The organism is Halorientalis sp., assembly GCF_028275115.1.
In the GTDB taxonomy this organism is placed as follows: Archaea; Halobacteriota; Halobacteria; order Halobacteriales; family Haloarculaceae; genus Halorientalis.
Genome location: NZ_JAQCNH010000097.1, coordinates 1 through 54338 on the forward strand (window position 1 = coordinate 1; position 54338 = coordinate 54338).

Consider the following 54338-nt stretch of genomic DNA (forward strand, 5'->3'; position numbering starts at 1 on the left):
CGCGAGCAGCAGCCACGACCCGCCGGCGACGCGACGGGAGCGAGCGGAGATGTTTTTTCACTCAGACCCTAACAGCGGGTAATGACTGTGACTGCAGGCGTCGTTGCTGTGCAGGGCGACGTGAGCGAACACGCTGTGGCAATCGAGCGGGCCGCTGCGTCCCACGGTGAGGAAGCCGAGGTCCGGGAGATCAGACAGTCCGGCATCGTTCCGGAGTGTGACCTCCTGCTGTTGCCCGGTGGCGAGTCGACGACGATTTCGCGGTTGCTCCGCCGCGAGGGAATCGCCCCGGAGATTCAAGCGCACGTCGAAGCGGGCAAACCGGTGCTCGCGACGTGCGCGGGGCTGATAGTCCTCTCGGTGGATGCCAACGACGACCGCGTCGAGACGCTGGACCTGGTGGACGCGACCGTCGAACGCAACGCCTTCGGCCGGCAGAAAGACAGCTTCGAGGCACCGCTTTCGGTCGCCGGACTCGACGACCCGTTCCACGCGGTGTTCATCCGCGCGCCGCTGATCGAGTCGGTCGGCGAGGCAGCGGTGCTGGCCGAGTGGGACGGGCGGCCGGTCGCCGTGCGGGACGGCCCGGTCGTCGGGACGTCGTTCCACCCGGAACTGACCGACGACGCACGACTCCACGACCTCGCTTTCTTTGGGGCGGACTGACCGCGACAGTCGGCTCTGAGCCGGGAACCGGGGTTTTTGCCCACGCACCCCTTCGGCCCGAGTATGGACGCATCCATCGAGGGCGTACGCGTCGCTGGCACGCCGACGGGACCGGTACCGGTCGTCCTGCTCGGGGTCGACGGTGAATCGGACCTGCTGCCGATATTCATCGGCTTCGACGAGGCCGCGAGCATCGCCCGCGGACTCGACGCCGAGGACATTGGACGGCCGCTGACCCACGACCTCACGCTGGACCTGATCGAAGAACTTGGGGGGCGGGTCGAGCGCGTGGTCGTCAGCGACGTGGACGACGGGACCTATATCGCGGATTTGCACCTGGCGACGCCGCGGGACGCCGCGGTAGTCGATGCCCGCCCGAGCGATTCGCTGGCACTCGCCGCCCGAACAGATGCCGGCCTCTCGGTCGCCGAGGCCGTCTTCGAGGACGGCCGGCGCGACCCCGACGAGTTCGACGACCTCGACGACATCCGTGAAGTGATGGAGGTTTAGTCGCCGGGCGAGAACAACGGCCATGGACGACACCGACGCCGTAATCGACGAACTGTTCGGGACTATCGAGGACCGCAAAGAGACACTCCCAGCGGACTCCTACACCGCCTCGCTGTTCACCCACGAGAAAGGGGAGAACGCCGTTCTCGAAAAGCTCGGCGAGGAGACGACCGAACTCGTCTTGGCAGCGAAAGACGACGACCGGGAAGAAATCACACACGAGGCCGCCGACGTGGTCTATCACCTGCTCGTCCTGCTCTCGATGAACGAGATCGACGTGACGACCCTGCGGGCGGAATTACGCGACCGGCGGTAGTCGTCGGGTCGTGAGGGCGTCACCCCGGGGAACCCTTCGGGTAGACCGTAACACCGGTGAACTCGAACCGGGCGCCGTCGGCCCCGTCTGCCAGCGATACGTTCCACCCGTGAGCCTGGGCAATTTCCTCGACGATTGCCAGCCCCATGCCCGTCCCTTCGCCGGTGCCGAAGCCGTACTCGAACACGAGGTCTCTTTCTTCGGGGGGAATGCCGGGACCGTCGTCTCCGACGTAGAAGCCACGGGGGTCGTCGTCACCGAGCAGGCCGAGTCGGACGGTCACGTCCGGACCGGCGTGGGTGACCGCGTTGGCGCAGAGATTCTGGAGCAGCTCGACCAACCGGTCGCCGTCGGCTTCGATTGCACAGTCGGTCTGACACACCAGTGTGGCCTCCTGGGCCTCGATACGGCCCCACGCGGCGCGGGCACAGTCGTCGAGGTCCGTCTCGTCAAGGTCACCGATGACCTGCCCGTCCCGGGCCAACGTGAGTACGTCGTCGATCAGGTTCTCCATCCGGCCGACGGCCTCCTCGATGTGGTCGTGATGGGCACTCTCGGTCTCGGCCCGCGCGGCCGCGACGCGGGCGCGCACCACCTGGAGCGGGTTCCGGAGGTCGTGTGAGACGACGCTCGCGAACTTCTCCAGCCGCTCGTTCTGTCGCTCGAGTTCCCGCTGGTACTGTTGACGTTCGGTCACGTCTCGGGAGTTGACGACTACGCCGGCCAGCGCGGGGTCTTCGAGGCGGTTGTGGCCAACCGATTCCAGGGTCCGCCACGCACCGGCCACGGTCTGCATCCGGTAGGTGACCTCTCGTTGCTCGCCAAGCCAGGCCCCTGGGTGGGTGAAAAAATCCAGCACGTCGTCCCGGTCGTCGGGGTGGACGCGGTCGATCGGATTGTGACCGACGAACTCCGACGGGGGGTAGCCCATGATGTCCTCGATGATCGGGTTGACGTAGCGGACCACCCCGTCCCGCCGGTGGATGGTGAGTATATCCGTCGAGAACGCGACGAGTTGCTCGAATCGGCCGGCCGGCCCTTCTTTGCCGGTCAGGTCCGGGCGGACGCGGGCGAGTGCGTCGGTCAACCGGTCGGCCAGAACGTCCGCGTCCGGGCTCGATTCGACGGGAACGTACTCGGTCACGCCGACCGAGAGGGCCTCGCTGACGAGGCGTTCGTCGCCGTCACGGGAGAACAGCACGAACGGGACTGTCGGCCGCTTGTGGCGCGCCTGCTGGAGAAGGTCGACACCACCCATATCCGCGAGGTCGGCAGCACTCAGCACGGCACCGACGGGCCTGTCCTCCAGCACCTCCAAGGCCGCCGCGCCGTGTTCGACTGCCTCCACCGACGACACCTCGGTCGTCTCGACCAGTTCGTCACGCAGCGCGTTCGGATCCGGTTCGGGTGCGACCAGCACCGTCGGTGGGCCACTCCCCTCAACCATTGGTTATTGCACGCATTCCCCACATGTATAGATTTACAATTATTTAGACCACGCTCAGAAGCCAACCGAGCCCGCGAGTATATAGAGATTTTGTAGTCAGGGTGTCGTTTTTTATCTGATCGGAACGGCACGGCCGGCTGGTCGGGTGCGTGTCAAAGGACGCGTTTTTATGCACGACTCGTCTACGAACCTCAAGATGATTCTCGAGGACCTCCCGACGACGCCCACGTCGGAGGAGCTCATCGACCAGGCGTTCTCCCGGGCGGCCCGCGCAGGCCGGGCCAAATCCGGGTTCGAGGCCCAGCAGTCGATGCTCCAGACCGCCGCGAACGTCGTCTCGGACAACCTCGAGAACGTCGTTACCGCGTGGCCCGACATCGACGACCTCGACCCGTTCTACCGGGAGTTGATCGACGCTCTCGTCGGCGTCGACGACCTGCGACAGCACCTCTCGGAAATTACCTGGGCCAGCCGGAAGGCCAGTGACATCCGCGACGAGTACCAGGGCCGCTTCCGCAACGTCGACGCCGACGGGGCCAAGAAGCTCCGTAAACAGGCCTTCGCCCGGATAGCCGACGTGGTCGAGGAGGTGGAGGACGACCTGCTGGCCGTCAACGAGGCCCGCAACACGCTGCGGGACCTACCGGACATCAGGCCTGACGAGCCGACCATCGTCGTCGCCGGCTACCCTAACGTCGGGAAGTCCTCGTTCGTCAACCGGGTCACGAACGCCAGCAACGAGACGGCGACGTACCCGTTCACGACGACAGAGATCAGACTGGGCCACATCGAGCGCGACCACATCAGATATCAGCTGGTCGATACCCCCGGGCTGCTCGACCGGCCCCCGGAAGACCGCAACCAGATCGAATCGCAGGCCGTTAGCGCGCTGGAACACCTCGCCGACGCCGTGTTGGTAATGGTCGACGCCAGCGGCGAGTGTGGCTATCCCATCGGCGTCCAGCTGGAACTCAGGGACGCGCTGGCCGGGCGGTTCACTGACGTACCCGTTCTCACGGTGTGTAACAAGAGCGACCGCTCGACCGACGTCGACGCGGACCGCTACATGAGCATCACCGAGGGCGAGAACGTCGACGCGACGCTCGGGGCGGCCGTCGAGGCCGTCGGGTACGAACCGGAACTGCTCTACGACGAGTAGCTCAGACGTCCTCGATGGTGACGTAGCGGACCTGCGTCTCTACGTCGTGGCCGGACGCGCGGTCGACAGCGGCGTCGATTTCTACGCTGAGGCCGGTTACCGATCTGTCGTCCCCGGGCGGGACGCCGACGGTCACGACAACGCGCTCTGACTGGCTCAACAGGATGCCATCGGTGTACTGTACCTCGGTGTCGAGTACTGTTGCGCGCTCGCTCTCTGCGACGGCACCGTCGACACCCTCGCGGATGTCCCGGTCGCTAACGCCATTCTGGAACGAATTGTAAGTGACCCCGCCCAGGAACACTGAGAGGACCGCGACGGCGACGGCGAGGGTGGCCACGCGTTTCAGGACCGCACTCCGGGCGTCGTCGAACTGAAACCACTGCTGTGGCCGGTAACCGCTGGACCAGAGGACGGCGATGGCGGCGACGTTGATCGAGAGCCAGTTGACCAGGGCCAGCACACCCGAGCCGATACCGACCATCGGGAGCCCCCAGGCGAGGCCGATGCCGACCGTGGCTGCCGGCGGAATCAGGGCAACCGCGATCATGACGCCGACGATGGCCGCCGAGACACCCGACGATAGCGAGAGCGCGCCGGCGACACCGGCACCGAGCGCGACCGCCAGCGAGAGGAAGTCCGGGGTCAGTCGTTCGCGAATCTCGGGCACCTGCGTCACGTCGATGCCCGGCGGGACGAGATTCGAGTACCGGACGAAGACGGCGAATGCGGCGGCGCTGACGACCGCCAGCGACATGCCGAGTACCTGCAGTTTGACGCCACGGACGAACAGTTCGTCTTCGCCCAGTACCGTCCCGACGCTGGCGGCCATCGCCGGGCCGATCAGGGGCGCGATGACCATCGAGCCGACGACGACTGCCGGCGAGTCGAGCAACAGGCCGGCGGTGGCGATGATAGCGCTGATGACCGTCATCGTGGTGTAGGTCCGCAACGTCGGTGCGAGGTCCTCTGCATGACCCAATAGCTCCTCGCGGGCGATGCGGTCTTCGTCGACTGCCTCCCGTTCGGCGTACCGTTCCTCCAGTTCGTCGAACCGCTGGGAGACGACGGCACTGGCCTCGACGACGACGGTGTAGGCCTGGTCGTCGATACCCGCGTCCCGGAGTTGCTCGAGAACGGGCTCGACCGCGGGGTTCGGCAGCGGTGCGTAGACGATGGCGGTGAACTCGCGGCCGCTGGTCTCGTCGGTGACGACGTAGTCGACGCCCTCCTCGTCTAAGGAATCGAGGACCGTCTCGCGTTTTCCGGTCGGGACAGTCACCTGGAGAAGTCGCACACCCCACACTCACACGGCGGCGACAAATACGTGACGGGCCGCCACGCGTCGCTCGCGTGGGCCGAAATGCCGGCGCTTATCCGGCCCAGTCGTCTACCCGCTCACATGTTCGATTCGCGGCCGGACCGCAGCGCAGAGGTCGTCCTTGCGGGACGCTCGAATGTCGGCAAGTCGACGCTGATGCGCGAGCTAACCGGCCATACGTTCGACACGGGCCAGCGGCCGGGTGTTACCCGCCAGCCCAACCACTACGACTGGAACGCAGCGGACTTCGTCCTCACTGACCTCCCCGGGTTCGGATTTATGAACGGCGTCCCCGACGAAGTGCGCGAGGAGATCAAAGACGACATTGTCGCGTACCTCGAGAGCTACGCCGAGCAGATTCTCGTGGCGGTGCTGGTAGTCGACGGCAAAGCGGTGATCGACATCATCGACCGCCACTCCGGGCCCGACGAGATTCCACACGACGTTGAGATGTTCCACTTCCTGCGCGAGATGGGTATCCCGGTCGTCGTCGCGGTCAACAAGATGGACAAGGTCGACGACCGTGACGAGCGCCTGGACGACCTGTGTGACCGACTCGGCCTGCTCCCGCCTTGGAAGCAGTGGCAGGAGACTATCGCCCCGGTCACCGCCAAACGTGGGTCCATCGACCCCATGACCGAAGCCGTCCGCCACCACCTCCACGAGCAGCGACGCGACGACCTGTTCACCTTCTTCTGACTCCCGGTTGGTTACGAGATGTAACAACTGTGGTGTGGTGGTCGGGAAACGGTACTGGTCGTCGCTGTGCGGCCGAGAGCGCCGCTCCGGTGGTACAGTAGAAAACGGGGGTAGAGGGGGGGATGTTGGGGGGTGGCACCCGAAAATTGGGTGCAATCCAATTTACACGCCTCATACTAATGAATCTTGCGACTGACGACTCTACAAATAGCTGGCTGGCACTGTCGCTGGAGCGGGACGCCGTGGGAGATAAAAGCGGTGAAAGGGCTTAGTGGGCCCGCTCCAAAGGTACGCACGTGACCACGCCGGCATCCGAATCCGATGCGCCTGCGCCGACCGTCCGGGAGGCGGTCAAGGCGGATCTGCTCGCGGTGTATCGTATCGAGAAGGCGTCGTTTCCGCAGCCGTGGCCGTTCGCCGCGTTCCAGCGGTACGTCGAGAAACCGACCTTTCTCGTCGCGGAGTTCGGGGCCGGCGTCGTGGGATACATCGTCGCCGACTCGGTTCCCAACCACGGGCGGCCGCTGGGCCACGTCAAGGACCTGGCGGTACATCCCGACCAGCGGGGCCAGGGCGTCGGCTCAACCCTGCTCCAACGGGCACTGGGTGTCATGCGCACAGCGGGCGTCGCCGAAGTGAAACTCGAAGTGCGCGAGGGCAACGAGCGGGCCCGGCGTCTCTACGAGTCCTTCGGGTTCCGCCACCAGCGAACGGTTCCCCGCTACTACGACGACGGCGAGAACGCTCTGGTCATGGTCGTCGACCTGTAAAACCTATCCGTCCAGACGCGTACGATGAGGCATGGGATACGCCTGCCCGGTGTGTGAGGACCCACAGGCCGACGCCGAACACCTGGCGAATCACCTCGCGTTCACCGCCTTGCTGGGCGACGACGACCACGAGGCCTGGCTCGATGAACACGCGCCCGACTGGGACCAGGTCGACGCCGACGCGCTTGCTGCGACCGTCACCGAACTCGCCGAGGAAACCGACTATCCGCAGGTCTTCGAGGACACTGTCGACGACCACGACCACGACCACGAGCGCTCCGGCGCCCTGTTCGACGACAAGGCACGCGCCATCGAGCGTGGCCGCGAGCGTGCACGGGACCTGAGCGACCTCGACACCGCCGACGAGTCGGTTCTGGAGGAGGCCCGCGAGATGACCCGGCAAATGCGGGGTCGCGACTCGGCCGACGCCGAAGCCGAGGACCCGGCCGACTCCGAAACCGAGTAACCGGAGCGACCCGAGGCTCCTGATATGCACACAGAAGGAGTGTTCGCGCCCGAGACGGCGACGGCCGCAGGCGAGTTGTACACGGCCGTCGGCCCGGCCGCTCAGAACAGCGTTCGCGGGGCCGCAAAGGCCATGAATTTCGACAGCGAAGAGTACGACGAGCGGGTGACGAACTCGGTCGTCGCGACCGCTCACGAGGCAATCTTCGCCTCGATGCTCGAAGTCACGGTCGGCTCTGCCGAGGAGTTCGAGACGTGGTGTGACGACCATCCCGACTACGCGCAGGAGACAATCGGGAGCGAGAACGTCGACCGCGTTGTCTGGCACCCGGTCCCCTTCGCCGAGACCGTCGTCGCCGCCACCTTCCAGGAACGGACTGAGGCAGCCGTGGGAACGCTTCGCCGCCAAGCCTTCGGCAGCGTCTACCGCGAGGTTGTGACCGACAGGTAACCGAGTCAGTTCCGCTATCGTTTTTCCGCAGCACACCGAGTGGTGGGTATGCGACAGATCACGCGCCGAGTCACCGTCGCCGTCCTCGTCGCAATCGTCCTGTTGCTGGCGCTCGGTGCTCTCCCGGGTTATCTGAAAAGTGGCGATCCGTACTACATGACGGCGACGGCCACGGACACGGACAACCGGACTGCCATCCCGGCCGACACGCTCGCGTCCAACCGCTACCCCTACGCGGCGGCCGCGCTGGCGAACGCGACCGACGCGGCCGGGAGCGGGGTCGCAAACGCCACGGCTCGCTCAGACCCCTACTGGAAGGGCCCCGTCGGCGTGAAAGGCGCGTTCAGCCACTCACCGTTCGACGAATTTAACGCGATCAGACAGCGCAACCGGTCCGCGACGACCGAGACGGCCGTCTTCGTCCGCCAGAACGGCACCGTTTACACCCTGGAGGTGACACAAGACCCATGACCAACGATCCGACCATCCGACGGTTCGACCCCGATAGTCGCCCCGTCCGAGGCCCCGAAGAGTTCGACTGGCCCGTCCAGGAGTCCGACGCCGAGTACGAGACCGGCTGGTACACTGGCGGCTACGACCTCGTGGGACAGCCGGACGGCTCCGAGAAACGCTACTACTGGGCCGACCTGCCTGCCGCCGCTGTCGTCGTGGCGGTCGTCGACGGCGCGGACGTGCCCAGCGTGGCCGCGGACGCATCGGACGGAGCGCGGCGTGGCCCGGGAGGTGGGACCGGTGCCGACGCCGAGGACGGCGTCGACCACCTCGTCATGGTCGACCAGTACCGACCGACGATCCGTGAGCAGTGTCTCGAACTCCCCGCCGGTATCGTCGAGGACGGCGAGAGCTACACCGACGCCGGTCGACGGGAACTCCGCGAGGAGACCGGTTTCGACGCCGCCGGCGTCTCCCTGCTGGAGGAGTTCTGGTGCTCGACCGGTATCCTCCGGCACCGCCGGGGTATCGTCTTCGCAGAGGGACTGGAACCGGTCGAGGCCGACCTCGACGACAACGAGTTCCTCAGCGTCACGACCGTGCCGGTCGACGAGGCGCTCGCTGTGGCCCGGCGAGAGCCAGCGAACGACGCCACTATCGAGGGAGTCCTGCTGGCACAGGCCGAGGACGTGCTCTAATCGAACACGACCGACCGGGTCACGCGCCGCTCGCCTGCGGCCGTCACTGTCAGGGTGTACTGCCCGTCCTGAAGACCGGTGATCCACGTCTGAAACTCGCCGCCGGACACCGAGGTGTTCGTCCGTAGGACTCGCGTCCCCGTCGCGTCGGTGACCCGGACCGTGACGGACTCGGTCGGACTCCGGCCGTCGACCCGGAGTGTCCCCGACTGGATCGTCGTGTCACGTCCGGGCGTCTCCAGCCCGAACGCCGCGTCGTCGGCCCCGGCTTTGACTCGCACGTCCTCCTCGACCGCCGTCCCGTCGCTCCGCGCCACCACGCGGTACGACCCCGATTCGGGCGCCGCGAACTCCACCCGGAACCCGTCGGCGCCGGCCTCGACACGTCGATTGGCGACTGTCTCACCGGTGTCGTCCACGAGCCGTACCGTCAGGCCGCCGCTCGCGCCCCAGCCTCGGACCGCGACGGTCGTTCCCGTGACCGACGCCGAGAGCGTGACGACGGAGCCCGTGGTTGTAGGTGTCCCCGTCGCGGCGGCCGGGCCGGGGCCCCCTCCACCGTCGAAGGACCCCCCTGTGTCGGTGGCGAACGGGCCGGCTCCGACCACCGCCGTGGTCGCCACGGCCAGCCCGGCGACCACGACCACCGCCAGCGCCAGTACCGTCGCAGTCAGCCCATTCGGGACCGTGATTGACGGGCGGGGCCGCCCGTCAGTCGCGCGGCCGAGGACGGCCGCGAGCCCGCCGTCGGTCGCGACCGCCGCCTCGGTGTCGTCACTCCCGGCCTCGCCAGCGTCGACTGCGGGTGCGGGCGTTCGCTCACCCACCCCTCCGGACCGCCCGAGGGTGTCGGGCTCCGACCCGCCCGACGGCGCGTCGTCGCGCTTCCACTCCCACAGCTTTTTGCTCCGCTCACACAGCGGGGCGAAGTCGTCGTCGTGCCCGGGCCGGAGGACGACGTCGGCGCTGGTCAGTGGCCTGCCGTCGCCGTCGACGATGGCGACGCTTGCACCCGTTCGAGCCACTGCCGTCGCGACACCGACCGCCCGGTCGGCCGTCTCCATCCCGAACGACAGGGGTGGCTCGCCGCCGTCCGCGAGTCGTGCGAGCAGGGACACCTGCGTGCCGGACCGGGACGCGGCGGTCGCGCGACCGAGCGTGTCGAGCCACGCCTCGTCCCGAGGATGACACTCCCACCCCCACCCCTCGAGCCGGAGTTTCGTGAGTTCGCGCTCTAGCGCAGCCAGCGAGGCGGCCGGTGTGTCGTCGCCGTCGGCCACGTACTCGGCGACGTATCGCCGCCAACCGCCGCGCTCGCCGGTCGGGTCGCGGCCGAGGAATAGATACAGGACCCGCGCTCGGTCGACGACGACGGCGGTCGTCCGGTCACCGTCGAGCAGCGACTTCACCGTCGCGTCGACGAAGGCCGCGTCGGCACTGGACGGATACGCGAGCGTCGGTCCCTCGCCGTAGATTCGGAACGATGCCATCGGTTGTCAGTCTGGGCCGTGCTCGGTCGCGAGCCTGAAGCGACCGGCCCGGAAGCAGTTACAGCCCGCCGATGCCGTTCTGCAGCAAGGTCACCAGCAGGTCGAGCAACTGCGCGAACTGGTCGAGCGTACTGACGAGGCCCTCGAGCTGGTTGGCGAAGTCACCACCCAGCAGGCCGCCAAACTGGAGCGTGCCGACCGGTGCCGCCACCGCCGGACTGGTGGCTACCCACAACAACAGACACGCCGTGATTGCACTGCCGATTCCCCACCTGAAAGAGCATCCCCCTTTCATCGCTAGGTGGAAGGTCTATCCGCGTTATTAACTTTACTATAGCGCTTATCTTGAATTAACTGTGAGTTTCTAGAACCTATCCGTTCAGTGCCTCGACCGGCCGCCGGTTGGCCGTCTTCCAGGCGGGGTAGAGACCGCTGAGGAGGCTCGTCCCGACGCCGAAACAGAACGCGAGCAACAGGAAGGCCACGTTGCGCGGGTGCAAGACCAGTTCCAGACTGACGGGTGTCACGACCGAGAGGCCGACACCCGCCAGCAGGCTCAACATCGCACCCGCGAGTCCGCCGAGGACACCCAACAGCAACGCTTCGGCGACGACCATCCGCATAACGGTGGTCCGTCCGACGCCGACCGCCCGAAGCATACCGAGTTCCTCGCTGCGCTCGCTCGTGCTCATCAGCATGACGTTGACGATGCTGACGCCCGCGACGACCAGCGAGATCGACCCGATGGCGAGCAAGACGGCGTTGAGCAGCCCGAAGTACTCCCGAATCTGGTCCAGCAGCGAGGACAGTTCGACGACCGTAATACGGTTCCCGCGGCCGTCGAACGCGGAGCGCAGTTCGCCCGCGACCGCCGCGGCCTGCTCCTGAGACTCCGTCCGGACGATAATCTGGCTGTATGGCTCGGTGAACTCCCCTTCGGGCAACACGAGTGCGTTCCCCGTCGCGATAGGCAGGAACTGGCTCCCCTCTTCGAGAAGCGCGAGGACGCGGTAGCTGTTCCCGTCGATTTCGACGGTACTGCCGACCCGGAGTCCGAGGTTCTCGGCCAGGTCGTGTCCGACGAGTGCGCCCTGCCGGTGGTTCCGTGGGATGCGACCGTCCGACGCCGAGAACAGCGCCTGCGGGTTGTCCGTCCCTGCGAGGACGCCGATCTGCTCGCTCTGGCCGCGGCTGACCGTGCCGGCGGCGGTGACCATCGGAACCACCGTTCCGTGTTTCTCGCCGATGCGCCTGATCCGTTGCACGTCCCGGGGCGAGAACCCTTCCGTGTCACCGCCGCCGGTGACCGCACTGAGCGAGTCGAGTGAACTCCCGTCGCCAGCACCCCCGCTCCCGCCCGGCGTGACGACGACCTGCGTCCCGACGCCGCCGAACGCGCTCGTGGCAGACAGCTGTAAGACGGTACCCAGGATACCCAGCGTCGCGATGGCCATCACACCGATGACGATACCCAGCGCTGCCAGCCCGGTCCGCAACCGGTTGCGGCCGAGGTTCCGGACGGCGATTCGGACGACCGGCAGTCGGTGAGCAGGGAGGACACCCACGCGTGCTCACCCCAGGTCCCCGTCGACGAGGTCGAACCGTCGGTCGGCGTAGTCACTGACCAACTGGTCGTGCGTGACGACGACGACGCTGACCCCCTCCTCGGTAATCCGCTGGAACTCGTCGAGGATGACCGTTCCAGTGTCGCGGTCGAGATTGCCGGTCGGTTCGTCGGCCAGCAGGACCGACGGTCGGTTGATCAGCGAGCGGGCGATAGCGACCCGCTGGCACTGCCCGCCGGAGAGTTCGGGCGGCTTGTGACCGCGTCGGTCACCGAGTCCCACCCGGTCGAGCAGCTCCTCGGCCCGCTCGCGCTCGCCACGGCCGTCGAACACCGTCGGGAGTTCGACGTTCTCGACGGCTGTCAGCGTCGGGACGAGGTGGTAGTCCTGAAAAATAAATCCCAGATACTCCCGGCGGACTTCGGTGCGTTCCTCGACCGACAGCGCCGTCACGTCTTTCCCTTCGAGCCACAGGGTGCCGTCGGTCAGCGAGTCGAGCAGCCCGAGAACATTGAGCAGTGTGCTCTTACCGCTCCCGCTGGGGCCGAACAGACAGACGAACTCCCCGGAGCCGACCCGAAAGTCGACACCGTCGAGTGCCGTCACTGCCCTGTTCGCCCCCTCGTAGCGTTTGGTCGCGGCTTCCAACTCCAGAGGTATCGTTGCCGCCATGGTTACCTGATGACGTAGATGCCGACCAGCGCGAACGTGACGACGAGCAGGCCGACCAGCAGGAAGCCAGAGCCACCACCCGTCGACTCCTCGCTCGCATTGAGGAGACGCTCGTTGAACCCGAGCCGGACGGTCCTGGTCCGTTGCTGGTCGTCGACCCTGTAGGTCAGGTTCAGGGGGACTGTCGTCTGGTTCTCGTCGGTGACGGTCAGTTGCACCTCGAACGGCGTGAACTGGCCCGACTCGATGGGGCCGACGAAGTACCGCCCCTTCTGGTCGGCAGGAGCGACGCCGGACCCGTCGCCGGCCTCCACGACGAGCCCCGAGATGGCGCCCGTCCCGATGTTACCGGCGTTGCCCGACACTGTGACGGTGCGCTCGTCGGTCTGAGTGACGTTGATCCCAGTGAGCCGGATCCGGCCCCGGTCGGGCCGGTAAGGAAGCGTCGTCCGCTGGGTTCCGGACTCGGTGCCGACCCGGTAGTCGACGGCGACGTTCAGGTCTGCGGGTCCCGACAGGGTGGAGAGGTCTACGGTCACGGCCCGACTCTCGCCGACCGAGAGCGTCGTCGCGACGGGCTCGCGGGCCAGCATCGCGTCCGAGGCGTTCGGAACGACCACGACGTCTTTGACCGGTGCGTTCCCGAAGTTCGTCACGCGGACCTGTGCTCGTGGCGGCCTGGGCCCCTGCTCGTCCTCTGATTCGGACCCGGACCCGCCCACGAGCGACGCGAGCGTGTCCTGTGCCTGTTGGCCGGGCGGCGGGCCGACGAGCTGTGTGACCTGGACGCCCACGTCGGTCACCAGCGGTGAGACCGAGACGTCGCGCCCGACGCGTTTCGACCGCTGGACACCGGCACCCGTCGTGTAGGATACGTCGACGGAGAACCGCTGGTCGCCGGCCCGCTGGGGCCTGACGCCCACGTCGAGTCTCGTCGACTCGCCGGCGGCGAGTTCGGCGACCGCCGACTTCTCGGTGAGTCGCTCGAAGCCGCCGGACGCGACCGTTGCGACGACGTCTCTGATCGACCCCTGCGTCGGGTTCGACACCGTCACCGTCGCGTTGGTCCGGACGCCGGCGGTCGGCTTCGCCACGTCGAGCTCTACGATGGGCTCGGTCTGCTCGACGACCAGACTCACTGGCCGGGCGATGCGGACCTCGTCGCCGTCACTGTCGGTCCCCGCGACGACCACCTCGACGTTCTTCAGCCCCGGTTCGTCGAACGTCGCCGTCAGCGGCAGGTCGAGGTCGTCGCCGGCCGAGAGTGAGCCCACGTCCGAGGCCTCGACCAGTGACTCTCCGTTCCGGTACTGGAGTTCGACCCGGTCGATTCTGGCTGCCGACGTGCTCCCCCGAGAGTTGCTGACCGAGACGCTGACCGTGACCGGCGACCCGACCAGCGGCGTCTCCGGTGTGACCGACACGTCCTCGACGACGAGACGGGCGTCCGGCACGTCGCTGTCCGGTTGTGTCGCGGCCGGCGCGCCGCCCGCGACGACCGATGTGCCTGCCACTACGAGCAGGCCTGTGAATACCAGCACCGCCAGTGTGTGTCCCCCGTTTACCATTCCGTCTGCATCCCCCCGTATGCGCGTATTCGGACGTTGATTCTTTCCGGACAAAAGCGTTGTTAATATTGTCTCGAAATTCGGCGTATCTTCCAGGTGCTCGGGCTGGAACGCCGTTGCTGTCGGGTACGCCAGTCGGAGAAAGACCCGATAACAGCTCTCGGTCCGCCTGAACCTCGGTCAGAATGGGTCCGGCGTTACGCCACGTTGAATCCCTTGTCGCGGAGGAAATCCTCGACGCGTCCTGTGTGGTTGCCCTGGAGCTCGATGGAGCCGTCTTCGACGGTGCCGCCACAGGCGAACTTCGATTTCAAGTCCGAAGACAGACTGTCCATGTCCACGTCGCTGGGATCGAACCCTTCGATGACCGTTACCTCTTTTCCGTATCGGCGCTCGTCGATGCGGATGCTGATTTCCTGGGACTCTTTGGCGACGTCCTCGCAGACGCAGAGCTCCTCGGGCAGCCCGCACGTCGAGCAGACTTCCGACATTACAAATCAGGCTTACGAAACCGACGTATTAAACATCTTCGGGACCCACGAAAGCATCCCTCTGAAGCCGTTCTGGGCGGTCAGCCGAACGGACCCGTCCGTTCCCGGACGACCTCGTTCGCCGCCGCCACCGTGTCGTCGGCGACACTCACCGTCACGTCGCCCGCGTATCGGGCCCGCTCGTGGAGTCGATAGACCTGCTCGACACTCTCGTCGGCGTCGACCGCCGCCAGGTACTCCCGTGGCGTTTCTCCATCCCTTCGTGGCCGTTCCTCACGCGCGAGGACGTACTCGACGCGCTCGAACGCCCGTTGTACGTCGGCTGCGGGACCGTCCCGCGGCTGCCAGCGCACCCAGATGACCCGGTAGACCCGCTCGGTCAGACCGAGTCTGCGTGCGCCCGCGACGACGCCGCCGACCACCACGAGGATGAGTGCCGCCTCCTCCCGCGACGGTGGGTCGGGCAGAGGCAGGCCGCCCCCGTCGTCTCTCGTCGTCCGCACCGCATCCTCCTCGCCGAGTGTCTGGACCGTCTCGGGCGTCGAATCAGGCGTGTTCGCAGTCGGCTCGTTCGTCGCCGGCGACGGAGTCGACGGCGGTTCGGTCGTCGGCTCGGGGTCGTCGTTCACGTTCCCGCCGTTCTCGTCGCCACCGACCCGTTCTCGCTCGGCGTCCTGTCGGGGTCCGGCCGGCGTCGGGTCGAATCTCACCCAACCGACGCTGGGGAAGTAGACCTCGACCCAGGCGTGAGAGTCCAGTCCGCGCACCCGGTACTCGTCGTCGCCGACCCGTTCGCCGGACGTGTAGCCGACGACGAACCGTGCCGGGATGTTCTGGGTCCGCAGCATCGTCACCATCGTCGTGGCGTAGTAAGTACAGTACCCCCGGTCCATCTCGAACAGAAAGCCGTCGGCGATGTCGCCCTCGGGCCGCTCTACGTCGAGCGAGTACTCCTTCTCCCGCTCCAGATAGGACTCGACCGCCCTCGCCGTCTCGTAGACCGTCTCGGCGTTGGCCCCGTCCTGTATCTGGCGGGCTCGCGTCGCCACCCGGTCGGGCGTGCTCGAGGGAAGGTTCGTGTACCGCGACTCGATCTGTCTGGGATAGTCGTTTCCGGCCCGCTGGAGCCGACTCGGTGACGCCACGGGCTGGCTGCTGGAAACAGTATAACTGTCGCCGGGTGAAAACGGCTGTGCCGGCTGGAGGCCCCCGAGTGAGGTCACCGACGTACTGTCGGCGACGCCCTCGCCGACCCTGACCGGCTTCCAGGCTGCGGGCATGGCGTCCAGTTCGGACTCGACGGTGACCGTCTGTTCGACGATGCGGGCCTCGCCCGGTGGCGAGGCCATCTCGCCCCGGTACCCTAATGCCGACCCGGTCCGCACCCAACCGTCGCCGGTGTAGCGGTCGTAGGCCCCCGTCCGCCAGTACGTTTCACGCGAACTCTCGACGGTGAACCGGACTTCCGACGAGAGGCTGATCGACCCCTGTATCGCGACACGCTCGTCCGAACTGATCAGGCTCCCCTCGATGGTCTCCGTGCCGCCGTCCCCGAAGAGCCCGAACGGGGTCCCAGTCCCTCCAGGGACCACGCTGACCAGCATCGTCACGACCACAATCACGGCCAGGACGACGGCCATCGTCTCGACGGCGCGGTCAGCCCCGCCGAACCGTTCGAGTCGACCGAACCCGACCGTCCCGACCGCGCCCAGCGCGCCGAGTAACGCGACAAGCGTCCCCACGTCGCCCGTGAGGACGAAGAACGTCAGTGCCGCCCCACCGACGAGAGCCGTTCCCACGTACCGCCGCCGAAGTGCCAGATACCACGCCAGGAAGACGGGGCCCGGCGTGTACGCCAGCGCGAACAGCTCGATCATCTGTAGGCGCAACACCGACAGCCCCATGAACAGCGACAGCACGTCCCCAAAAATACGGTCCTGCTGGGCGAACACGTCCGCCGGCAGTGCCGACGCGTACGTCCAGAGCCCCAGCAACAGCAGCGCCAACCCGACGGGCAGCGCCGTCCACGCTCCGACGACCCGCGACAGCCCCGTCGCCACCGCTAACGTCACCGCCACGACCAGCAGGAACGTGCCCGGGTCACCGACCACGTCGATGATTTCGTACAGTGGGAAGGTGAACGAGAACAGCAGCAGGCCCGTCGACAGCAGGGCCAGCCCACGCGGCTCGAACACTGCGCTCCACGGCCGCCCCGTCGTGTTGGGGGTAGCCTCAGGGGCTGCCGTGCCGGCGTCGGTACTCATCGTGACACCTCCCGCTCGGCAGGGGATTCGCCGGCTGCGCGGGTAGTCCCCTGCTGTCGCTCGCCGTCGCTCGTCGGGGACTCCGGTGGTGTGGGACCGATCGAGAGGCGATGGTCCTGTCCGTCGACGGTCACGGTCACGCCATCCTCGTCGGCGGTGAGCCGGGCGTCCGCACCCTCGCGAGCCGGCTGGACCGGCTGTCCCGACCCGGTGCGCGCGAGCAGTTCGAGGAGGTGTCGCCGGTGGGCCTGCCCGCGACCGGCCGGCACCTCACCGGCTGGGCAGGCGACGCCGACCGACAGCCCGGCGTCCATCGCCAGCACCGCGAGACTGGCCGCGCCCGACGCCATCGTGTCGGCGTGGCCAGTGCCAGCCTCCGCCGCAATCGTCAGCGTTGGCTCGCGCTGCTCGCTGACGAACTGCTTGACCACGAGGTCGTCGTCGGCACGCTTGGCACTGGACTTCCAGTGGACGTCCCGTAACGGGTCGCCCGGGGCGTACTCGCGAATCGTGTCGAAGGCCCGCCGGTCGGTCGTCGTGTCGTACCCGAGCAGGCGCGCGACTGCGCCGTCTTCACGTAGGTCGACCAGCGGCGGGTAAACCAGCGCCGTCGTGGTCCCGTCGGGCTCGAACGACCGCACGAACAGGCCGAGGACGTCGGTCACGACGACACGAGGCGGGCCGATGTCCCACACCCCCCGCGCTCCGAGTTCGACCTCATACTCGACCGTCGCCGGGAGCGTCACCCGCCGGTCGTACCCCGTGGCCGCCACGCCCGGTGGCACGGCGTCGGTCACCCGCGCGAGCGCCCCGCCGTCGACGGACAGTGCGACGGTGCGGGACTCGCCGGGATGGCCGGGGACGGGACTCTCACGGTCGACCGTCGGCCGACCGGCGAGATACACCTGGACGCCGCTCACCACCAGTGCGATCAGTGCGGGCGCGGCGAGCGCGTTCAGCGCACGAGCGCCCGACGCGGCCGCCATCAGAATCGAACCGACTGCGACGCCGACGACGCCGACAGTGCGCCAGGTCGGTCTCATTCGACGGTGACGGTGCGGCGCGCCTCGGTGACGATTTCCTCGCCGGTCCGGTCTGCCGTTGTCGTCCGGATTCGGTGGGGCATAATCGCACTCACCTCCGCCTGCACGTCGTCGGGGACGACGTAGTCACGGCCTGCCAGCGCTGCCCGTGCCTGTGCGGCTCGTAAGAGCGCGATCGAACCGCGAGGGCTCACCCCGAGCTGGGCCTGCTCGCGGGTGTACTCCGAGAGCCGGGTGACGTACGCCCGGATCGGTTCCTCGACGGTAATCTCGCCGACTGCCGTCCGCGCGGCCCGGAGGTCTTCGAGCGTGGCGACCGGCGAGAGCTGTTCAATGGGGTGGTTGCCCACCACGCGGCCGAGCAGTTCTGCTTCGTCGCCGGAATCGGGATACCCGAGGTGGAGCTTCTTCATGAACCGGTCGAGTTCGGCCATCGGGAGTTCGTAGGTCCGGTCGCGCTCGACCGTGTTCTGGGTCGCAATCACGGTGAATGGATCGGGCATCTCGTAAGTATCCCCGTCCACCGTGACCTGCTGTTCCTCCATGGCCTCCAGAAGGGCGCTCTGAGTCTTCGGCGGTGCGCGGTTGATTTCGTCGCCCAGCACGACGTTCGCGAACACCGGGCCTGGCCGGAAGTCGAATTCGCTCGTCTTCTGGTTGTAGACGTTGACGCCGGTGATGTCGGATGGCAGCAGATCCGGCGTGAACTGGACGCGATTGAACGACCCGTCGAAAGAAGCGGCGATGGAGCGGGCAAGCATCGTCTTGCCGACTCCGGGCACGTCCTCCAGCAGAACGTGGCCGCGGCCCAGTACCGCGGTAAGGATGTGTTCGATTTCGGCCTGATGGCCGACGATCACCTCGCCGACGTTCTCGGCGACGCGGCGAGCTAGAGCACCGGCCGCTTCTACGGCGTCGTCCGACTCCTGTTCTATCGTCGATGTGTCTGCGTCAGTCATGGGTTGCGGGGGTGGGCGGATACCTGCTCCTGCACTGCGGACCGTCGATCGACTCGTCGGACCGTGGACTCGCTCGCCGTGTCGGGCGAGACCACGACCGTCGGTGCCGTTCACATGCGCCGTTAGGCCCGGGCCCACCTAACAGTGCTGTATCAGTCAACTGACTCGTTACCACTCTTTACAGTCGGCACAGACGAGTTCGTCGCCGCCTCGCCAGCGGCGCGCAACCGCTTCGCCACAGGCTCCACACACTGCCCCGTCACCGGTCCAGGCGTACGTCGACGTGGCCAGCGCCACGCCACCCGACGGCTCGTCGCCGTCGCCCCCGCCGTCCTCCGGCCGACTTCGCTCCACGCTGCTCGCCGGTGCCGGTGACTCGCCGTGTTCGCCCCCGTCGTCGTCCGTGGTCACGAATTCGTCGAGCGAGGTGTCGTCCATACACCTTTTTGATTCCCGGCCGTCTTATGACTTCGCCAAACCACGACACACAAGTACCAGCCACACAACGTTCAGCTATGGCAGGGCTCGTCGACATCGTGACCAGTCTCCCGAAACTCGTACAGAGCATCGCCGAAATCGCCATGTCCGACCCGTTGAGTGCCGTCCTGATAGCCGTCGGCGGACTCCTGATCGCCGGGACGGTGGGTCTGACGGGCTATCTCGCGGCCGGCGTCTTCGTCTCCGCGGTGATGCCGGACTTCAGCGGAGGACAGCCCCCGCAAGGTCGATAGCTCGTTCTAGATCCGGGCCCAGCGGTGCACCGGCGACGAAACTGTCCGCGTGCTCCATCACGGCCTCGACGTCGCTTTCGACCTGCTCCTGCGTCCCGGCGATACAGAAGGCGTCGATCATCTCCTCGGTGACCAGCCCGAACGCCTCGTTGAACGACCCCGCCTCGATAGCCCCGCCGACGTTCTCGGCCCGCTCCCGGTCCAGGTCGTGACGGTCCAGCACGGGCGGGGCCGCACCACCGGCGATGAACGCGACCGGTGGCCGGGCCGCCTCGCGAGCAGCCTCCTCCTCGTCGGCGACGCTGACGCTCGCGTAGGCCGCAAAGTCGAAACTCCCCCGCTCGTCGGGCCGGTCGTCGAGCCCTTTTTTGACCTGTTCAGCCGCCCACGCCATATCCCGAGGGTGCGAGCCGTTGTAGAGGACACCGTCGGCGTGTTTCGCGCTCATTCGGATCATGTGAGGGCCCTGTGCGCCGACGTAGACGGGAATCTCGCCCTCGACCTCGTATTCGAGGTTGGCCTCGGCCGCTTGGAAGGTTCCATCGGCATCGACTGACTCGCCGGCCCACAGGTCTTGTGCGGTTTTGAACGTCTCTAACACTCTGCGGAGCGGGCTGTCGCGTTCGACGCCCAGCGCCGAGAGCGTCGAGCGGTCGCCCGGACCGACGCCGAAGACGGCCCGGCCGTCACTGACCTCCTGAATCGTTGCGACGCGGGAGGCCAGCGCCACGGGGTGTGTGTCGTACGGGTTGGCCGCCGCCGGACCCAGTGCCACCTCGTCGGTGGCGTCTGCGATCCGGTCCAGAACGACGTAGGGATCGCGGTTGAAGTAGTGACACGACGCCAGAACGGTGTCGAAACCCGCCGTCTCGGCGCTGACTGCCAGTTCGGTAACCTCTTCGATCGGATGTTCGGTGGTGAGTTCGATAGCCTTCATGAGTCGTATTCCCACGCTTCCAGTGCTTGGCGGACGAGGTCGTCCGCGCGGTCTCGAAACAGTTCGTCGCTGCCGGCGTGGTCGCCGAACTGCCAGTCGCGAACGACGGTCACCGGCGTGCCGCCGCCGCCCTCACCGGCCACGAGGTTGCTCGCGGCCGCGAGTTCGTCGACCACTGATTGGACCGTAACGTCGAGTTCGCGGCCGTCGCGGTCGCGTTCGCCCCGCCAGTCGCGGCTGGCTGGCATTCCGGCCCAACCGACCGCGACGCCGCGCTGGCCGTGGCGGAACGGTCGGCCGGAGGTATCGGAGACGACCACCGGGCGGTCCAGCCTCTCGGCCAGCGCCTGCGCGCTCGCACCCGGGTCTTCGGGCAACAAGAGGAGATCCGCGCCGGGTACGTTCGACCGGTCGATGCCCGCGTTGACCGTCACGTGACCGAACCGGGTCTCCGTGAGCAGGAAGGGAGCCGACAACAACAATGCCTCGCTCTCGTCCAGCACTGCCTGTGCGAACCGGGGGTCTTTGGTTTCACCGGTCAGGTCCGACAGACGCTCGGCAATCTCCCGAGCGCGCGCCCCCGGTTCGAAGTCCGACAGCGCCGCCGTTCGCCCCTCGGCCTTCGAGACGACCGTGCTGGCGACGACTACCAGGTCTTCCGGCCGGAGTCGGACCCGGCGCTCGATCAACTCGGCCAGGTCGTCGCCAGGCCGGACCTCCGGCAGCCCTGGGACCGCGAACACCTCCATACCACCACTGTGGGACGGCCGATAAAAAGGGACGCGCCACTGGCAAGGCCGGCCACCATCGCTGACGCGCCGGTCACCCGAACGTCGTATGTAAACTGCCGGAGCTTTCCGGACGATATAACAGGATACGTATAATAAGTCGTGTTTGGCTGCTTTTATTATTCACACTTAAACTGCCGGCTATCTACGCGGGAGGATATATCAGATATATACAAACATTTGAAGTACCACGGCGCAGAAGAAGTTAGTGGGGTGACCGATATGACGACCACGACCCGAACAAGGCGACGGCTGCCGAGGGTGAACCTGACGGTGTTCGTGCCGACGGTGATACTCATCGCTGCCGAGGTGTGGTTCCTGGCGACACAGACGCGAGCGCTACTCATCCCCCTCATCTGGATGACGCCGATGAACCTGCTCCTGTTGTCCTACGCCGTCGAGGGGTCGCTCGCGCTCTCGATGGTGGGAATGGTGTTGTTCTTCGCGCGGTTCGTCTACCTGCCCTTTCTGTTGTTCGCCCCTATGAACAACTTCCTGTTGTTCTACGCGCTGTTCATGGCGCCGGTCGACGTGATAATCGTCGGCTACATGATCAGCGCCGCCGGGAATCGGGTTCTCGGGTCGTCGCCGGACACCTGACTCCCCTCTCTCGACACTCCCGTAGTTCCCCCAACACCACGGGACCGTTCCCCCACGGAACCGACTCCCGAACCGACGACCGACGCTCTCCCCGACGGAACGCGCCGTCCGACGCGCGTTCCCGTTTCTCACTCTCCGACCGAACGTTCCGTAGCGCCGCGTAACTGCCGAGAACCGACCCCGAGGCACCGGCCGCCGACGGTCGTTCAGTCACGCTCTGGCGGGCCCGAGTTCTCGGGTGACCGGCTCGCCACGTCCTCGGGCATCTCCGGCCTGTCGGGCGCATCCCGTGACGCAGGCGTCTCCGGTGTCTCGTAGACGCCGGCGGCCGTCTCGACGACGACCTCGATCGGCAGTACCTCCCGACAGAAGTCGACGCCGAAAGGCGTCAGGTGGATGCTCCGACGGACCAGTTTGGCACGTTTGGCCGCCTCGATGGCTTCCTCTACGTCTGGCTGAGCCTGCAGAATCTGGTACTCGTTCAGGTCCTCGACCGGTTCGTCCGAGAACCAGACCAGCCCCAGTCGCTTGAGATTGTTCATGTAGGCGTGAACCCGGTCGAGGTGCTGACAGCCCGCCTCGTTGCCGATCATCGACAGCCCGGCCGCGACGAGTTCGGAGCTGATCGGTACCCAGCCCACGTCGCGCACGTCGAGCGACGGCTGGCGCCCCTCGGTGGCGAGCAACCGGAGGATGCGTACCTCGTCGGGGGCCACCTGGTCGAGGATCGACGCGTAGGCCGGGTGGAGATCCTCGACGTAATCGACGTCGGCCGAAGCCTCCATCACGCGTGCACCGCGTCGTCGCAATCGGTCTCTGTCGGCCGGAAGCGTCGACGCCTCACGGTCCACCTCGCGTTCGTCGTTCTCGACGGGCGTATCGACGCCGAGTCGGTCCAGTTCGTCGAGCGTGATCGACCGCACTTCCTCGACCATGTCGACCATCGACTCCGAGGTCGCCGCGGCCCGGACTAACCGCGGGCCGGTCCGCACGCCCGACCGGACGGAGTAGCCCGTCGACCGCTGGAGGGCAGCCGCCCCGATCCGGGCCACCCGGAACGAGTCGTCGATGTCATCCGGCGTCGCCGAGAGCGACGGGTGGTCGACCTCGTCGAGGTCCGGCGGCGAGAATTTGTCTTCCTCGGTTTCGCCCGGGTTCAGCAGGTGTGACATCACGCTGTCGACCGACGAGAGCGTATCCTCCGAATCCGTCGCCGGGTCCGCCATGTCAGCGACCGCGTTGTCGAGTGACGACACTAACTCGTCGGTGTCGACAGCGGGGTCCAGCAGCCCCGTGACGGTCGAATCGAGCGTCGAGAACACCTCCTCCGAGTCACCCGACGGGTCGGTTAGCGCCGCGAGGGCGGCGTCGATGATGGTGAACGCCTCCTCGACGCCCTCCTCCGCGGCGGTCGGGTCCGTTACCGCGGACTCGATTACGGAGAGGACCCCGTCGGTCTGGGTCGTCGAGGAGCCGGCCGGGTTGACGATAGCCGTGTTCAGCACCGAGAGGACTCCTTCGGTGGCGTCGGGGTCGACAGGGTCGGTAATCGTCGATTCCAGCACCGAGAGCAGTCGTTCCGTCTCGTCTGTGTCCACTGGCGTCGGTGTGACGATAGACGCCTCCAGTACGTCGAGTAACTCGTCGACCTGCTCCTGGCCGAGGTCGCGTTCGCCGGTCGCTACGTCGAGGATGTCGAACAGCCGCACGACCGACGACGGGTCGAGTCCGCCGGTCGCGTCGCCAGTCCCCTCGGTTTCGCGAGCGATCTCCGACACCCAGTCGGCGCTGTCTCCCCCTCCCGGTTCGGAATCACCCGGTGTCCGTTCACTATCGTCGAATTCGCTCATACTGTAGTCACCACCAGTAGCTGAATCCACCCCGCAACGAACCCGAGGGCTGCCCCGATACCGATGAGCAACCACTCGTCTTCTTTGAACGCAGAGCGTAGCGTCATCGTAAAATCCTGCGGGGGGAGTTCCTGCATCCGGTTCGCAATCAACTTCTTGACCGGAATCGAACGCTCGCGGTTGAAGTCGGCGTCCTGCAGCGGCTCCAGTGCGTACTCGACGCCCTCGGTCGCCAGGGCGTCGCGGATCTTCTCGTACCGCCTGTCACCCGTCGCGACGCGCACGACCGGTGCGGCCAGTCCGAGCGCCTCGTCCAGCGCGGGCCGGATCGCCTCCTCAATCATCCGGCGTGTCCGGTCGGAGCGGTTCCCGTAGAGGAGGTTCTGGGCGACGTTCTCGACGGTAATGATCTCTTCGGCGACGATCTCACCGTACCGCTCGGCCACCTCGTCCTGGCGCTGGATGAACAGTCCCTGCAGTGTGAATGGGCCGATTTCGACTGGCTCCTGTGGATTGAATATCGCCTTGATCGCGATGTAGTTCGTGAAGTAGCCCACGAGGACACCCGACACCGGCAGGACCCACCACGCCTGGTTGAAAAACAGAAACATCGGGATGGAGAACACGCCCAGCAGCGTTCCGAAGTAGAAGCCGGAGTTGACGAGAAACGTCAGTTCCTCGTCGCCGACTTCCAGGAACATTCGGTTGAGCAGTTCGGGGTGGTTGTCGAGATAGTCGATGGTCATCAGCTTGAGGCTCAACACCTCGTCGATGTTCTCCGCTGTCGTCTTCATAATCCGGTCGGCCACCGTCGGCAGTTGCTCCTCGATCTGCGTGTGGACGAACTGCCGGGCCCCGCTCGGAACGGAGTTCCAGACGACCGGCTGTTCCCGTCCCAGCAGGTCGTCGACGTACGCGTGGACGTTCTCCCGTGACTGGGCGACCATATGCTGTGAGATCCGGTCGGGGTCGAGCCGTTCGTAGAACTCCTGTTGAGTCGCAAGCTTCGCGATCGAGGCGTCGTAGGCGACGCTGCCCATCTTTGCCGACCGTGACGGGATAATCCCCTGCCAGCCGAGCTTCCCCTCCATCACGCCCGGAATCTGCTGCACCCTCATCGGGAGCATCGGGGCCAGTTGCTTCAGACCGGGCATCCTGAACCCGCGGAACTCCAGTGGGTGAAAGAGCAACCGAATCCCGACCCAGTTGGTGACGTAGCCGATGATACCAGTGATCGGCGGGATCAGTATCAGATTCCACCGCAGCGCCGGGAGCGCCGCCGCCAGCCCGTCGATAGACGATATCATCGCGACTCACTCACCTCTCCCGAGCCGCGTTACTCCCCTACACCCGTCTCGTGCCCCCGTCATCTCTGTGGACGTATCTGAAACCCCTGCATCCGCACTCCCCCTTGAGTTCGGAAACGATGCGGCGCGGTGCCGCAGGGCCGCCGGTCAGGCCTCGGCGGTGTCGTCGTCCTCGGTGCCGACCTCGTCGGGCAGCTCCTCGAACTGCTCCTGGAGGTCCTCGACCTGCTCACGGTAGCGGTCGATCTGGTCGCCCAAGGCTTCCTCGAACTCCTCGGCCTGCTCCTCGAAGCGGCCACCGAGCTCCTCGGCCTGCTCGCTAACTTCGTCCTGTAGCTCCTCGAACTGGTCGATGAGGTCGTCGAGGGCGTCGACGGTCTGCTCTTCGACTGTCTCGTTGGCGTCGATCAGGACCTCGAACTGCTTGTCGATTATCTCGAGGGTCTGGTCGAGCTGTTCCTCGTAGAGGTCGAGCGTGTCCTCGTAGCTCTCGTCGATGTTGTCGAGTGCCTGCTCGTGCTGTTCCAGCAACTCCTCGAAGCCCTCGTCGACGGCCTCGCGGATGTCTTCGATTGTCTGTTCGCCCTGCTCGGGCGTGGCCGACTCGACGGTATCGAGCAGCTGGTCGATGGTGTCCTGCACGAACTTGACCGTGTCCTGCTGGGCCCTCTTCTGGTCGCCGATGGTGCCGTGGAGTGACTCGTTGGCCGCTTTCGGGACCTTGAGCGTCTGCTCGATGACGTCCTGGCCCGTCTCGATTGTCCGACGCTGCACCTCGAATATCGTACCGATTGGTGAGTTGTCTTCTTCGCTCATTGTTCTGCCTCCAGTCTGCCGCTGGGTGCCACTGGAATGTCGGACTGGTCTCACCGACAACGTCGCCACAGCGGACGTCCACCCTCTTACCCCCACAGAGACCTAAGGCGACGACCGGTCACCAGCTCACCCGACGTCGGCCGTTCCACGTCGTTGACGCCGACGGTCGCCCCGTGCGAGGTGGACACCACTCGACTCCACCGACCGCGTCCAACATTCACTATACACGAGCCAGTTCGTTTCTTTCCGGTATTTAGTTGATGGCATAAATGTGGGTCGAATTAAATACCCTGACAGAGGTATGCATACGCTGTTCCCGGACGTAGTTCCTTCGAAGGCATCGTTTCTGTCATCGGTCCCGCCGGTGAACCGTGACCGTGAGAGCTCCGTCGTCGACGGCAGCAATCAGCATCGTCACCTGTGTCGCTGGTGGTGCGCCAGTCGCGCTCCCAGGGTTGAGCAGTCTGACACCCCCCGTTACCGTGTCGAGGACTCTGTGAGTGTGGCCCGCGACGCCGACTGTCGGGCCGGGACCGGCGCGCTGCGTTACCGTCTCGGCGACCCGGTCCTCGTACCCGACCGGACTGCCCGTCCCGTGGGTGACGACGAACTCGACACCACCGAGCGTCACGGCCTCGACCGCGGGCAGTCCGAGTCCCACGTCCGTGTTCCCCGAGACAGCGGTTAGCCCGCTGGCGACGTCCTCAACGGTTGCGAGTGCTGCTGCGGAGTCGAAATCCCCTGCGTGGACCACGTGGTCCGCGTCCCGCAACCGGTCGCGCACCCAGTCGGGGATGCGGTCGATGCGGGAGGGAACGTGCGTGTCGCTGACGATGGCGACATCCATAGGTCGACTCGTGGGGCAACGAACAAAAACCGTCCAGTCGACCGCGGGTTTTTGGACGTTCCGACGCCACCCCGAGTATGGACGAGACGCCAATCGTCATCTGTTTCCTCCGTACCCGCGGCGAGGTCCTGCTGTGCCGGAGCGAGGCAGTCGGCTCCGAAACCGGCCACTGGGGTGGCATTACCGGCCACGTCGCTCGCGGGTCCGAACCGGCGACCGGCCCCGACTCGACACCGGCCGAGGCCGCTCGGCGTAAAATCGACGAGGAGACCGGCGTAGCCGACACGGCCGCGCTCGTCCGTCGCGGCGACCCTGTTCCGGTCGCGGACGCGGACATGGACCGGCGCTGGCTAGCCCACCCGTACCTGTTCGACTGCCCGTCGCGGAAGGTGACGCCCGACGACGAGACGACGGAGTACGAGTGGGTCCCGCCGACGGCCATCCTGCGTCGCCGGACGGCCCCGAAACTGTGGACCGCGTACGACCGGGTGCGTCCGACCGTCGACACCGTCGCCCAGGACCGCGACCACGGCGCGGCATATCTTTCCGTGCGCGCGCTCGAAGTCCTTCGCGACGCCGCCGCTCTCGCGGCCGAGCGTGACGCCGGCGACTGGGCTACCCTTGCCGACCGTGCCAAGGACCTGGTGGCTGTCCGTCCAGCGATGACCGTCGTCCGCAACCGCGTCAATCGCGTCATGCACGCCGCCGCCCGAACGCCGACCGCGGTCGAAGAAGCTACCCACGAAGGAATCGACACGGCACTGGCCGCGGACGGGGCCGCCGCGGACCGCGCCGCCGAACGGGTGGCGGGAGACAGGTTGGTGACGCTCTCGCGGTCGGGAACCGTCGAGCGCGCCCTCTCTTTGGCCGACCCCGAGCAGTTGCTGGTCGCGGAGTCCCGGCCGGGGGGAGAGGGGGTCGGCGTCGCCGAGCGGCGGGCCGCGGCGGCCGACGACGTGACACTGGCCCCGGACGCGGCGCTCCCGTGGCTGCTGGCCGACGGGAGTTACGACGCCGTCCTGGTCGGCGCCGACACCGTCCTCGCGGACGGGAGTGTGGTCAACAAGGTCGGGACGCGTGCGCTCGCGCTCGCGGCTACACGCGAAGACGTTCCTGTCTACGTCGTCGCGGCCCAGGACAAAGTGAGCCCCGAGCCCGACGCCGACCTCGAAACGGCCGACCCGGAGACGGTGTACGACGGTGGCGCAGCCCTCTCGGTGGCGGCCCCGCTGTTCGACGTGACGCCGCCTGACCTCGTTGCTGGTCTCGTCACCGAGGACGGTCCGCTCGACCCCGACGAGGCGGCGGCCGTCGCCGACGACCATCGCGAACTGGCCGGCTGGAACGCAAAGGCTTAGCCGGCCGGTCGGGTAGCGTCATCCGGGCGGCAGTGACGAAGGGTTACCCCCTCCGAGCCCCGTGTGACGAACCCGTTTCTCCGAGCCGCCCGTTCTAACCCGTCGAGTGAACTCGTTGACCGCGCTGCCATTGGTATGTGTATAAGGTGATACCGGCACCCCTCTCGCGTCCGGCGGTTTCACAGGTAAAAGGGAATATCTCTATATGTGGAGTGGACGTAAATAGGTGTACGGCTGGGCGGTTCGTGTGAGGGGAGTGAAGTCCGACCGGGTGCGTATCACTGACGATGACCGGGGCACCCGCGAGCACGAACCGCCGACCGGGAGTGAACTATGCTACAGCACGAACTGACGCCGAACACCGAGCGACTCGGGAGCGACCGTGAAACAGTGTCGACACACGTCACGTCCTGTCCGACCTGCGATGCAAGCGTCGTCGACGGCCAGGGGCTGCTCGCCTGCACCGACTGCGACTGGGCCGGTCTCGTCGACTGATTCGGTCGGTCACGACTCAGTCCATCGCAGAGTGGATGATCTGTGACTCGATACGGTTGAGATGTTCCCCGACGGTCCCGACGGTACAGTCACACACCTCGGCGATGTCCTCGTACGTTGCCTGCCGTGGGACCTCGTAGTAGCCCATCTCGACGGCTGCCTCTAGCACTTCTCGCTGACGGTTGGTCAGGCCAGCGATGGCGCGCCCGTCGTCGGGGTTGTACTCGCCCATCTGTGTGGCCTGTGCGTCGATGGTGTCGGGGACGCTCCGGAGTGCCTGCTGAATGTTGTCGTCACTCCCGATGACCGTCACGCGGAGATACCCTTCGCTGGTGAACCGCAGGGGCAACTCCAGGACGAGGCGGAACTTGTCGAGCAGTTTCAACAGTCCGACCGCCGGTTCGCGGCCGACGAAGTGGATGTAGGCGTAGTAGCCGTCCTCGTCGTTGCCGGGGATCAACTCCCAGTCGACGACGTCATCGACGGAACTCAGCACTTCCGCGGCGGCCTCCGGGTCGCCCCGGCCTCCGAGCAGGACGACGCCGGTGTCGTCCTCGAACAGATTGACGTACTTCATCTGCTCGAGTGTGATGTCCGGGTGTTGCCGCGCAGCGACCAGTGACGGATGGAAGTACCGGTCTGCGAGCGGGACGAGTGTGAAGGTAAAATACCGCATCATCGCTCCAGAATCCCCCTCTTCCTCCTCCTTTCCGCTCCGTTCGGCGGCGTGAACGTGACCGCCGGTCTGATGGACTGGTCGGCGAGCGATCGAACGTCGTGTAGCAGGTGTTTCGTAATCATCTCTCGGCGCTGCCCCCCCGTTAATGGGACGTAACTGTGCGGGACCGACCCCGTCTACGTCACAACAATTTATCTTCTGAACCCTTATTTTGCGGTGGTTGTATACTGGCGTATGGACGTAACAGAAATTTTCTCGTACATGCCGTTTACCAACCTGGTCGGTATCGAACTGACCGAGGCCGAGGACGGCTACGCCGAAGGACACGTCGAGATGCGCGAGGAACTCGCCTCAGTCCCCGGTGGCGACGTAGCCCACGGTGGCGTCACGTACTCGCTGGCAGACACCGCTGGCGGCGCGGCCGTCATCTCGCTTGTTCACGACGTGGCGCCGACCGTCGACATGCGAATGGATTATCTCGCACCGGCGACGGACGACCTCTTCGCCGAAGCGGAGGTCCTGCGGATGGGTGGGAGCGTCGCCGTCACCGACATCGATGTCTGGGACGCCGACGACCACCACGTCGCCTCGGCACGTGGCGTCTACAAGACCGGCGGCGACAGCGAGGGAACGCCCTGGGTCCGGAGCGGCGACGACGCATCCGAGGAAGCGCCGGACGGACCCGGCGACTAATCAGCGGAGCCGCCAGATTCCTTTCTCCGTGGCCCCACTCGACGTGAAGTCGAAGGCGAGGTACAGCGGGCCTTCGCCCGCGGCGACGACGTACGGAACTTCGCCCTCGACGTGCTCACCCGAGGGAACGTTCGGATTCAGCGGGAACGCGTCGTCGATCTGTTGCTGGACGCTCAGACTGAGCGGCCGTGGCGTCCCCCGCTCGCCAGTCAACAGCAACTGCCCAGTGAGACCGAGAAACGCCGTCCGGTCTTTGCCGTTGTCGACCCGGACCGTCGGGAGGTGGAACACCCGACCCTCGCCGGCTGTGGTCCCGCCGATACTGTCGGCGGTTCGCACCTCCGACACCGTCACCGTCAGCCCCGCCTCGGTGACGCTCGCGCCCACCTCGTTGACCGGGACGCGAAACGATTGCCGGAACCGCGACGCCGGCTGTCGAGGTTGCGCGGCGAGGTCGACCGTCACCTGCTCGAGGTCGGTCTCGACGGCGTCGACGTCGAAGACGAACGACCAGCCCTGGCTGCCAGCCGCCACCTCGAAGGCGACGAGCCCGCGGACGGTCTCACCCGGCACGAGCAGTCCGTCGGTGAACTGACTCCCCGTCTGTGAGACCAGCCTAATCCGTTCGCGTGTCGTCCCGTCGCTGGCCACTCGAAAGTCGGTCAGGTCCGTCATCTGTATCTCGGTGTCGCCCCGGTTTTTCATCGACAGGAGAACGACCAGGAACTCCTGCCCGCTCGGCGCCTCACCGCTGCGGGCGAGTTGTCGCTGGCGGCCGGCCCGCTCAACGAGGAACCCGACGGACTCGTCGAGGATCCGCTGGCCGACGACGGCCGACGGGCGTTCGCTGTCGAGTTCCGCCGCGTCACCGTCCTCGGTCGTCCGGCCATCGCGGGTCGGCACACCCGAGTCGATGGCTCCGCCCGGGACCGTCGGCTGTCCCGTGGGTGTCGTCGAGTCACTGCCGGAACAGCCAGCGAGTGTGAGACTACCCGTGGCAGCACCGATACGGAGAAACGTGCGTCGGGAAACGCCGGTGTCGGTCATGCCGGCGATGCTACGCCGACACACGGCATAAGCTTCCTGTCCGCCGGACGAGCGCTCGTCGCCCGCCGGTCCCATGCTCCGCGGTCGCGACTTTTAATCCCCCGCTGCAGACGCTCCACCGACGACCTCGTCCGGGACGGTTCCGTCGTCGTTCCAGCCGCGCTGGTCGTAGTAACTCGACAGTTCCTCCGAGAGCCCATCCAAGTCGTAAGGCAGCGCCTCGTCGTCGCTGCGGTCCCTGCCGCGCTCGTTGTGGAAGTGTCGCTCCATCTCGACGATTCGACTTCCCACGTCCATCAACTGCTCGTAGTCGGCCTGGAACACCTTCTCGTAGCGTTCGTCCTCCGTGTATGAGGAGGAGAACTGGCAGAGAACGCCGCTGTCCCGCACGGCCTTGAGGTTCTCCAGTTCGATGATCTTCTCGGACTTCCCCTCGACACCCTCTTTATCCATGGCCTCGTTGGGTGCGACGAGCGGATACTCGTAGTCGTAGGCGACCGAGTACATGTGGTCGGCCCCGCGGTTGGCGGTGGCGTAGGAGAGCCCCTGGCCATTGAGCGTGCGACCGTCGTGGGCGGCGAACTCCATGCCCTTCATCGTCCAGTTGTCCACTCCGAGTTCGTCGTGGATACGGTCGATTCCCTCCGCGAGCATATCGCCCTCGCCCTCGCGGCGGGCAATTTTCTCCACGAGCTCCAGCATCAGCTCTTCGTTGCCGAACTCGTCGTTGGCGGCGAGGTACGCCGCGACGGTGTCCCCACAGGAGATAGTGTCCAACCCATAGTGGTCACACAGTTCGTTGGCCTCCATGATGGTCCGGAAGTCGTCGACCAGCGCGTTCGACCCGAACGCCATCACCGTCTCCCACTCCGGCCCTTCCGTTGTGAACCCGTCCGACTCGTCTTTGGTCGGGAGCTTGCAGGCGAAGGCACAGGACGAGCAGGTTCCCTTCTTGTACTTGTGGTCGATGACCGCCGAGGACCCGATGTCTTCGAGTTTGTCGTAGGACAGTTCCTCGAAGTACTTCGTCGGGACGGCCTCGACGGCGTTGGCGAAGGAGGAAACCGACACCGTGCCGGCGTCTTTCATGGGGCTGTCGGAGGTCGCTGCCTCCTGGTGGATCGCCTGTGTCACCTCGTCGTCGAGTTCAATCTCCGGCCGGGAGTCGCCGTCGAAGGTGAGGAACTTCACGTTCTTCGAGCCGAGCACCGCGCCGAGTCCGCCGCGACCGAACGCCCGCGATTCGGAGGTGATGATAGAGGCAAAGCGGACCAAATTCTCGCCGGCCGGACCGGCGATGGCCGCGTGTTCGTTCGCGAGGTCGTGCTCCGAATCGAGGTAGTCGATGGTCTCGGGAATCGTTGCGCCCTCCAGGTCCGCGACCGGTTCGAAGGTGACACCCTCGTCGGTGACGTGGACGCCAACCAGTTCGTCGCTCGCGCCGGTGATCTCGACGGCGCCGTAGCCCGTGTCCGCGAACGGTCGGGACATGAACCCACCCGCGTTCGAGGACAGCAACCCGTCGGTCAGCGGCGAGAGCCCGGTGCAGTCCATCCGCCCGGTGAAGCTCATCGTCGACGACTGGAGTGGCCCCGTCGCGAAAAAGAGGCTGTTCTCCGGCCCGAACGGGTCCGCATCGAACGGAATCCGCTCGTGTGCCAGTTTCGTCCCCACACCGCGCCCACCGATGAACGACTCCAGCACGTCGTCGATAGCTTCCGTTTCGGTCTCCTGTTCGCCTACGTCTACGGTCAGTAGTGGACCTTTCCCGTGTATCATTGGATGTGGCAATGGCTGGCAGCCTAATAAATCAATAGCCACTGGACACGGATGGTTCTTACCGGGCTTTCCGAGCGGAAACCGAGTCTCCTGTTCGGGCTTACACTGGTCGGTCCAGATTTTCAGTCGTCGGTCACCGCGTCCATCGTCGTCTCCTTGTGCTCCTGGCTCATGCCGGAGACGAAGCCGACCCGGACGGCGTCGACGCCGTCGACCGCGGCGAAGGCGTCGACTTTCTCGCGGACCTGATCGGGTGTCCCGACCGCGGCCACACCGTCGAGCAACTCGTCCGGCAGAGCTGCGGCCATCGCCGCCGTGTCCCGGTTCTCCCACGCGGTGCGGATGTCCTCGACTACGTCCGGATACCCCTGTTCGGCGATGGAGTCGCCGTAGAAAGGGCCGTACGCGCCGATCAGGAACGCGACCATCTGCCGGGCCATCGTGCGGGCGGTTTCGCCGTCCTCGGTCGCACAGCAGCGGACGATGGGACTCACCCGCAGGCTCTCGGGGTCGCGGTTGCCCAGGTCGGCCCCGTGCCGGAGGTCGTCCATGCGCTCGTCCAGCCCCTCGACGGTGAACAGCTGAGGGACCCAGCCATCGGCGAAGCGGCCAGCGAGTTCGACGGCCTTGGGACCGAGCGCCGCCACGTCGATTTCGGGTGGATCACTCGGCACCGTCCCCTCGTAGCTCATCCCGCCGAGGTCGTAGCACTCGCCGTCGTAGTCCACGTCGTCGCCGGCACAGACCTGCCGGATCACGTCGATGGTCTCCCGGAGGCGGCGAAGCGGGCGGTCGAACGCCTGACCGTGCCAGCGTTCGGCGATGGCGGGCGAACTCGTGCCCAGACTCATCCGGAAGCGGCCGTCGCTCACGTCGTGCATCGTGAGCGCGGTCTGGCCCAACAGTGTGGGCGCACGCGAGTACGGGGAAATAACGTCGTCGGTGATGCCGATGTCGTCGGTGCGTTCGGCGATGACGGTGAGGACGGGAACGATGTTGTAGCCGGTCGTCTCGCCCATCGTGACGTGGCTGAACCCGTACGCCTCGGCGCGCTGGGCCTGTTCGGCCAGTGAATCGACGCTGTCGTGGTCGCGGCTCATCAACACGAGGTCGCAGGTCGGTGCGCTCATACCGGCTACTCTCCCGGTCGGCACTTAATTTTCAGTACATGGCGAGGTCCCAGTCGCGGCTGGCCCGCTCGCGACCAGCGAACAGCCACGCAGGAGAGCCTGGATGCGCCAGCGTTCGCTCACCCCGGGAGTGCGACCCGGATGCAACTCGCTGGTCGCCCCGACGAGCAGCAACGCTTCGACCAACGTCAGGAGACAGACGCGCCCGAGCAGTCGTAGCCCGGAACCGAGCGACTGGACTGACTCTTTCGGACGCCACTGGCAGATCGGACGGAACGAAATCGCAGAACGGCTCGGCTATTCGGGTTCACCGGCCATCCAGAAGCGGTCGTCCGCTCACCGCATCTCGGCCAGCGAGACGAGGCGTTCGGACTGGAGCCACCGGGCGGTGTCCTCACGGTCGTAGACGACGAGGGCGTCACCCGCGGTGAACTGTCTGTATCTGGTCTGCGGTTCGTCGCAGTCGTCTGCGGAGTCCGTTTCAGGGTGTGTCATCCTCGACTCGTACTCGGCGTCCCAGCTACGTATAAACCCGATACCGTACTGTTGATTACAGCTCATTTAACACGCGTTCGGTGCTGAACTCACCGCTGAACCGTCCGAAACGTCGTAAAACGCCGTGAAACGTCGTCAGTGCTCCCGGTGAATCGGTACAACCGCCGGACAGCGACCCAGCCGTCAGTCGTGGTTGCACATCTGCATCGCCTCCCGGACGGCCTCGCGTTTACCCAGCAGGGTCACCCGGTCGCCGGACTCGATGACGAAGTCCGGGTCGGGGACCTGGACCTCGCCGCCCCGGTCGATCAGCGCGATGAGACAGGTGTCGGGCAGTTCGGGACCGACCTCTTTGACCGTCCGGTCTACGAGCTCTCCGGAGGTGACCTCGACCTCCTGCACGTCGCCTTCGCGGCCGATGTCGGTCATCCAGTGAGCTAGCGCGGGGCGTTCGATCTGATTGTCCATCGCCCACGCGGTTGCCATGGCAGAGGAGATGGTCCGGACGCCCAACTCCTCGAAGGCCTCGACGTTATCGGGGTTGTTCGCGCGCGCGATCACCCGGTCGGTGTCGAACTTCGAACTCGACAGCTGGGCGATCAGCAGGTTCGCGTCGTCGTCCCCGGTGGCGGCGACGATGGTCTTGGCGTTCGCGCCGCCGGCTTCCCGGAGTGTGTCGGTATCGGTGCCGTCGCCCCGGATCACGGAGTACCCCTCGTTGCGGGCGCGTTCGATCACCTGTTCCTCTTCCTCGACGATCACGACGTTTTCGCCGCGATCCTCGAGACGTTCGGCCAGTGCACGGCCGACCTGACCGCCGCCGACGATGATGACTCGCATTGGTATCACATCCAGGTATTCCGCGATGTAGCGTGCGAAGCCGCCCTCGAGGGCGACCGTCGCGAAGATGACTAGAAAGACCGTCCCGACGAGCAGTTGCGCCTGATTGTCGAAGGTCGCTGCCTCGGTACAGAGAGTCGCGACTTCCGAGCCCCCCGCCGCGTTGGCACAGGCGGTCGCCGCGTCGGTGCCGGCGATTTCGGCCGCCTCGGTCCGGAGTTCGCTCGCGTGGCTCTGCAACTCGACGGCAAACAGCGTCGCGACCGACGCCGGAATGATGCCGCGTGGGCCGACGAAACTGATGAACAGTTTCTCCGGTCGCGTGAAGCGGTCGCCCCGGGCCGAGACGAACACCAGCAGCGGACGGATCACGAAAATGACCACCGCGACGACCGCGATCCCCGGCAGTCCGAGCTGGACCAGGTCCGCAATCTCTAGCAGTGCGGCCAGCGCGATGAAAACGAACGAGAGTACGAGAAGCGTCACGTCGCCTTTGAACGCCTCAATTTCGTCCTCGTACGGTACGTCGAGATTTCCGAGCATCAGCCCGGCGGTGGCGACCGCGGCGACGCCGGCCTCGCTGGCGATAGTGTCGGCGGCCGCGAAAGCGACGAGCGCGCCAGCGAAGGTTAGCAGTCGCGCGTTCCGCGGTGCGTTCCCCGGTGAGAGATCGACGTATCGAAGCAGGTAGTAGACGATTACCGCGACCGTCAGACCGACGACGATGCCGATTCCGAGCCGGGAGACGAACTCCCGGAGGAAGGCCTGGCCGGACTCGTCCCGGAGGATGACGACCTCGAAGATGACGACAGCGATAATCGCCGCCGACACGTCGTTGATAATTCCCTCTGTTTCGAGTGCGGTGGCCACCCTGTCCCGCACGGGGACGACCTGCAGAATCGGAGTGATGACCGTCGGCCCGGTCGCGACCAGTAGCGCGCCGATCAGAAACGAGAGGTCCCACGGCTGATTCAGAGCGAACCTGATCGTCGCGGCCGTTCCCAGCAACGCGGTGGCAGCCCCGACCGTCACGAGTCGAACCGTCGCCGCCGGAGCCTCTCTGATGCGCTCGATACGGAGATTGAAAGCACCCTCGAAGACGATGATGGCGACCGAGAGGCCGACGATGGCCGGCAGCGCGTCGCCGAACGTCGCCGCAGAGAGAACCCGGCCCCCAAACAGGAGCCCCGACAGCGGCCCGAGCACCAGCCCTGCGGAGATGAGAAAAATGATACTGGGGACCTGAAACCGGGCTGCGAGTAGCTGCGCACCGACGCCGAGCCCGATGATAGCGGCCACCAGTGGAATTACTTCGCCTGTAGCCACGCCCAAACCTCCATGCACCCAGGCCGATGAGCGCACGGTTCTTAAACGCACCCACTCGCCGCTGTCGGAACCGCCGCCCGACGAGCGGACAACTAAACGACCTGTGCGGTGTCTCGTGTCACCCGGCGAGCCCCGCCACGTCCCGACAGGCACGACAGTATCGGTGACGATAATTTTACCCGGATTTATTTATAACGCCCCGTATCAAAACACGATAATGAGCTTTGTGAGCCGTGTCTCGGCGCTCTTCCGGTCCGATTCCGACGATACGGACGACGAAGCGGGGGCCGGCGAGACGGCGGGGCGTGCGGAACCGACGGATGGGGACCCGGCGGCCGGCGTGAATGAACGGGCCGACGAGACAGACGTAGCGTCAGGGAACGGACCGGCGGACGCGCCGAGTGTAGACGAGACCGACAGCGGTGTTGGAGACGAGTTGGGTACCGATAGCGCGGACGACGCCAAGCAGTTCGTGTTCGGCGATGCCGCCGACGCGGAGTCGTCCGACTCGGGCGGTGACGCCACGAACGAGGAGAGCGACTCCTCGCCGGTCCCACGTTCCGACGGTGGCACGCAGGCCGCACAGGCACCCATCGAAGCGACGGCACGGGAGTTCCGGGACGCGATGCAGGCGGCCGCGGACGGGGACCTCGACCAGCGTCTCGACACCGACCGCGAGAACGAGGCCATGGCCGACGCCGCGGCCGCGTTCAACGAGATGCTCGACGACCTCTCGGAGACGATTGGCGAACTCGACGAGTTCGCCGACGAGGTCGACGACAAAACCGAGGAGATGAGCGCGGCGACGCGGGAGGTCCGGGACGCCAGCGAGGACGTCGACTCCTCCATGGACGAGATTACGGACAACGCCGCGGAACAGGAGGAACTCCTCGAGCGCGTCGCGGACGAGATGACCGACCTCTCGGCCACGGTCGAGGAGATTGCGTCCTCGGCCGACGAGGTAGCGTCGATCTCCCAGGAGGCAGCCGAACACGGCCAGAAAGGCCGGACCGCCGCGAACGAGGCCCTCGACGAGATGGACGACATCGAGTCACACGCCGACACCACCATCGAGCAGGTCACCTCGCTCGAATCCCAGATCGAGGAGATCGGTGGCGTCGTCGAGGTAATCGACGACATCGCCGATCAGACGAGTATCCTCGCGCTGAACGCCTCCATCGAGGCTGCACGCGCCGGCGAGGCAGGCGAGGGGTTCGCCGTCGTCGCCGACGAGGTCAAACAACTGGCCGAGGAGGCGGGCCAGGCCACCGAGGAGATCAGCACGATGATCGAGGACGTACAGGACGAGACAGGTGAAGCCGTCGACGGAGTTCGAGAGATGGGCAACCGTGTCTCGACGGGGACGGAGACGGTCGAAGACGCGCTCTCGGCCCTCGACGAAATCGCCGACCGCGTCGAGGAGGCCAACGACGGCGTCCAGTCGATCAACGCCGCCACCGACGAACAGGCCGCGAGCACCGAGGAGGTCGTCGCGATGGTCGAGGACGTGGCGGAGTTGAGCGAGGAAACCGCCGCGGAAGTCGGCGACGTTTCCAAGGCGACCGGGACCCAGACCACGATGCTCTCGGAGGTGGCCGTCCAGATGGACCGACTGGCAGACCAGGCCAACACGCTCCGGGACCTGCTGGCAGGCTACGAAGACGAGAGTGACGGCGACGACGACCTGTCGTGGGACGACGCGCAGGTCCACGACGGTACCGACGAGCAGAGCGACCGCGGCGACGACGACCTGTCGTGGGACGACGCGAAGGTCCACGACGGCGCTGGCGCTGATGCGAACGGTGAGGGCGACGACGACGATGGCGACGACCTGTCGTGGGACGACGCGAAGGTCCACGACGGTCGGTGAACCGCGCAGTTTTGAGTTCTGATAATCTGCCGGTAACTTTGATATTACTGTGTGCAGACAACATTCCACATGGCAGATTGGAGTGTCGACGTTGACGAAGCACAAAACAGGCTGTATATCGAACTCGCCGGGAGCCACGACCCGGAGATGGCCAAAGAATCGTCGGAGGCGGTCAAGGCGGGCGCCGAACGACTCGACCCTGGATTCGAGGTCATCTCCGACATCTCGGAGTTCGTTCCGGGCGATCAGGAGGCGGTCCAGTACATCGAGGAGGGAAAAAAGGCTGTCCGAGAGAACGGTGCCGCCGCCGCCGTCCGTGTTCTGGGCGAGGGGTCGGCGACCGGGCAGATGCACTTCGAGCGCGTCGGCGAGGACGAAGAGGAGTACGCTGTCGCCGTGGCCGACACCGTCGAACAGGCCGAGAAACTCCTCGAGAAGCGCGCGGCCTCGCAGTGAGTCGGTTCGCTGCGACGCCGACTCACAGGTATCAAACCTGAAAACCACGCGGCAATTCTTATTATCGATAGAGAACGACACGCGTACATGGCGAACTGGGACGTGACAGTCGACGAGGCGAAACAGCGTGTCTACCTGAAACTTGGCAGCGGACTCACCGTCGAACAGCAGTCGGCGGCCTCCGACGCCTGCATCGAGGCGGCGAAGCAACTCGACGACGGGTTCGACCTGGTCAACGATATGCGGACGTTCGAGCCGACGAGCGAGGAGGCACTGGAGGAAGTCGAACGGGGGAAACGCGGCCTCGCGGAGAACGGTATGGGGGCCGCAGTTCGCGTCGTCGCCGAGTCGACGGTCACCCAGATGCAGTTCGACCGGGCCGGCGAGGACGTCGAAGACTACGAACTCGCGAAGGCCGAGTCCGTCGAGGAGGCCGAGAAACTGCTGGACAAGCGCCGCGAGCAGGCCCCGCAGTAACCGGTAACCGGCCACCGGTCGGGCCCGCTCCGCGGTCAGCGTCGAAAACACCGTGGCGATTCTGAAGCAACAGCGGGCACGACTCCAGGTCTGACATCCTCCCCGGTCTAAAGGGCGAGGATTCCCGACCGCGTTGGGATACTAAGATTCGCGGTTAGCAACCTGTTCTCGTGGGGCGAAACAGCCCTCACTACGGTCGAACAAGTGAACCGCCGGCTGTGCCAACCAGCCGTTATCCCTATCACCGCCGTCCGTGGCGAGACTCGGGAGTACCTTTTGCCGAATATTCTCCGCACCATTCACGTCCGCGTTCGCAACCGTATCGCACTCCTCACACACGTACAACCCGCGTTCAACACGCTGTTTGTCGTCCGTATGGCCGCACGTCGAATACGACTTCGACGTATCGCATTCCGACACCAACTCCACGGCTATACCCTCGGCTTCCGCCTTGTAGTCGAGAATCGTTGTGAAACGGTTGAACGCCCACCCGTGCAAGTCGAGATTACCGTGGTCGCCCCAGTTACGGGATTCGCCACTCTCGTCGTCTTCTCGGATGCCGCCGAGGTCGCCAACGACAAGCGTCCCGACACCTCCTTCGACACACTCCTCCACGATTGCTTTCGAGAGGGAGTGCAAGAAGTGCGTCCGGCGACCCGTTCGCTTGCGGTCAAGACGAGTGGCCTCACGGGACGAGGACTCGTCGCACTTGGCTTTCTTCTTCCTGAAGTAGTAGTCGTCTTCTTTGAGTCCGCCACCGGGATACAACACCGATTCCCCGCCGAACGAGACGGCGGCGAAGTTGCATATCCCGAGGTCAACACCGGCCACTTCTTCGCCCGGTGGTTCCGGGTCGATGGTGGTGCGACAGACGAATTGCAATCGCCACTCGTCGCGCTTGTAGACGGCGCGAACCTGTTGAATGTCCCACTCTATCAGGTCAATATCCGGGCGAGTCTGGTACTCGCACAGGATGAAGTCTGAACGGTGTTCCTTGAGGTTGCGACCTTTTGAGAGGCGAACGCGGGTGAACTGTGCGTCGTGCTTGAAGCCAGCCGCTTTGAACGATACGGTTGAACGTGGGTGGGAGTCTCCGTGTTTGCGGTAGCCGGGCGGTCGGGCACGGTCGTCGCCGTTCCGACGCTTGCCGAACCAGCCGTTGAACGCTTCAGCGAGTTCTTCGAGAACGCGCTGACTGGATTGAGAATGTAACTCCGTATAACGTTCGTGGTCTTTGAGTTCGGCTTCGAGTTCCCCGTCATCGGGAATCTCGCCCGTTTCGTCCCACTGTTCTTGTGCGTAGTAGCGACCGACGTTCCAGAGTTTTGAGGCGGCCCATCCGAGTTGGTCGAGGTCGTCACGAACCTGCCGCTGGCTCGTTATCGTGGCCTCGAAGGTTCGGACGGTTCGACTCATTTTCTGGCTTCATAACTGGTTATGAACGTCACTCTGTCAGTAGTGTCGGTTGGCGTGGAATATCCGGCCTTGCCATCGGCGGTGGATTGTGTAGGAGTTGTCGGCTGTATCCCCGCCCTGAAGGGCGCGGGGTTTTAGCCTTGCAACTTCCATAATCGCCCGAAACGTGGAACAACGGGGAGAGACAGTACGCAACCCCACACTGGCCGCTGTTCTCGCCACGGAGCAACGTGCTCCGGCCGCCGACGCCTGTGAACGGGCCGCCAAGCGGATCGCTGTGAGGGTCGGTCTGGTCAACGACACGCGGACGTTTAGACCCGGTGGCGGGGACGCCATGGAGGAAACCGAGCGTAGCAAACGCGCGCTGGAAGGCGGCACGGCGGCGGTCCGGGTCGTCGCGGCGTCCACGATGGGGCAGATGCAGTTCGACCGTACTGGTGAGGGCGAAGTGGAGGACGCCGTCGCGAAAGCCGACTCCGTCGAGGAAGCAGAGAAACTGCTCGATCAACGCCGGTCCGCCCTGTCACTCCTCGCGTCGGTCGAGGTACGTCAGGACCCCGCGCGTGTTCATCCGCTCCTCTGCGGCCGCTTTCCGGTCTCCCCACACGTCGGTCATCGACGTGTGGTCACCGAAGTACTCGACTACGGCGTCGTCGTCACCGAGTTCGTCGCGTTTCTCCGCGACCGCTCCGACCCACTCGCTCAGCGTGTCGGCGTACTCGCGCACTCTGTCGTCGGCCGTCGCCGGACCGAAGTGGGCGTAACAGAGAACCGCGGGGTCGCAGTCCAGAACGGTGCGGAGGTCCGCGAGACACCCCTCCAGGTCGAAGTTCGGCGGCGGCGTCGTCTGTCGAACGCTGTCGCGCCCGGGGACGTAGATACCCGCCGCATCGGCGGTGAACACGACCGATTCGTCCGCGAGTTCGAAGACGACCTGGTGTGGCGCGTGCCCGGGCGTGTGGTGGGCTCGGAGTTCTCGGTCGCCGAGACCGACGGTGTCACCGCCGGAAATCTCACGGATTCGTCCCTCGGGGACCGGCTTCGGGTCCGCGTAGAACTCCCACTGGTCACCGACGGCCTGTTTGGTGCCCGCGACCAGCCGCGAGGGGTCGACCAGGTGACGTGCGCCCTGTTCGTGAACCACCACGTCGGCGTTCGGACAGGCGTCAGCGAGATAGCCCGCGCCGCCGGCGTGGTCGAGGTGGACGTGTGTCAACGCGATCGTCCTCAGGTCCTCGGGTGCGATTCCTCGCTCGGCCAACCCGTTGAGGACCGCCTCGTGGTTGGTACCGATGCCCGAGTCGACGATGGCCGGTTCGTCGCCCTCGACTACGTACACCGCGCCGTACTCCGCAGTGTCGTACATTCCCGTATCGACGTAGGAGACGCCGTCGACGCCGCCGACGGCCACCTCGAAGGAGTCGCCGATTGCCATAGCGACAGTCTGACGCCCGCGGTTCAAAGCCGTTCCGGCAGTCGAGTGCCGTGGTAACCCGTCTCTCGCCATCTTTATGCCTCTACCCGGTTTGTGCTCATAGGCAATGGCAAACGGTACGGTCGATTTCTTCAACGACACTGGCGGTTACGGTTTCATCGAGACTGACGACGCGGACGAGGACGTGTTCTTCCACATGGAAGACGTCGGCGGCCCGGATCTCGAAGAGGGACAGGAAGTCGAATTCGACATTGAACAGGCCGACAAGGGCCCCCGCGCGACGAACCTCGTTCGTAACTGAACGGCGTTTCGGACCGCAACTTTTCCACACACAGTTCCCGGCGAGCAACGGAACCGTTCGGCCCCGATACCCGGTTGCTCACCGTTCCGTCCCACCGTCGGCGACGGTCGAATCGACCGTCCGTTCGGTGGCATCGACTTGGAACGTCGAGAGCATCCGGCGGAGTTCTTTGGTCCGCTCGGCCAGTTGCCCTGCGGCGTCGGACACCTCCTCGACGGAGTCGGTCGCTTCTCCGGCGGCGTCGGTGACGGTTTCGGCCTGCCGGGTCGTCTGTTCGGAGACGCTGGCAACCTCGTCCACCATGGCGACGATTCCCTCCGCCGAACCGGCCTGCTCGTCGGTCGTCCGGGCGATGCTTTTGAGTCCGGTGTCGACCTCGTCGACGCCATCGACGATTTCCTCCAGAGCCTCTGTCAGGTCACCGACCGATTCGACGCCGTCCGTAATCTGTGATTCGGTGGCCCGGATGTCGCTGGCGCTGTCCCGGGCCTGTGCCTGAACCTGCTCGACCTGTGACTGTATCTCCGTGACGACAGTCTTCGTCTCGCTCGCGAGGTCTTTCACCTGGTCGGCGACGACGGCGAACCCGCTTCCGTCGGCGTCGGCCCGCGCGGCCTCGATGTTGGCGTTCAGCGCCAGAATCGACGTCTGCTCGGCGATGTCGTCGATCAGTTCGGTTGCCTCACTGACCTGCTCGATCTCGGCGGACAGTTCCTCGATGGCAGTCACAGCGTCGGCAATCCGGCCCTCGACATCGCGCATTTCCGTGATGGTTCGCTCGGCCTGGTCGCGCCCGTCTGCACCGAGTCGCGCGACACGGTCCGACTCCGTGGCGATCTCGTCGGTCGTGGCTGCGACTTCTTCGATTGCCGCCGACAGGTCGTTAACCTCGTCGGCCGTTCGCTGGAGGTCCCGGCTCTGCTCGCGCGCGCCGGTCGAAATCTGCCCGACCGACTCCCGCACCGCTGCACTGGCTTCTCTGACCTCGTCGGCGCTCGCCTCCACGTCAGTGCTCGACCCGGCCACGTCGTCGGTGAACTCCTCGACGTCGGCGATGGTCGACTCCAGCGAGGCGATCATGTCGTTGAACGAGGCGGCGATGGCGGACATCGCTTTGCTGTCGGTCTCGGGGTCGAGTCGTGCCGTGAGGTCGCCCTCGGCGCAGGCGGCCATGATCTCACTGTACCGCTCCGCCTCGGCCTCGAGCTCCGCGTTGAGTCGCTGGGTCTGAATCTCGGACTGCTCGGCCTCTTCACGGGCGCGCTCGGCCTCCGCACGCGCCGTTTCGGCCTCACCGAGTGACGCCTCCAGTGAACGTCGCATCGAGTCGAACTCGTCGTACAGCGCGCCAACCTCGTCTACCCGGTCGGTCGACAGCTCCGCGTCGAGATTTCCGCTGCCGATCTCGCCCGCCCGGTCGGCCAGTCGCTGGAGCGCCAGGGCGAGGTTGCCGCCAATAGTGACGCCGAAGATGCCCAGATTCAACGCGACGACGTAGACCAGGGCGACGATGGCCGCGGTCGCGACGTCGCGGTCGGCGTAGACCGTCTCGGTCGGTGCGTGACTCACGACGTGCCATCCCGTTCCAGAGACGGGCGCGGCCGTCGCGGCCAGCTCCGTCTCGCCAACGGTTCCGGTCCCGGTTCCGTTCGCCGCCAGCTCCGTGGCTCCCCCGGCGCGCTCCGGCTCGCCGGCCGCGAGAAGCACGTCGCCGTCCGCCGCGAGCGCGGTGTCGTATCGCTCGTCTGCGAGTCGGTCCTGGAGCGTCGCGGCTGCGCCCGCCACGACGACGGAGCCGTTCTCCCCGGCCGAGGCGACGACTGGGACGACGGAGCCGTCCCCGACGACGGCGTCTCTGGAACCGCCGACCGCGACCGAGTCGGTCCCGTCAGACGTGGGCACAGGCAGCGACCGGCCGACCGCGTTCGACTGTGAACTCGCCACGATCCGGCCATCCTCGACGTAATGTATGGCTCCGACCCGACCCGACCCGGCGGCAGTCCTGGCGAGGTAGTCGCCGAGTCGCGCCGTGTCACCGCTTCGGACGGCATCCGTGGCCGCGACGCTCTCCGCCAGATTGGCGTTCGCGTCGACCCACAGCGCCGCCGTATCGGCGCTCTCGTTCGCGTCGGCACTGAGGGCGGCGTCGGCGGACCCACCGAGTTCCCCCGCGACGTTCCCGTAAAATACGACGGCCGACACGAGTGTGACGACGAACACGAGCGCGAGCGTCGTCGCAATCTTCAGGCTGTAACGCGACCTGATCCGGTCGGGAACGAGGTCTCGTGCGTTCATCGGGAGTTCCCTCCAGCCGTGGCGCTGTCGTCGGTGGCGGAGCGGCCGATTTCGGTCGGCAGCTGGGACGTGTGGCAGCTCATCGTCAGTCGTCGGCCGGTGTCTCGGCGGTCGGTCGGTCCGGGTTCGAGCGCGTCAGGAACGAGAGTGGAGAGGGGTAGGTCTCGGCTACCGACCTGATTGCCGGCGCCGAGCGCAGAATCAGTCCAGCGAGCGCAACGTGGCTGAACAGGTCGAGATAGGCGGAGACGTAGATTCCGGTGAACGCGCCGAGCAGACCCAGCGCCTGTCGTGTCGTCAGCGCGACGAGCAGGTACGTGAACAGCATGATTACCTGGACGTTCCGGAGCTTACCGAAGAGGAGTCGCTGGTCGCCGGACACGGACGTCGCCGACCGCGTGTACGGGCGCAGCAACAGCCACAGTGAGTAGACGAACCCGCCGAGCACCAGCACGCTCACGAAGCTGTCAAGCGGCGGCGACGCGAGGTGGCGGGCCATCGCTCCGAAGGAGAACGCCCACAGCCCGAGTATCCCCGAGACGAGCAGCCGCCGGTTGGCGTCGGCGAGCAGTCCGGTGTAGGCGGCCGCGAACGCGTATGCGATGCCGTAGTCCAGAAACCGCGTGACGTACACCGGTGCGCCCTCCGGCCCGTCTAACAGTAGAGTTCCGGTCGCCATCCCAGTATAACTCACCGTGAGCAACGCGGTAACCGTCGGCGCGAGCAGCATATGCCGACGCATCGCGCCCTCGAACCGGCGGACTCGGGCGGCAAAGACGACTGTCAGTCCCAACGCCACGACCGCAACTGCCGAATAAAGTGTTTGTTCTTCGAACAACATCGTGTTACTGTGGCGGTTGCTTCCTCCGGGTGACAGTGCAGACGACACCCAGTTCGACCACCGTCTGAACGTTTGCTAGGCGACCGCAGGAATAAACTCGCGGTCGGTTTCGCACGCTGAACCGCAGGCGGGCCCGACGGTCTCGACCCGGTGTTCGCGGAGAGCGACACGGTTTTGCCACGGCACGGAGAAGTTCAGAGCGAATGATTAGCAGGCAGTTCCTCCGAGAGAACCCGGAGACGGTCAGAGACGCCCTCGACGACAAGGGCGTCGACGACGTGGACGTCGACCGGATTCTGGCGGTCGACGAGGAGTGGCGCGAGCTGAAGGCTCGCGGTGACGACCTCCGACACGAGCGAAACGAGGTCTCCTCGAAGATCGGCCAGCTCAAACAGGAGGGCAAAGACGAGAAAGCACAGGAAGCCATCGAGCGGTCGGGCGAACTGAAAGAGAAACTGGAGGACGTCGAGGACCGTGCCACGGAACTCGAGGCCGAACTGGAAGAGGCCCTGCTCGAGCTCCCGCAAATCCCTCACGAGGACGCCCCAATCGGCGACGACGAGAGTGACAACGTTGCGGTCGCCCGAGAGGGGTTCTCCGACCTGCGCGACCTCCCGGACCCGGTGGTCCCCCACTACGACCTCGGAGAGGACCTCGGTATCCTGAGCTTCGAGCGCGGGGCGAAAGTCTCCGGTGGCGGCTTCTACTTCCTGCAGGGCGACGGTGCGCGTCTGGAACACGCCCTCATTCAGTTCATGCTCGACCTGCACCGCGAGCAGGGCTACACCGACGTGTTCCCGCCGATCCCGGTCAACAGCACGTCGATGGAGGGGACCGGCCAGTTCCCGAAGTTCGTCGAGGACGCCTACCGCGTCGGCGAGGACAACGACCAACCCTACGACGAGGACGACCTCTGGCTCCTCCCGACCGCCGAAGTTCCGGTCACCAACATGTACCGCGACGAGATTCTGCTGGACGACGACCTCCCGCTGAAACACCAGGCATACACCCCCAACTTTCGGCGCGAAGCCGGCGAACACGGCACGGAGACGCGCGGCATCGTCCGCGTCCACCAGTTCAACAAGGTCGAACTCGTCAACTTCGTTCGCCCGGAGAACAGCTACGACCGTCTCGAAGACCTCCGCGAGGAAGCCGCGGCAGTGCTCGACGAACTGGGCCTGCCATACCGCGTGCTGGAGATGTGTACCGGCGACATGGGCTTTACCCAGGCCAAAAAGTACGACATCGAAGTGTGGGCACCGGGCGACGACATGGACGACGGCCCCGAGGCGGGCGGCCGCTGGCTGGAGGTCTCCTCGGTCTCGAACTTCGAGGCGTTCCAGGCCCGGCGGGCGGGCATCCGGTACCGACCCGAGCGCCACGAGTCCGCCGAGTACCTGCACACGCTGAACGGCTCCGGACTGGCCGTCCCCCGCGTGATGGTCGCTATCATGGAGTACTATCAGAACGACAACGGCACGGTCACCGTTCCCGAACCGCTCCGGGAGTACATGGGCGGCCAGGAGACCATCGAGGGCCACGAACCCGTCGGTGAGAGCGCTCTCGGTGCAGGCGAGAAGGGCTAAGGGTTGGTGAAGGTGTGAACCGTCGCCACGCGCTCGCCCTCGAAGACAAACACGTCCACGAACGAGACGACCGGTTCGCCCTCGGGGTCGAGTAACCGGCCCCGGACGGCGACCTCGTCCGCGTCCGACTGCGAGTCGCTCCGCGTTTCGCAGTACACGGCGTCCAGTGGGTGGCTCGTCGCCTTCATCGGCCGCTCCTCGCGCATGAACGTCACGAACCGGTCTCGACCCTCGATGGTCCGGTCGGGACGATGGTGGGCGAACCCGGGAGTCAGCAGGTCTGTGAGTGTCTCGTAGTCGTCGTCGTCGAGCGCCCGGTAGTACTCGCGGGCGGTCGTCTCGTTGTCCATACGGGGCATACGGAGCGGGGAACCGAGAAAGTGGGGGACCGAACACCGGACGGCGCGGCCCGAGTCACTCCGTCGGGTCTTTCAGGTCGAGTTCGATGTCCTCGTCACCCTCCTCGCCACCGTCGTCGGTGACGTCACTGCGTTCGTTGCCGTCGGCTTCGGCCCGTTCGTCCGCCGTGTCCTCACCGTCACTGTCGTCCGCCACGTCGAATTCGACGGCGCTCGAAACGCCGCTCTCGCCCCGGGCGTCGGGTCCGGCCCGTTCCGCGTCGTCGCGCTCGGTCGTGTCCTCGTCGTCGACGGACACGTCTTCGACGGCGGCGTCCACGTCGTCCTGTTCGCCGGGGTCGCCGTCGGCCTCGCCGCCGGGTTCGGACGTGTCCTCGTCCTCGGCGGGGTCGGTCGGAGCGTCGAGGCTCCCGGAGCCGTTCGCCTCGGCCGTGGTAGCGGTCCCCGCTGCGTCGAGGGTGATGTCGTCGGGGTCCGGCGGTTCTCCGATGTCGCGGGCGGTCTCTAGAGGGGTCTCGGCGTCCTGGCGGAGTTCGTCGGCCTCCTTGCCGTCGCCGCTCGCGTACTCGCTCGCGGATTCGGCCAGCCACTCGGCGGCCTGCCAGAGCGCGGTGGCTTTCTCTTGGGCGCGCTCGAAGCCAGCCTCGAGTGGCTCGGACTCGGCGAAGCGGACGGCACTTTGAAACTGGTCGGCCGACTCGCGGAACTCCTCCATCGCCCGCTGGAAGTCGCCCTGTGAGATCAGCCAGTCACGGTCCTCGAAGCTCTTCATCGCGCTGGTAAACGCCCGCCGAGCCTCGATGTAGTGGGCGTGGCCGACACGGTAGCGCCCGACTGCAGTCGAGTCGCCGCCGATGGACGAGACTGCCTCCCGGACCGCGTCGATGTCGGGGCGGCGCTCCAGGTCGCTGGTCGACCACGCGTATTGGATGACTCCCTCCTGGTCGATGACGAACACCGCGCGTTTGGACAGCAACTGGTCACTCTCCAGTGCCACGTCGTATGCCGCGACGGCCTCGCCGTGCGTGTCGCTCAGGAGGGGGATCGACAGAGAGTACTCCTCGGCGAACGCGCGGTGGCTGAACACGCTGTCGGTGCTGACGGCGAAGATGTCCACGTCCCGCTGCATGGTGAAGAGGTCGAGCCCTGTCAGGTCACAGGAGTCGTCTTCGCAGGCGGGGTTGAAGTCAGCCGGGTAGAACGCCAGCACGATGATTCCGCTGCCGACGTAGTCGTCGAGAGAGACGTCTCTCGGTGCACCGTCGACCACGCCCGGCAACGCAACTGTCGGGGCCACCGTCCCTTCCGATAGCACAGCCAAACCTCTACTGCAAGGAACTTAAACCCTGACTGCGTTCGTACATTCGATGGGCGCATACGGCCTGCACGTCCGCTACGAGGGCGACGACGACCCCGACAAGTGCAGCGCCCGGAAGCTCTCGCGGTTCGACCGCGCGGAGTTACACCGGGCGACCCGGTCGACACCACCTGGTATCGTTCTCAATCCGTTCGCCAACCGGGTGCTTTCGCCCGAGGACGGCGTCGGGGCCGGCGCACGCCACGACCGAGTGGTCGCGCTCGACTGCTCGTGGGAGACCGCCGATCGCGAGGCCTTCGACTTGGAGGGCATCCACCGCGCCCTCCCCTTCCTCGTCGCCGCGAACCCCGTCAACTACGGGACACCCTTCGAACTGAATACCGTCGAGGCCTTCGCGGGCGCGCTCTGCCTCCTCGGCCAGCGTGCCCAGGCAGAGGAGATCCTCTCGAAGTTCACCTGGGGCCACACCTTCCTCGAACTCAACGAGGAACCGCTCCGTCGCTACGCCGAGTGTACCGACGCCGACGGGATTCTTGCCGTGCAGGACGACTACCTCGACCGGGAGTGATCAGCGGTCCTGTGGCTCGTGGAACCGCTCGGAGCAGAAAACCGTCGCCGTAGAACGTGTCGAGCGCACGGAGCGTGCCGATGTACGCACCGATGGCGATGATGCTCACGGTGATGACGAGGCCGAAGACGAACCAGAAGACCTGGAGGACCATACGCCGGGCAGTCGAGCCGAGAACTTCAATCCAGCGCCCTTCTCTCCTCACGCCCAGCGAAAGCCCACGGGTTCGGCGGGCGGGTCGAGCGGACGCGGTGACAGGTCCCCCTTGAAATCGGGGTCGTTGTACCCGCCGGGTGCCACGTCGTTGGGACCGTCCGGGTAGAACAGGGCGGCCAGCGCCTGGATGTGACCGCGGCCGACGCCCAGTTCGAACTGGCCGCCGCCGTACATCCGGATGTCGTGGTCCATGCAGTACTCGATGCTCTCGGACAGCGACGCGACACTCCCGAACCGGGAGGGCTTGATGTTCAGCCAGTCCGGCTCGAACGGCAGAATCTCGATGCTCTCGACGCCGGTAATCGGTGCGTCCCAGGACACTCGCCCCTCCCGACCCTCGAACAGCGGCCGCGTCTCCTCTGTGAGCCTCGGGTCCTCGATTACCGCGTTGGGGAACGTCGAAAGCACCAGTTCGTACAGGTCGGGGTCGGCCGGCGCGTCCACGTCGGTCCCCTCGTACTGCCCTTTCAAGTCACAGATCCGGACGGGTGCGAGATCGGCCACCTCGGCGGCGAGGTCGGCACTCCAGTCGGTCGTCGGGTCGAGTTTGAACTCGGTGTTGGGACGGATGTCGCGTACCTGCTCTAGCCGGTCTATGGTCGGGGGCTCGCCCAGTCGCGTACTGACGACGAACTCGACGGGGTCGTACGTCCGGTCGAGCGCCGACGACAGGTCGAGGCCGTTCTGGCGGAGCGTTAGGTCCAGCGCAGCGCTCTCGACGCCCCACCGCCGATAGTGCCGGAACACCTCGCGCTCGGGCGGCGTGGGAAACAGGTCCAACTCCCCCACGCGAGCGGAGAACTCGGCGAAGGTGGACTCGCCGGTGAGGTCGGGGAGGCCAGCCGCGGCGAGTTCGTGGTGGTCCTCGGTCTCGTAGGTCACGTCTTCGCCCCGGCCCGTTTCGCCCTCGCCCGAGAGCTCGACGGTCGTGGTGGCGCGAGCGAACCCGCTCGTGGTCTCTCGCTCTCGGAGCGTGTGGTCGATACTGTCGACGGCGACCGGCAGGTCCGCGACCCTGTCGAAGAGCATACACCGGATAGAACGGGCTGATTCAAAAAGCCCGTCCGGGGCGGTCTCGGAACGCTTAAACACGACGACAGGGTACAGATATTTATGGCTACGTTCGAGAAAGCTGAAGATCGCATTCTGTCGAAGATGATCTGCATGCGGTGTAACGCTCGCAACCCGGATGAGTCGGACCGCTGTCGGAAATGTGGCTACGGGAACCTCCGACCGAAAAACCGCGAACGCAGCGCGGCGTGAACTCCCCTGCCCTACCGCGCTCGGGGCTGCCCGCCGCTCGCTTGTGAGGACAGGGCCTCCCGGTTCTGTGTCGGAATTTATCGCCGACGTGGGCACAGGGACTCCAGACTTCGCAGGTGACGTTCCGTCACAGGTGGTTCGGAGTGTCCCACTCCTACCGAATGGACACTCGACTCCGCAAGTGTGGTCATAAAACCGTCCGTGGCTCTACCCGTCGGGATACTTCGGCTCGTGTTTTTCGGCGCGTTCCAGCGCGGTTTCGACCACGTCACGCACGTCGCCCTCGAACGTGCTGCCGTGGCCGGCGTACATGTGTTCCACGCTATCGGGCATGCAGTCGAGGAGGTCTCGAACGCTCTCGACCAGTCGGTCGCGGGACTGGCCGGCCATATCCGTCCGGCCGAAGGAACCGTAGTCGAACGCCCCGTCGTCGTGGACGACCACGTCGCCGCTGAATACGGTGGTCTCGCTGACCAGCGAGACGTGATCGTCGGCGTGGCCGGGCGTGTACACTACGTCGAAAGCCTCGTCACCGATTACGACTTGATCGCCGTCCTCCAGTTCGACGGACTGGTGACGGTGGGGCGCGTAGGTGTAGCACTCGGCGTCGAACTCCTCGAGAACGTCGTCCAACTGGGCGACGTGGTCGCCGTGCTGGTGTGTGAGGACGACAGCGTCGAGGGTCCGGGTGTGATCGCGGACTTCCTCGACGACGCCGTTCATCGCACCGGCGTCGACCAGCACGGGGCGCTCGCCCAGCGCCAGATAGGCGTTGCAGGTGAACGTTTCCGCCTCCGCCGTGACGTTGTGTACGTCCATGTTTGCCCCGTCGGCCGGAGAACGTTTCAGGGTACCGGGCGGCGAGATGCTTTTTACTCTGCAACTCTAATGAACTTGCATGGGGTTCGGGAGCTACGACGAGTCCGAACAGGACAATCAGGACTACGACACTGATTTTGAAGACGACGACGGCGTATCAACATCCGAGAACACCCACGACGGCGACGTCGAATACGAGTTCAGTGCGTCCAACGACGAACTGCTCGACAAACTCAAACATATCAAAGAGGACGAAGACGAAAACACGTGAAAAAAGGGGCCCGTGCCCTCGGTATCGCCGAGTCCTTCCGCGGGGACCGGAGTACGCTCGCCGGTGTCGTGACCCGCGCGAGCTGCGTCGCCGACGGCTTCGCCTTCACCACCTGCACCGTCGGCGGGACCGACGCCACGGACGCCATCTGTTCGCTGTTCGGCGACCTCGGGCGTGAAGACGTCCGGTATGTTCTCGTCTCCGGAATCGCCCCTGCATGGTTCAACGTCGTCGACCTGCACCACGTCGCCGACCGGACCGACCGACCCGTCCTCTCCGTAACATACGAGAATAGCGAGGGGCTCGAACCGGCACTGCACGAGCAGTTCGACGGCGACGAACTCGACGAGCGACTTGAGACCTATCTTGCCCAGCCCGACCGCCAGCGTGTCGGAATCGGCGACGAGACCCTCTTCGTCCGTGCCGTCGGCCTGAACGACGACGAGGCGGCGGCGGTCGTTGACGGTTTCACCCCGGTCGGCGGCCGCCCGGAGCCGCTCCGGGTCGCGCGTCTGGCCGCTCGCGGGGCCGACGAGTTCCGCCGCAGCCGCTGACCGGGCTGGTGCAGGCGACTCACTTTTGTGCCCGCCCGCCGGAGCGACTGCATGGGCGAGATGGAGCGTCTCGACGTTACCGAATGTACGCGCTGTCCCGACCTCGCGGACTGTCGCAGCCGGATCGTCAACGGCGTCGGTCCGGCGGACGCGGACCTGCTGTTCGTGGGTGAGGGGCCAGGCAAAAACGAGGACGAACGAGGCGAGCCGTTCGTCGGCCGGAGCGGCACAGTGCTGGACGACGCGCTCCAGGCTGCCGGACTCGCGCGGGCCGACGTGCGGATCACCAACTGCGTGCGCTGTCGGCCGCCGGAGAACCGCGACCCCCGAACCGGGGAACTCGACAACTGCCGCGAGTATCTCGAACGGGAGATCGACGCCGTCGAGCCGACGGTAATCGTCACCCTCGGGAAAGTGCCGAGCGAACACCTGCTGGGACGTGACGTCGGGGTGACCGGCGAGGCCGGCGACACGTTCGACTGTGACATCGCCGGTGAGACTCGACCCGTCATGGTCTCGGTCCACCCGGCGGCGACGCTGTACGACCGGAGTCAGAAAGAGACCTTCGAGTCGACAATCCAGCGGGCCGCGGACCTGATGGGGTCGGGCGGCCAGTCGACGCTCGGCTCGTTCTGATACTCGTGGGGCCTCGTCCCGCGTCCCCGCTCGGTTTCTCTCACGGGAACGCCGGGAGACCGAAGCTCTGCCGAGCTCCGGTCTCGCGGTGGTTGGTTGGAACGGAACTGATTTGACCCGGACTCGCCAATCATCGGACATGAGTACGACCCAGACGGCCGCCGAGGTGGTCGTCGTCGACTACGGGCTTGGGAACCTCCGAAGTGTAACCCGTGGGCTGGAGCGCGCGGGCGCGACAGTCGACCTGATCGAGGAACCAGGCGCCGTCGACCGCGCCGATGGCATCGTCCTCCCGGGCGTCGGCGCGTTCAGCGAGGGGATGGAGAACGCCGGCCCGTTCCGCGACGCTTTGGCCGACGCTGCCGACGATGGAATCCCTCTCTTTGGCATCTGTCTCGGGATGCAGATGCTCCTCACGACCAGCGAAGAGGCCGACCACGCCGGTCAAGGCGAGGCCGAAGGGTTAGACCTGATTCCGGGCACCAACAGGCGGTTCCACGGCGACCAGAAGGTTCCGCACATGGGCTGGAACGAACTGGACGTGCAGCGGGCCCACCCGCTGGTCGACGGAATCGACGGCGACCACGCTTACTTCGTCCACTCTTACTACGCCGAACCGGAGACCGACGAAGCGGTCGTCACCACGACCGACTACGGCCTTGACTTCCCGAGCATCATCGCCGACGAGAGCGGGACGGTCTTCGGGACGCAGTTCCACCCGGAGAAATCCGGGGAGACAGGGTTGCGGATTCTGCGGAACTTCGTGGCAATCTGTGCGGAGCGATAGTCGGCCCTACCGGATGCGAGCGTAGCGAGCATCCGGTTTTTTACTGTGCGAGTGGCAGTGAGACCGTGACGACGTTGCCGTCCTCGTTCGTCTGGAAACTGATGCTGCCGTCGGAGAGGTCGACGATCCAGTAGACGAGCCAGAG

59 protein-coding genes (1 of these 59 running past the window's edge) are annotated in these 54338 nt (G+C 65.8%); 26 read left to right on the top strand and 33 right to left on the bottom strand.

Features of this window, described 5'->3' with window-relative positions; all coding sequences use genetic code 11:
- The first annotated feature begins 81 nt into the window (after positions 1-81).
- The 3 genes from pdxT (at position 82) to hisE (ending at position 1492) form a co-directional block, all read left to right on the top strand.
- Positions 82-666: a pyridoxal 5'-phosphate synthase glutaminase subunit PdxT gene (gene pdxT / locus Q0964_RS13405; RefSeq protein WP_299268498.1), complete on the top strand. Its 585-nt coding sequence runs from the start codon at positions 82-84 to the stop codon at positions 664-666.
- Between the two features lie 63 nt (positions 667-729).
- Positions 730-1176: a bifunctional nuclease family protein gene (locus Q0964_RS13410; RefSeq protein ID WP_299268500.1), complete on the top strand. Its 447-nt coding sequence runs from the start codon at positions 730-732 to the stop codon at positions 1174-1176.
- A 22-nt stretch (positions 1177-1198) separates the two neighbouring features.
- Complete coding sequence (hisE, locus tag Q0964_RS13415; protein ID WP_299268503.1) at positions 1199-1492, top strand: phosphoribosyl-ATP diphosphatase; 294 nt, start codon at positions 1199-1201, stop codon at positions 1490-1492.
- A 19-nt stretch (positions 1493-1511) separates the two neighbouring features.
- Here hisE and Q0964_RS13420 read toward each other — a convergent pair whose 3' ends face one another.
- Complete coding sequence (locus Q0964_RS13420) at positions 1512-2939, bottom strand: sensor histidine kinase (protein ID WP_299268506.1); 1428 nt, start codon at positions 2937-2939, stop codon at positions 1512-1514.
- Between the two features lie 196 nt (positions 2940-3135).
- Between Q0964_RS13420 and Q0964_RS13425 the strand changes: the two genes are divergently transcribed.
- Positions 3136-4098 (top strand): NOG1 family protein, encoded by a 963-nt coding sequence (locus Q0964_RS13425; RefSeq protein ID WP_299268666.1) that lies wholly within the window; start codon positions 3136-3138, stop codon positions 4096-4098.
- 1 nt (position 4099) lies between these two features.
- Here the strand turns inward: Q0964_RS13425 and Q0964_RS13430 are convergent, their stop codons facing one another.
- Positions 4100-5395, bottom strand: a complete 1296-nt coding sequence (locus Q0964_RS13430; protein WP_299268509.1) for a TIGR00341 family protein — start codon at positions 5393-5395, stop codon at positions 4100-4102.
- 105 nt (positions 5396-5500) lie between these two features.
- Here Q0964_RS13430 and engB point away from each other — a divergent pair, with 105 nt between their 5' ends.
- The 6 genes from engB to Q0964_RS13460 all read left to right on the top strand — a co-directional run bounded on the left by engB (position 5501) and on the right by Q0964_RS13460 (position 8955).
- Entirely contained in the window at positions 5501-6118 is a 618-nt protein-coding gene (gene engB, locus Q0964_RS13435; RefSeq protein ID WP_299268511.1) for a GTP-binding protein EngB, read from the top strand.
- A 296-nt stretch (positions 6119-6414) separates the two neighbouring features.
- Positions 6415-6888 carry a ribosomal protein S18-alanine N-acetyltransferase gene (rimI, locus tag Q0964_RS13440; protein WP_299268513.1) on the top strand — a complete coding sequence of 158 codons (474 nt, stop codon included), beginning with the start codon at positions 6415-6417 and terminating at the stop codon, positions 6886-6888.
- A 31-nt stretch (positions 6889-6919) separates the two neighbouring features.
- Entirely contained in the window at positions 6920-7354 is a 435-nt protein-coding gene (locus Q0964_RS13445) for a DUF5810 domain-containing protein (protein ID WP_299268515.1), read from the top strand.
- A 24-nt stretch (positions 7355-7378) separates the two neighbouring features.
- A complete protein-coding gene (locus Q0964_RS13450; protein ID WP_299268517.1) occupies positions 7379-7804 on the top strand; it encodes a DUF5809 family protein in 426 nt (141 codons plus the stop codon).
- Between the two features lie 48 nt (positions 7805-7852).
- A complete protein-coding gene (locus Q0964_RS13455) occupies positions 7853-8275 on the top strand; it encodes a hypothetical protein (protein ID WP_299268520.1) in 423 nt (140 codons plus the stop codon).
- The gene (locus Q0964_RS13460; RefSeq protein WP_299268523.1) at positions 8272-8955 is read left to right on the top strand and encodes an NUDIX hydrolase; all 684 of its coding nucleotides are present in this window, start codon (positions 8272-8274) and stop codon (positions 8953-8955) included. The genes Q0964_RS13455 and Q0964_RS13460 overlap by 4 nt, the downstream gene beginning before the upstream one ends.
- On the opposite strand, the gene Q0964_RS13465 is transcribed toward Q0964_RS13460, so the two are convergent.
- The 10 genes from Q0964_RS13465 to Q0964_RS13510 form a co-directional block, all read right to left on the bottom strand.
- Complete coding sequence (locus Q0964_RS13465; protein ID WP_299268526.1) at positions 8952-10445, bottom strand: carboxypeptidase-like regulatory domain-containing protein; 1494 nt, start codon at positions 10443-10445, stop codon at positions 8952-8954. The genes Q0964_RS13460 and Q0964_RS13465 overlap by 4 nt on opposite strands.
- 58 nt (positions 10446-10503) lie before the next feature.
- Positions 10504-10740: a hypothetical protein gene (locus Q0964_RS13470; protein WP_299268530.1), complete on the bottom strand. Its 237-nt coding sequence runs from the start codon at positions 10738-10740 to the stop codon at positions 10504-10506.
- 76 nt (positions 10741-10816) lie between these two features.
- Entirely contained in the window at positions 10817-12010 is a 1194-nt protein-coding gene (locus tag Q0964_RS13475) for an ABC transporter permease (RefSeq protein ID WP_299268533.1), read from the bottom strand.
- Between the two features lie 6 nt (positions 12011-12016).
- Positions 12017-12682: an ABC transporter ATP-binding protein gene (locus tag Q0964_RS13480; RefSeq protein WP_299268536.1), complete on the bottom strand. Its 666-nt coding sequence runs from the start codon at positions 12680-12682 to the stop codon at positions 12017-12019.
- Between the two features lie 2 nt (positions 12683-12684).
- The gene (locus Q0964_RS13485) at positions 12685-14223 is read right to left on the bottom strand and encodes a COG1361 family protein (RefSeq protein WP_299268539.1); all 1539 of its coding nucleotides are present in this window, start codon (positions 14221-14223) and stop codon (positions 12685-12687) included.
- Between the two features lie 224 nt (positions 14224-14447).
- On the bottom strand, positions 14448-14741 hold the full coding sequence (gene yciH / locus Q0964_RS13490) for a stress response translation initiation inhibitor YciH (protein ID WP_299268541.1): 294 nt from the start codon (positions 14739-14741) through the stop codon (positions 14448-14450).
- 80 nt (positions 14742-14821) lie between these two features.
- Complete coding sequence (locus tag Q0964_RS13495) at positions 14822-17005, bottom strand: transglutaminaseTgpA domain-containing protein (protein ID WP_299268544.1); 2184 nt, start codon at positions 17003-17005, stop codon at positions 14822-14824.
- Positions 17002-18048 carry a DUF58 domain-containing protein gene (locus Q0964_RS13500; protein WP_299268547.1) on the bottom strand — a complete coding sequence of 349 codons (1047 nt, stop codon included), beginning with the start codon at positions 18046-18048 and terminating at the stop codon, positions 17002-17004. Before Q0964_RS13500 ends, Q0964_RS13495 begins: the two co-directional genes overlap by 4 nt.
- Positions 18045-19007, bottom strand: a complete 963-nt coding sequence (locus Q0964_RS13505) for an AAA family ATPase (protein WP_299268549.1) — start codon at positions 19005-19007, stop codon at positions 18045-18047. The genes Q0964_RS13500 and Q0964_RS13505 overlap by 4 nt, the downstream gene beginning before the upstream one ends.
- Positions 19008-19175: 168 nt before the next feature.
- Positions 19176-19445 (bottom strand): DUF7573 domain-containing protein, encoded by a 270-nt coding sequence (locus Q0964_RS13510; protein WP_299268552.1) that lies wholly within the window; start codon positions 19443-19445, stop codon positions 19176-19178.
- A 77-nt stretch (positions 19446-19522) separates the two neighbouring features.
- On the opposite strand from Q0964_RS13510, the gene Q0964_RS13515 reads away from it, so the two are divergent.
- Positions 19523-19738, top strand: a complete 216-nt coding sequence (locus Q0964_RS13515; RefSeq protein WP_299268555.1) for a DUF8024 family protein — start codon at positions 19523-19525, stop codon at positions 19736-19738.
- Here Q0964_RS13515 and Q0964_RS13520 read toward each other — a convergent pair.
- Positions 19707-20675 (bottom strand): 5,10-methylenetetrahydromethanopterin reductase, encoded by a 969-nt coding sequence (locus Q0964_RS13520; RefSeq protein WP_299268668.1) that lies wholly within the window; start codon positions 20673-20675, stop codon positions 19707-19709. The genes Q0964_RS13515 and Q0964_RS13520 overlap by 32 nt on opposite strands.
- Positions 20672-21424, bottom strand: coding sequence for a coenzyme F420-0:L-glutamate ligase (locus Q0964_RS13525; protein ID WP_299268557.1), 753 nt, complete (start codon positions 21422-21424; stop codon positions 20672-20674). Before Q0964_RS13525 ends, Q0964_RS13520 begins: the two co-directional genes overlap by 4 nt.
- Positions 21425-21685: 261 nt before the next feature.
- Between Q0964_RS13525 and Q0964_RS13530 the strand changes: the two genes are divergently transcribed.
- Positions 21686-22063 (top strand): hypothetical protein, encoded by a 378-nt coding sequence (locus tag Q0964_RS13530; protein WP_299268559.1) that lies wholly within the window; start codon positions 21686-21688, stop codon positions 22061-22063.
- Between the two features lie 206 nt (positions 22064-22269).
- Here Q0964_RS13530 and Q0964_RS13535 read toward each other — a convergent pair whose 3' ends face one another.
- The 4 genes from Q0964_RS13535 to Q0964_RS13550 form a co-directional block, all read right to left on the bottom strand.
- Complete coding sequence (locus Q0964_RS13535) at positions 22270-23913, bottom strand: Abi-alpha family protein (protein WP_299268561.1); 1644 nt, start codon at positions 23911-23913, stop codon at positions 22270-22272.
- A complete protein-coding gene (locus Q0964_RS13540; protein WP_299268563.1) occupies positions 23910-25220 on the bottom strand; it encodes a DUF445 domain-containing protein in 1311 nt (436 codons plus the stop codon). The genes Q0964_RS13535 and Q0964_RS13540 overlap by 4 nt, the downstream gene beginning before the upstream one ends.
- Positions 25221-25367: 147 nt before the next feature.
- A complete protein-coding gene (locus Q0964_RS13545; RefSeq protein ID WP_299268565.1) occupies positions 25368-26036 on the bottom strand; it encodes a hypothetical protein in 669 nt (222 codons plus the stop codon).
- A 349-nt stretch (positions 26037-26385) separates the two neighbouring features.
- A complete protein-coding gene (locus Q0964_RS13550; protein ID WP_299268568.1) occupies positions 26386-26883 on the bottom strand; it encodes a metallophosphoesterase family protein in 498 nt (165 codons plus the stop codon).
- 77 nt (positions 26884-26960) lie between these two features.
- Here Q0964_RS13550 and Q0964_RS13555 point away from each other — a divergent pair, with 77 nt between their 5' ends.
- On the top strand, positions 26961-28241 hold the full coding sequence (locus tag Q0964_RS13555) for an eIF2B alpha/beta/delta subunit family protein (RefSeq protein WP_299268570.1): 1281 nt from the start codon (positions 26961-26963) through the stop codon (positions 28239-28241).
- 333 nt (positions 28242-28574) lie between these two features.
- Positions 28575-28736 (top strand): hypothetical protein, encoded by a 162-nt coding sequence (locus Q0964_RS13560; protein WP_299268572.1) that lies wholly within the window; start codon positions 28575-28577, stop codon positions 28734-28736.
- A 16-nt stretch (positions 28737-28752) separates the two neighbouring features.
- On the opposite strand, the gene Q0964_RS13565 is transcribed toward Q0964_RS13560, so the two are convergent.
- The gene (locus Q0964_RS13565; RefSeq protein WP_299268574.1) at positions 28753-29412 is read right to left on the bottom strand and encodes a helix-turn-helix domain-containing protein; all 660 of its coding nucleotides are present in this window, start codon (positions 29410-29412) and stop codon (positions 28753-28755) included.
- A 237-nt stretch (positions 29413-29649) separates the two neighbouring features.
- On the opposite strand from Q0964_RS13565, the gene Q0964_RS13570 reads away from it, so the two are divergent.
- Complete coding sequence (locus tag Q0964_RS13570; RefSeq protein ID WP_299268576.1) at positions 29650-30108, top strand: PaaI family thioesterase; 459 nt, start codon at positions 29650-29652, stop codon at positions 30106-30108.
- On the opposite strand, the gene Q0964_RS13575 is transcribed toward Q0964_RS13570, so the two are convergent.
- From Q0964_RS13575 to Q0964_RS13595, 5 genes are all read right to left on the bottom strand, one after another.
- Positions 30109-31155 carry a DUF4352 domain-containing protein gene (locus tag Q0964_RS13575; protein ID WP_299268578.1) on the bottom strand — a complete coding sequence of 349 codons (1047 nt, stop codon included), beginning with the start codon at positions 31153-31155 and terminating at the stop codon, positions 30109-30111.
- A gap of 93 nt (positions 31156-31248) precedes the next feature.
- A complete protein-coding gene (locus Q0964_RS13580) occupies positions 31249-32934 on the bottom strand; it encodes an aldehyde ferredoxin oxidoreductase C-terminal domain-containing protein (protein ID WP_299268580.1) in 1686 nt (561 codons plus the stop codon).
- Between the two features lie 122 nt (positions 32935-33056).
- Positions 33057-34064, bottom strand: a complete 1008-nt coding sequence (locus Q0964_RS13585) for a TIGR04024 family LLM class F420-dependent oxidoreductase (protein WP_299268583.1) — start codon at positions 34062-34064, stop codon at positions 33057-33059.
- A 336-nt stretch (positions 34065-34400) separates the two neighbouring features.
- Positions 34401-34559 carry a DUF7331 family protein gene (locus tag Q0964_RS13590; protein WP_299268585.1) on the bottom strand — a complete coding sequence of 53 codons (159 nt, stop codon included), beginning with the start codon at positions 34557-34559 and terminating at the stop codon, positions 34401-34403.
- Between the two features lie 183 nt (positions 34560-34742).
- The gene (locus Q0964_RS13595) at positions 34743-36731 is read right to left on the bottom strand and encodes an NAD-binding protein (protein ID WP_299268587.1); all 1989 of its coding nucleotides are present in this window, start codon (positions 36729-36731) and stop codon (positions 34743-34745) included.
- Positions 36732-36942: 211 nt separating this feature from the next.
- On the opposite strand from Q0964_RS13595, the gene Q0964_RS13600 reads away from it, so the two are divergent.
- From Q0964_RS13600 to Q0964_RS13610, 3 genes are all read left to right on the top strand, one after another.
- Positions 36943-38595, top strand: coding sequence for a methyl-accepting chemotaxis protein (locus Q0964_RS13600; protein WP_299268589.1), 1653 nt, complete (start codon positions 36943-36945; stop codon positions 38593-38595).
- Positions 38596-38664: 69 nt separating this feature from the next.
- A complete protein-coding gene (locus Q0964_RS13605) occupies positions 38665-39051 on the top strand; it encodes a hypothetical protein (RefSeq protein WP_299268590.1) in 387 nt (128 codons plus the stop codon).
- Positions 39052-39138: 87 nt separating this feature from the next.
- The gene (locus Q0964_RS13610) at positions 39139-39528 is read left to right on the top strand and encodes a hypothetical protein (protein WP_299268591.1); all 390 of its coding nucleotides are present in this window, start codon (positions 39139-39141) and stop codon (positions 39526-39528) included.
- 141 nt (positions 39529-39669) lie between these two features.
- Here the strand turns inward: Q0964_RS13610 and Q0964_RS13615 are convergent, their stop codons facing one another.
- Both Q0964_RS13615 and Q0964_RS13620 read right to left on the bottom strand, forming a co-directional pair.
- The gene (locus Q0964_RS13615; RefSeq protein ID WP_299268592.1) at positions 39670-40944 is read right to left on the bottom strand and encodes an RNA-guided endonuclease InsQ/TnpB family protein; all 1275 of its coding nucleotides are present in this window, start codon (positions 40942-40944) and stop codon (positions 39670-39672) included.
- Between the two features lie 523 nt (positions 40945-41467).
- Positions 41468-42379: an MBL fold metallo-hydrolase gene (locus tag Q0964_RS13620; protein WP_299268594.1), complete on the bottom strand. Its 912-nt coding sequence runs from the start codon at positions 42377-42379 to the stop codon at positions 41468-41470.
- A 106-nt stretch (positions 42380-42485) separates the two neighbouring features.
- Between Q0964_RS13620 and Q0964_RS13625 the strand changes: the two genes are divergently transcribed.
- Positions 42486-42680: a cold-shock protein gene (locus tag Q0964_RS13625; protein ID WP_077206686.1), complete on the top strand. Its 195-nt coding sequence runs from the start codon at positions 42486-42488 to the stop codon at positions 42678-42680.
- A gap of 78 nt (positions 42681-42758) precedes the next feature.
- Here Q0964_RS13625 and Q0964_RS13630 read toward each other — a convergent pair whose 3' ends face one another.
- Together Q0964_RS13630 and Q0964_RS13635 are read right to left on the bottom strand one after the other, a co-directional pair.
- Positions 42759-44975, bottom strand: a complete 2217-nt coding sequence (locus Q0964_RS13630) for a methyl-accepting chemotaxis protein (protein WP_299268605.1) — start codon at positions 44973-44975, stop codon at positions 42759-42761.
- An 85-nt stretch (positions 44976-45060) separates the two neighbouring features.
- Positions 45061-45816, bottom strand: coding sequence for a bacteriorhodopsin (locus tag Q0964_RS13635; protein ID WP_299268607.1), 756 nt, complete (start codon positions 45814-45816; stop codon positions 45061-45063).
- 203 nt (positions 45817-46019) lie between these two features.
- Between Q0964_RS13635 and serS the strand changes: the two genes are divergently transcribed.
- Complete coding sequence (gene serS, locus Q0964_RS13640; RefSeq protein WP_299268609.1) at positions 46020-47402, top strand: serine--tRNA ligase; 1383 nt, start codon at positions 46020-46022, stop codon at positions 47400-47402.
- Here the strand turns inward: serS and Q0964_RS13645 are convergent.
- Together Q0964_RS13645 and Q0964_RS13650 are read right to left on the bottom strand one after the other, a co-directional pair.
- Positions 47399-47761 (bottom strand): nuclear transport factor 2 family protein, encoded by a 363-nt coding sequence (locus tag Q0964_RS13645; protein ID WP_414652167.1) that lies wholly within the window; start codon positions 47759-47761, stop codon positions 47399-47401. The two genes, serS and Q0964_RS13645, sit on opposite strands and share 4 nt — an antisense overlap.
- 55 nt (positions 47762-47816) lie before the next feature.
- Positions 47817-49076, bottom strand: coding sequence for a redoxin domain-containing protein (locus Q0964_RS13650; protein ID WP_299268612.1), 1260 nt, complete (start codon positions 49074-49076; stop codon positions 47817-47819).
- Between the two features lie 52 nt (positions 49077-49128).
- Here Q0964_RS13650 and Q0964_RS13655 point away from each other — a divergent pair, with 52 nt between their 5' ends.
- Complete coding sequence (locus Q0964_RS13655) at positions 49129-49647, top strand: DUF367 family protein (protein WP_299268613.1); 519 nt, start codon at positions 49129-49131, stop codon at positions 49645-49647.
- Between the two features lie 201 nt (positions 49648-49848).
- On the opposite strand, the gene Q0964_RS13660 is transcribed toward Q0964_RS13655, so the two are convergent.
- Positions 49849-50892, bottom strand: a complete 1044-nt coding sequence (locus Q0964_RS13660; protein ID WP_299268614.1) for an enolase-like domain-containing protein — start codon at positions 50890-50892, stop codon at positions 49849-49851.
- A gap of 84 nt (positions 50893-50976) precedes the next feature.
- Here Q0964_RS13660 and Q0964_RS13665 point away from each other — a divergent pair, with 84 nt between their 5' ends.
- Positions 50977-51126 carry a 50S ribosomal protein L40e gene (locus Q0964_RS13665; RefSeq protein ID WP_299268616.1) on the top strand — a complete coding sequence of 50 codons (150 nt, stop codon included), beginning with the start codon at positions 50977-50979 and terminating at the stop codon, positions 51124-51126.
- A 207-nt stretch (positions 51127-51333) separates the two neighbouring features.
- On the opposite strand, the gene Q0964_RS13670 is transcribed toward Q0964_RS13665, so the two are convergent.
- The gene (locus Q0964_RS13670; RefSeq protein ID WP_299268618.1) at positions 51334-51945 is read right to left on the bottom strand and encodes an MBL fold metallo-hydrolase; all 612 of its coding nucleotides are present in this window, start codon (positions 51943-51945) and stop codon (positions 51334-51336) included.
- A gap of 79 nt (positions 51946-52024) precedes the next feature.
- Here Q0964_RS13670 and Q0964_RS13675 point away from each other — a divergent pair, with 79 nt between their 5' ends.
- The 4 genes from Q0964_RS13675 (at position 52025) to hisH (ending at position 54193) form a co-directional block, all read left to right on the top strand.
- Positions 52025-52216 carry a DUF5786 family protein gene (locus tag Q0964_RS13675; RefSeq protein ID WP_299268620.1) on the top strand — a complete coding sequence of 64 codons (192 nt, stop codon included), beginning with the start codon at positions 52025-52027 and terminating at the stop codon, positions 52214-52216.
- Entirely contained in the window at positions 52213-52770 is a 558-nt protein-coding gene (locus Q0964_RS13680) for an endonuclease dU (protein WP_299268622.1), read from the top strand. The genes Q0964_RS13675 and Q0964_RS13680 overlap by 4 nt, the downstream gene beginning before the upstream one ends.
- Before the next feature lie 51 nt (positions 52771-52821).
- Entirely contained in the window at positions 52822-53406 is a 585-nt protein-coding gene (locus Q0964_RS13685; protein ID WP_299268624.1) for a uracil-DNA glycosylase, read from the top strand.
- Between the two features lie 139 nt (positions 53407-53545).
- A complete protein-coding gene (gene hisH / locus Q0964_RS13690) occupies positions 53546-54193 on the top strand; it encodes an imidazole glycerol phosphate synthase subunit HisH (RefSeq protein ID WP_299268626.1) in 648 nt (215 codons plus the stop codon).
- A 40-nt stretch (positions 54194-54233) separates the two neighbouring features.
- On the opposite strand, the gene Q0964_RS13695 is transcribed toward hisH, so the two are convergent.
- Positions 54234-54338, bottom strand: the 3' portion of a protein-coding gene (locus Q0964_RS13695) for a PAS domain-containing sensor histidine kinase (RefSeq protein ID WP_299268628.1). It continues 1284 nt past the right edge of the window; 105 of the gene's 1389 nt are visible here — the last part of the coding sequence; its start codon lies off the right edge, out of view; it ends in the stop codon at positions 54234-54236.

What these genes read in the sequence shown, in the direction of transcription:
- pdxT (WP_299268498.1), top strand. Translation starts at nt 82, where the DNA reads ATGACTGTGACTGCAGGCGTCGTTGCTGTGCAGGGCGACGTGAGCGAA.
- Q0964_RS13410 (WP_299268500.1), top strand. Translation starts at nt 730, where the DNA reads ATGGACGCATCCATCGAGGGCGTACGCGTCGCTGGCACGCCGACGGGA.
- hisE (WP_299268503.1), top strand. Translation starts at nt 1,199, where the DNA reads ATGGACGACACCGACGCCGTAATCGACGAACTGTTCGGGACTATCGAG.
- Q0964_RS13420 (WP_299268506.1), bottom strand. Translation starts at nt 2,939, where the DNA reads ATGGTTGAGGGGAGTGGCCCACCGACGGTGCTGGTCGCACCCGAACCG.
- Q0964_RS13425 (WP_299268666.1), top strand. Translation starts at nt 3,136, where the DNA reads ATGATTCTCGAGGACCTCCCGACGACGCCCACGTCGGAGGAGCTCATC.
- engB (WP_299268511.1), top strand. Translation starts at nt 5,501, where the DNA reads ATGTTCGATTCGCGGCCGGACCGCAGCGCAGAGGTCGTCCTTGCGGGA.
- Q0964_RS13445 (WP_299268515.1), top strand. Translation starts at nt 6,920, where the DNA reads ATGGGATACGCCTGCCCGGTGTGTGAGGACCCACAGGCCGACGCCGAA.
- Q0964_RS13450 (WP_299268517.1), top strand. Translation starts at nt 7,379, where the DNA reads ATGCACACAGAAGGAGTGTTCGCGCCCGAGACGGCGACGGCCGCAGGC.
- Q0964_RS13455 (WP_299268520.1), top strand. Translation starts at nt 7,853, where the DNA reads ATGCGACAGATCACGCGCCGAGTCACCGTCGCCGTCCTCGTCGCAATC.
- Q0964_RS13460 (WP_299268523.1), top strand. Translation starts at nt 8,272, where the DNA reads ATGACCAACGATCCGACCATCCGACGGTTCGACCCCGATAGTCGCCCC.
- Q0964_RS13465 (WP_299268526.1), bottom strand. Translation starts at nt 10,445, where the DNA reads ATGGCATCGTTCCGAATCTACGGCGAGGGACCGACGCTCGCGTATCCG.
- Q0964_RS13470 (WP_299268530.1), bottom strand. Translation starts at nt 10,740, where the DNA reads ATGAAAGGGGGATGCTCTTTCAGGTGGGGAATCGGCAGTGCAATCACG.
- Q0964_RS13480 (WP_299268536.1), bottom strand. Translation starts at nt 12,682, where the DNA reads ATGGCGGCAACGATACCTCTGGAGTTGGAAGCCGCGACCAAACGCTAC.
- yciH (WP_299268541.1), bottom strand. Translation starts at nt 14,741, where the DNA reads ATGTCGGAAGTCTGCTCGACGTGCGGGCTGCCCGAGGAGCTCTGCGTC.
- Q0964_RS13495 (WP_299268544.1), bottom strand. Translation starts at nt 17,005, where the DNA reads ATGAGTACCGACGCCGGCACGGCAGCCCCTGAGGCTACCCCCAACACG.
- Q0964_RS13500 (WP_299268547.1), bottom strand. Translation starts at nt 18,048, where the DNA reads ATGAGACCGACCTGGCGCACTGTCGGCGTCGTCGGCGTCGCAGTCGGT.
- Q0964_RS13505 (WP_299268549.1), bottom strand. Translation starts at nt 19,007, where the DNA reads ATGACTGACGCAGACACATCGACGATAGAACAGGAGTCGGACGACGCC.
- Q0964_RS13510 (WP_299268552.1), bottom strand. Translation starts at nt 19,445, where the DNA reads ATGGACGACACCTCGCTCGACGAATTCGTGACCACGGACGACGACGGG.
- Q0964_RS13515 (WP_299268555.1), top strand. Translation starts at nt 19,523, where the DNA reads ATGGCAGGGCTCGTCGACATCGTGACCAGTCTCCCGAAACTCGTACAG.
- Q0964_RS13520 (WP_299268668.1), bottom strand. Translation starts at nt 20,675, where the DNA reads ATGAAGGCTATCGAACTCACCACCGAACATCCGATCGAAGAGGTTACC.
- Q0964_RS13525 (WP_299268557.1), bottom strand. Translation starts at nt 21,424, where the DNA reads ATGGAGGTGTTCGCGGTCCCAGGGCTGCCGGAGGTCCGGCCTGGCGAC.
- Q0964_RS13530 (WP_299268559.1), top strand. Translation starts at nt 21,686, where the DNA reads ATGACGACCACGACCCGAACAAGGCGACGGCTGCCGAGGGTGAACCTG.
- Q0964_RS13535 (WP_299268561.1), bottom strand. Translation starts at nt 23,913, where the DNA reads ATGAGCGAATTCGACGATAGTGAACGGACACCGGGTGATTCCGAACCG.
- Q0964_RS13540 (WP_299268563.1), bottom strand. Translation starts at nt 25,220, where the DNA reads ATGATATCGTCTATCGACGGGCTGGCGGCGGCGCTCCCGGCGCTGCGG.
- Q0964_RS13545 (WP_299268565.1), bottom strand. Translation starts at nt 26,036, where the DNA reads ATGAGCGAAGAAGACAACTCACCAATCGGTACGATATTCGAGGTGCAG.
- Q0964_RS13550 (WP_299268568.1), bottom strand. Translation starts at nt 26,883, where the DNA reads ATGGATGTCGCCATCGTCAGCGACACGCACGTTCCCTCCCGCATCGAC.
- Q0964_RS13555 (WP_299268570.1), top strand. Translation starts at nt 26,961, where the DNA reads ATGGACGAGACGCCAATCGTCATCTGTTTCCTCCGTACCCGCGGCGAG.
- Q0964_RS13560 (WP_299268572.1), top strand. Translation starts at nt 28,575, where the DNA reads ATGCTACAGCACGAACTGACGCCGAACACCGAGCGACTCGGGAGCGAC.
- Q0964_RS13565 (WP_299268574.1), bottom strand. Translation starts at nt 29,412, where the DNA reads ATGCGGTATTTTACCTTCACACTCGTCCCGCTCGCAGACCGGTACTTC.
- Q0964_RS13570 (WP_299268576.1), top strand. Translation starts at nt 29,650, where the DNA reads ATGGACGTAACAGAAATTTTCTCGTACATGCCGTTTACCAACCTGGTC.
- Q0964_RS13575 (WP_299268578.1), bottom strand. Translation starts at nt 31,155, where the DNA reads ATGACCGACACCGGCGTTTCCCGACGCACGTTTCTCCGTATCGGTGCT.
- Q0964_RS13580 (WP_299268580.1), bottom strand. Translation starts at nt 32,934, where the DNA reads ATGATACACGGGAAAGGTCCACTACTGACCGTAGACGTAGGCGAACAG.
- Q0964_RS13585 (WP_299268583.1), bottom strand. Translation starts at nt 34,064, where the DNA reads ATGAGCGCACCGACCTGCGACCTCGTGTTGATGAGCCGCGACCACGAC.
- Q0964_RS13590 (WP_299268585.1), bottom strand. Translation starts at nt 34,559, where the DNA reads ATGACACACCCTGAAACGGACTCCGCAGACGACTGCGACGAACCGCAG.
- Q0964_RS13600 (WP_299268589.1), top strand. Translation starts at nt 36,943, where the DNA reads ATGAGCTTTGTGAGCCGTGTCTCGGCGCTCTTCCGGTCCGATTCCGAC.
- Q0964_RS13605 (WP_299268590.1), top strand. Translation starts at nt 38,665, where the DNA reads ATGGCAGATTGGAGTGTCGACGTTGACGAAGCACAAAACAGGCTGTAT.
- Q0964_RS13610 (WP_299268591.1), top strand. Translation starts at nt 39,139, where the DNA reads ATGGCGAACTGGGACGTGACAGTCGACGAGGCGAAACAGCGTGTCTAC.
- Q0964_RS13615 (WP_299268592.1), bottom strand. Translation starts at nt 40,944, where the DNA reads ATGAGTCGAACCGTCCGAACCTTCGAGGCCACGATAACGAGCCAGCGG.
- Q0964_RS13620 (WP_299268594.1), bottom strand. Translation starts at nt 42,379, where the DNA reads ATGGCAATCGGCGACTCCTTCGAGGTGGCCGTCGGCGGCGTCGACGGC.
- Q0964_RS13625 (WP_077206686.1), top strand. Translation starts at nt 42,486, where the DNA reads ATGGCAAACGGTACGGTCGATTTCTTCAACGACACTGGCGGTTACGGT.
- Q0964_RS13630 (WP_299268605.1), bottom strand. Translation starts at nt 44,975, where the DNA reads ATGAACGCACGAGACCTCGTTCCCGACCGGATCAGGTCGCGTTACAGC.
- Q0964_RS13635 (WP_299268607.1), bottom strand. Translation starts at nt 45,816, where the DNA reads ATGTTGTTCGAAGAACAAACACTTTATTCGGCAGTTGCGGTCGTGGCG.
- serS (WP_299268609.1), top strand. Translation starts at nt 46,020, where the DNA reads ATGATTAGCAGGCAGTTCCTCCGAGAGAACCCGGAGACGGTCAGAGAC.
- Q0964_RS13645 (WP_414652167.1), bottom strand. Translation starts at nt 47,761, where the DNA reads ATGCCCCGTATGGACAACGAGACGACCGCCCGCGAGTACTACCGGGCG.
- Q0964_RS13655 (WP_299268613.1), top strand. Translation starts at nt 49,129, where the DNA reads ATGGGCGCATACGGCCTGCACGTCCGCTACGAGGGCGACGACGACCCC.
- Q0964_RS13660 (WP_299268614.1), bottom strand. Translation starts at nt 50,892, where the DNA reads ATGCTCTTCGACAGGGTCGCGGACCTGCCGGTCGCCGTCGACAGTATC.
- Q0964_RS13665 (WP_299268616.1), top strand. Translation starts at nt 50,977, where the DNA reads ATGGCTACGTTCGAGAAAGCTGAAGATCGCATTCTGTCGAAGATGATC.
- Q0964_RS13670 (WP_299268618.1), bottom strand. Translation starts at nt 51,945, where the DNA reads ATGGACGTACACAACGTCACGGCGGAGGCGGAAACGTTCACCTGCAAC.
- Q0964_RS13675 (WP_299268620.1), top strand. Translation starts at nt 52,025, where the DNA reads ATGGGGTTCGGGAGCTACGACGAGTCCGAACAGGACAATCAGGACTAC.
- Q0964_RS13685 (WP_299268624.1), top strand. Translation starts at nt 52,822, where the DNA reads ATGGGCGAGATGGAGCGTCTCGACGTTACCGAATGTACGCGCTGTCCC.
- hisH (WP_299268626.1), top strand. Translation starts at nt 53,546, where the DNA reads ATGAGTACGACCCAGACGGCCGCCGAGGTGGTCGTCGTCGACTACGGG.